Origin of the sequence: Streptomyces sp. PA03-1a (assembly GCF_033792805.1) — a bacterium.
Lineage (GTDB): Bacteria > Actinomycetota > Actinomycetes > Streptomycetales > Streptomycetaceae > Actinacidiphila.
In genome coordinates this window covers 1-49,758 of the sequence record NZ_JARAVO010000035.1, presented here as the reverse complement: position 1 = coordinate 49,758, position 49,758 = coordinate 1, and the positions used below count along the sequence as shown (strand labels likewise).

The 49,758-nt window shown below is 72.1% G+C and carries 42 protein-coding genes and 2 pseudogenes; 29 read left to right on the top strand and 15 right to left on the bottom strand.

Annotation, left to right across the window (positions count from 1 at the left end):
• The first annotated feature begins 255 nt into the window (after positions 1-255).
• From PV341_RS10655 to PV341_RS10630, 6 genes are all read left to right on the top strand, one after another.
• The gene (locus tag PV341_RS10655; protein ID WP_500357477.1) at positions 256-1,713 is read left to right on the top strand and encodes an NAD(P)H-hydrate dehydratase; all 1,458 of its coding nucleotides are present in this window, start codon (positions 256-258) and stop codon (positions 1,711-1,713) included.
• A 114-nt stretch (positions 1,714-1,827) separates the two neighbouring features.
• Positions 1,828-2,805, top strand: a complete 978-nt coding sequence (locus PV341_RS10650; protein ID WP_500328125.1) for a L,D-transpeptidase — start codon at positions 1,828-1,830, stop codon at positions 2,803-2,805.
• A 35-nt stretch (positions 2,806-2,840) separates the two neighbouring features.
• The gene (gene alr, locus PV341_RS10645) at positions 2,841-3,977 is read left to right on the top strand and encodes an alanine racemase (protein WP_500328124.1); all 1,137 of its coding nucleotides are present in this window, start codon (positions 2,841-2,843) and stop codon (positions 3,975-3,977) included.
• A gap of 32 nt (positions 3,978-4,009) precedes the next feature.
• Positions 4,010-5,293, top strand: a complete 1,284-nt coding sequence (locus PV341_RS10640) for an alpha/beta fold hydrolase (RefSeq protein ID WP_500328123.1) — start codon at positions 4,010-4,012, stop codon at positions 5,291-5,293.
• Between the two features lie 11 nt (positions 5,294-5,304).
• A complete protein-coding gene (gene tsaE, locus PV341_RS10635) occupies positions 5,305-5,829 on the top strand; it encodes a tRNA (adenosine(37)-N6)-threonylcarbamoyltransferase complex ATPase subunit type 1 TsaE (RefSeq protein ID WP_499513452.1) in 525 nt (174 codons plus the stop codon).
• Positions 5,830-5,954: 125 nt separating this feature from the next.
• The gene (locus PV341_RS10630) at positions 5,955-6,125 is read left to right on the top strand and encodes a hypothetical protein (RefSeq protein WP_500328121.1); all 171 of its coding nucleotides are present in this window, start codon (positions 5,955-5,957) and stop codon (positions 6,123-6,125) included.
• A gap of 109 nt (positions 6,126-6,234) precedes the next feature.
• Here the strand turns inward: PV341_RS10630 and PV341_RS10625 are convergent, their stop codons facing one another.
• The gene (locus tag PV341_RS10625; protein ID WP_500328120.1) at positions 6,235-6,777 is read right to left on the bottom strand and encodes a hypothetical protein; all 543 of its coding nucleotides are present in this window, start codon (positions 6,775-6,777) and stop codon (positions 6,235-6,237) included.
• 164 nt (positions 6,778-6,941) lie between these two features.
• Between PV341_RS10625 and tsaB the strand changes: the two genes are divergently transcribed.
• The 5 genes from tsaB (at position 6,942) to PV341_RS10600 (ending at position 10,250) form a co-directional block, all read left to right on the top strand.
• Positions 6,942-7,595, top strand: coding sequence for a tRNA (adenosine(37)-N6)-threonylcarbamoyltransferase complex dimerization subunit type 1 TsaB (tsaB, locus tag PV341_RS10620; protein WP_500357475.1), 654 nt, complete (start codon positions 6,942-6,944; stop codon positions 7,593-7,595).
• Between the two features lie 8 nt (positions 7,596-7,603).
• Entirely contained in the window at positions 7,604-8,107 is a 504-nt protein-coding gene (gene rimI / locus PV341_RS10615) for a ribosomal protein S18-alanine N-acetyltransferase (protein WP_500357478.1), read from the top strand.
• Complete coding sequence (tsaD, locus tag PV341_RS10610) at positions 8,100-9,203, top strand: tRNA (adenosine(37)-N6)-threonylcarbamoyltransferase complex transferase subunit TsaD (protein WP_500357473.1); 1,104 nt, start codon at positions 8,100-8,102, stop codon at positions 9,201-9,203. The genes rimI and tsaD overlap by 8 nt, the downstream gene beginning before the upstream one ends.
• On the top strand, positions 9,200-9,460 hold the full coding sequence (locus PV341_RS10605; RefSeq protein WP_500328116.1) for a hypothetical protein: 261 nt from the start codon (positions 9,200-9,202) through the stop codon (positions 9,458-9,460). Before tsaD ends, PV341_RS10605 begins: the two co-directional genes overlap by 4 nt.
• Positions 9,461-9,596: 136 nt before the next feature.
• Complete coding sequence (locus PV341_RS10600) at positions 9,597-10,250, top strand: HAD family hydrolase (RefSeq protein ID WP_500328115.1); 654 nt, start codon at positions 9,597-9,599, stop codon at positions 10,248-10,250.
• A gap of 4 nt (positions 10,251-10,254) precedes the next feature.
• Here PV341_RS10600 and PV341_RS10595 read toward each other — a convergent pair whose 3' ends face one another.
• On the bottom strand, positions 10,255-11,433 hold the full coding sequence (locus PV341_RS10595; RefSeq protein WP_500328113.1) for a THUMP-like domain-containing protein: 1,179 nt from the start codon (positions 11,431-11,433) through the stop codon (positions 10,255-10,257).
• Positions 11,434-11,493: 60 nt separating this feature from the next.
• Here PV341_RS10595 and PV341_RS10590 point away from each other — a divergent pair, with 60 nt between their 5' ends.
• From PV341_RS10590 to groL, 4 genes are all read left to right on the top strand, one after another.
• Positions 11,494-12,855 (top strand): hypothetical protein, encoded by a 1,362-nt coding sequence (locus tag PV341_RS10590; protein ID WP_500357471.1) that lies wholly within the window; start codon positions 11,494-11,496, stop codon positions 12,853-12,855.
• The gene (locus tag PV341_RS10585; protein WP_500328110.1) at positions 12,855-13,409 is read left to right on the top strand and encodes an NUDIX domain-containing protein; all 555 of its coding nucleotides are present in this window, start codon (positions 12,855-12,857) and stop codon (positions 13,407-13,409) included. Before PV341_RS10590 ends, PV341_RS10585 begins: the two co-directional genes overlap by 1 nt.
• Positions 13,410-13,666: 257 nt before the next feature.
• Complete coding sequence (groES, locus tag PV341_RS10580) at positions 13,667-13,975, top strand: co-chaperone GroES (protein WP_319158003.1); 309 nt, start codon at positions 13,667-13,669, stop codon at positions 13,973-13,975.
• 124 nt (positions 13,976-14,099) lie between these two features.
• Entirely contained in the window at positions 14,100-15,728 is a 1,629-nt protein-coding gene (gene groL, locus PV341_RS10575; protein ID WP_500328108.1) for a chaperonin GroEL, read from the top strand.
• Positions 15,729-15,830: 102 nt separating this feature from the next.
• On the opposite strand, the gene PV341_RS10570 is transcribed toward groL, so the two are convergent.
• The 3 genes from PV341_RS10570 to PV341_RS10560 all read right to left on the bottom strand — a co-directional run bounded on the left by PV341_RS10570 (position 15,831) and on the right by PV341_RS10560 (position 18,454).
• The gene (locus PV341_RS10570) at positions 15,831-16,616 is read right to left on the bottom strand and encodes an SDR family NAD(P)-dependent oxidoreductase (RefSeq protein WP_500328107.1); all 786 of its coding nucleotides are present in this window, start codon (positions 16,614-16,616) and stop codon (positions 15,831-15,833) included.
• A 10-nt stretch (positions 16,617-16,626) separates the two neighbouring features.
• A complete protein-coding gene (locus PV341_RS10565) occupies positions 16,627-17,286 on the bottom strand; it encodes an MOSC domain-containing protein (RefSeq protein WP_500357469.1) in 660 nt (219 codons plus the stop codon).
• Positions 17,287-17,398: 112 nt separating this feature from the next.
• A complete protein-coding gene (locus tag PV341_RS10560; RefSeq protein ID WP_500328104.1) occupies positions 17,399-18,454 on the bottom strand; it encodes an aminotransferase class V-fold PLP-dependent enzyme in 1,056 nt (351 codons plus the stop codon).
• Positions 18,455-18,538: 84 nt separating this feature from the next.
• Here PV341_RS10560 and PV341_RS10555 point away from each other — a divergent pair.
• Positions 18,539-19,466: pseudogene (locus PV341_RS10555) on the top strand (LysR family transcriptional regulator).
• A 66-nt stretch (positions 19,467-19,532) separates the two neighbouring features.
• Here the strand turns inward: PV341_RS10555 and PV341_RS10550 are convergent.
• Positions 19,533-19,847, bottom strand: coding sequence for a WhiB family transcriptional regulator (locus PV341_RS10550; protein WP_319138961.1), 315 nt, complete (start codon positions 19,845-19,847; stop codon positions 19,533-19,535).
• A gap of 470 nt (positions 19,848-20,317) precedes the next feature.
• Between PV341_RS10550 and PV341_RS10545 the strand changes: the two genes are divergently transcribed.
• The 6 genes from PV341_RS10545 to PV341_RS10520 all read left to right on the top strand — a co-directional run bounded on the left by PV341_RS10545 (position 20,318) and on the right by PV341_RS10520 (position 27,112).
• Positions 20,318-20,929, top strand: a complete 612-nt coding sequence (locus PV341_RS10545; protein ID WP_003948568.1) for a response regulator transcription factor — start codon at positions 20,318-20,320, stop codon at positions 20,927-20,929.
• A 262-nt stretch (positions 20,930-21,191) separates the two neighbouring features.
• The gene (locus tag PV341_RS10540; RefSeq protein WP_499513466.1) at positions 21,192-21,806 is read left to right on the top strand and encodes a sigma-70 family RNA polymerase sigma factor; all 615 of its coding nucleotides are present in this window, start codon (positions 21,192-21,194) and stop codon (positions 21,804-21,806) included.
• A 100-nt stretch (positions 21,807-21,906) separates the two neighbouring features.
• Positions 21,907-23,409, top strand: coding sequence for an IMP dehydrogenase (gene guaB / locus PV341_RS10535; RefSeq protein ID WP_500328102.1), 1,503 nt, complete (start codon positions 21,907-21,909; stop codon positions 23,407-23,409).
• A 109-nt stretch (positions 23,410-23,518) separates the two neighbouring features.
• On the top strand, positions 23,519-24,640 hold the full coding sequence (locus PV341_RS10530; RefSeq protein WP_499513468.1) for a GuaB3 family IMP dehydrogenase-related protein: 1,122 nt from the start codon (positions 23,519-23,521) through the stop codon (positions 24,638-24,640).
• 369 nt (positions 24,641-25,009) lie between these two features.
• Entirely contained in the window at positions 25,010-25,843 is an 834-nt protein-coding gene (locus PV341_RS10525; protein ID WP_500328100.1) for a glycosyltransferase family 2 protein, read from the top strand.
• A 54-nt stretch (positions 25,844-25,897) separates the two neighbouring features.
• Positions 25,898-27,112: a cellulase family glycosylhydrolase gene (locus PV341_RS10520; protein ID WP_500328099.1), complete on the top strand. Its 1,215-nt coding sequence runs from the start codon at positions 25,898-25,900 to the stop codon at positions 27,110-27,112.
• Positions 27,113-27,134: 22 nt separating this feature from the next.
• Here PV341_RS10520 and PV341_RS10515 read toward each other — a convergent pair whose 3' ends face one another.
• The 8 genes from PV341_RS10515 to PV341_RS10480 form a co-directional block, all read right to left on the bottom strand.
• Complete coding sequence (locus tag PV341_RS10515) at positions 27,135-28,304, bottom strand: glycosyltransferase family 4 protein (RefSeq protein ID WP_500328098.1); 1,170 nt, start codon at positions 28,302-28,304, stop codon at positions 27,135-27,137.
• Positions 28,301-29,590 (bottom strand): polysaccharide pyruvyl transferase family protein, encoded by a 1,290-nt coding sequence (locus tag PV341_RS10510; protein WP_500357467.1) that lies wholly within the window; start codon positions 29,588-29,590, stop codon positions 28,301-28,303. Before PV341_RS10510 ends, PV341_RS10515 begins: the two co-directional genes overlap by 4 nt.
• Positions 29,587-30,912, bottom strand: coding sequence for a lipopolysaccharide biosynthesis protein (locus PV341_RS10505; protein ID WP_500357465.1), 1,326 nt, complete (start codon positions 30,910-30,912; stop codon positions 29,587-29,589). The genes PV341_RS10510 and PV341_RS10505 overlap by 4 nt, the downstream gene beginning before the upstream one ends.
• Positions 30,905-32,044 (bottom strand): glycosyltransferase family 4 protein, encoded by a 1,140-nt coding sequence (locus PV341_RS10500; RefSeq protein WP_500357463.1) that lies wholly within the window; start codon positions 32,042-32,044, stop codon positions 30,905-30,907. Before PV341_RS10500 ends, PV341_RS10505 begins: the two co-directional genes overlap by 8 nt.
• Entirely contained in the window at positions 32,041-34,602 is a 2,562-nt protein-coding gene (locus PV341_RS10495; RefSeq protein ID WP_500357462.1) for a DUF2206 domain-containing protein, read from the bottom strand. The genes PV341_RS10500 and PV341_RS10495 overlap by 4 nt, the downstream gene beginning before the upstream one ends.
• The gene (locus tag PV341_RS10490) at positions 34,599-35,708 is read right to left on the bottom strand and encodes a glycosyltransferase family 4 protein (protein ID WP_500328091.1); all 1,110 of its coding nucleotides are present in this window, start codon (positions 35,706-35,708) and stop codon (positions 34,599-34,601) included. Before PV341_RS10490 ends, PV341_RS10495 begins: the two co-directional genes overlap by 4 nt.
• Before the next feature lie 6 nt (positions 35,709-35,714).
• Positions 35,715-36,302: a hypothetical protein gene (locus PV341_RS10485; RefSeq protein WP_500328089.1), complete on the bottom strand. Its 588-nt coding sequence runs from the start codon at positions 36,300-36,302 to the stop codon at positions 35,715-35,717.
• Positions 36,303-36,653: 351 nt separating this feature from the next.
• Positions 36,654-37,751: a LamG domain-containing protein gene (locus PV341_RS10480; protein WP_500357460.1), complete on the bottom strand. Its 1,098-nt coding sequence runs from the start codon at positions 37,749-37,751 to the stop codon at positions 36,654-36,656.
• Between the two features lie 686 nt (positions 37,752-38,437).
• Here PV341_RS10480 and PV341_RS10475 point away from each other — a divergent pair.
• The 5 genes from PV341_RS10475 (at position 38,438) to PV341_RS10455 (ending at position 46,139) form a co-directional block, all read left to right on the top strand.
• Positions 38,438-39,778, top strand: a complete 1,341-nt coding sequence (locus PV341_RS10475; RefSeq protein ID WP_500357459.1) for a glycoside hydrolase family 26 protein — start codon at positions 38,438-38,440, stop codon at positions 39,776-39,778.
• A gap of 351 nt (positions 39,779-40,129) precedes the next feature.
• Positions 40,130-41,641: a glycosyltransferase family 2 protein gene (locus PV341_RS10470; RefSeq protein WP_500357457.1), complete on the top strand. Its 1,512-nt coding sequence runs from the start codon at positions 40,130-40,132 to the stop codon at positions 41,639-41,641.
• A gap of 20 nt (positions 41,642-41,661) precedes the next feature.
• The gene (locus tag PV341_RS10465) at positions 41,662-42,900 is read left to right on the top strand and encodes a glycoside hydrolase family 113 (protein ID WP_500328084.1); all 1,239 of its coding nucleotides are present in this window, start codon (positions 41,662-41,664) and stop codon (positions 42,898-42,900) included.
• A gap of 16 nt (positions 42,901-42,916) precedes the next feature.
• On the top strand, positions 42,917-44,017 hold the full coding sequence (gene manB / locus PV341_RS10460) for a mannose-1-phosphate guanylyltransferase (RefSeq protein WP_500357455.1): 1,101 nt from the start codon (positions 42,917-42,919) through the stop codon (positions 44,015-44,017).
• 49 nt (positions 44,018-44,066) lie between these two features.
• Complete coding sequence (locus tag PV341_RS10455) at positions 44,067-46,139, top strand: acyltransferase family protein (RefSeq protein WP_500357453.1); 2,073 nt, start codon at positions 44,067-44,069, stop codon at positions 46,137-46,139.
• Between the two features lie 48 nt (positions 46,140-46,187).
• On the opposite strand, the gene PV341_RS10450 is transcribed toward PV341_RS10455, so the two are convergent.
• A complete protein-coding gene (locus PV341_RS10450; protein ID WP_500357452.1) occupies positions 46,188-47,423 on the bottom strand; it encodes a nucleotide sugar dehydrogenase in 1,236 nt (411 codons plus the stop codon).
• A gap of 355 nt (positions 47,424-47,778) precedes the next feature.
• Between PV341_RS10450 and PV341_RS10445 the strand changes: the two genes are divergently transcribed.
• Both PV341_RS10445 and PV341_RS10440 read left to right on the top strand, forming a co-directional pair.
• Entirely contained in the window at positions 47,779-49,485 is a 1,707-nt protein-coding gene (locus PV341_RS10445) for a glycerol-3-phosphate dehydrogenase/oxidase (RefSeq protein WP_500328077.1), read from the top strand.
• Positions 49,486-49,587: 102 nt separating this feature from the next.
• Positions 49,588-49,758 (top strand): annotated as a pseudogene (locus PV341_RS10440) (serine/threonine protein kinase); the annotation flags it as partial.

Genomic DNA, 49,758 nt, shown 5'->3' with positions numbered 1-49,758 from the left:
CCGGCCGAAGGCTGGGGGAGTGCGCCGGCGCGGCCCCGACTCAGGCACATGGTGCGAGGCAGGCCCGCACTGACCGCGCCGGGCAATCGGGGGGCGGGGGCACCCCGCCGCAGGCGCAAACAACCCGCACACAAACACCCGGGCAGCCCGGCGCAGCCGCCCGCAGGCGGTACGCACCCGCGCACAGCCACCGGCCGGGCAGAGACGGACCGCGCACGGCGCGCAACCACGGCCCCGCGGTGGGAACATGGCCCCATGCGGGTGGCGTACAGCGTGGAGACCGTACGGGCGGCGGAGCGGGCGCTCATGGCGCGGGTTCCGGAGGGGGCTCTGATGCAGCGGGCGGCGGCCGGGCTGGCGGCAGCGTGCGCGAACGCGCTCGGCACCGGGGGCGGGGTCTACGCGGCCCGCGTCGTCGTGCTGGCCGGGAGCGGGGACAACGGCGGCGACGCGCTGTACGCGGGGGCGCGCCTGGCGCGGCGCGGGGCGGGGGTGACCGCCGTCCTGGTGGCGCCGCAGAAGGCGCACCGCGGTGGCCTGGCGGCCCTGCGCGCCGCGGGCGGCCGTGCGGTCGCCCCGGACGACGTGGACGCGGTGGCCCTGATCCACCGCGCCGACCTCGTGCTGGACGGCATCGTGGGCATCGGGGGCAAGGGCGGGCTGCGCCCCGAGGCGGTGCCGCTGGCGGAGGCCGCGCACGCGTCCCGGGCGGTCGTGGTCGCCGTGGACCTCCCCAGCGGGGTGGACGCCGACAGCGGCGAGGTCCGGGGCGTGGCGGTGCGGGCCGACATGACGGTGACGTTCGGGACGTACAAGCCGGGCCTGCTCGTGGACCCGGCCGCCGAGCACGCCGGCGCCCTGCGCCTGGTGGACATCGGCCTCGGCCCCTGTCTGGACGGCACCGCGCCCGACCTGGAGGCGCTGCAGCACGCCGACGTCGCCGCCCTCCTGCCGGGCCCGGACGCCGAGAGCGACAAGTACCGGCGTGGCGTGATCGGCGTCGTCGCGGGCTCGGAGCGCTACCCCGGGGCCGCCGTGCTCGCGGTGGCGGGCGCGGGGGCCGTGCGGTACGTGGGCCCGGGGGCGCGGGCCGTGCTGGCCCGCTTCCCGGAGACGCTGGTGTCGGCCGGGCCGCCGCACAAGGCCGGCCGGGTGCAGGCCTGGGTGGTGGGCCCCGGGCTGGGCGACGGGCCGGAGGCGCGGCGCTCGGTGGACGACGTGCTCGCCTCGGACGTGCCCGTGCTCGTCGACGCGGACGGCCTGCGGCTGCTGGACCGGGCCGTGGTGCGCTCCCGCGCCGCGGGCACCGTGCTGACCCCGCACGCGGGGGAGGCGGCGGCGCTGCTCGGTGTGGCCCGCGAGGAGGTGGAGGCGGCGCGGCTGGACCATGTACGGAGGCTGGCCGAGGCGTTCGGCGCGACGGCGCTGCTGAAGGGCTCCACGACGCTCGTCGCGTCCCCGGAGCCGGGGGTGCCGGTCCGGGTCAATCCCACGGGGACGTCCTGGCTGGCCACGGCCGGCAGCGGTGACGTGCTCTCCGGTATCACCGGGTCCCTGCTGGCCGCCGGGCTCGCCCCGCGCGACGCGGCTTCCGTCGGCGCCTACCTGCACGGTCTGTCGGCGCGGGTCGCCGCGGGCCCGGTGGGCGCGCCGATCGCCGCGCACGACGTGGCCGCCGCCCTTCCTGACGCCTGGCGCGACATCAGGTCCTGATCCGCCGTCAATCAACTGGGCGAAACGGGTGGAGTCCGCCGACGTGGTGTTCCGCCGGGCGGCCGCACGTCAATTTGTGTGTTCATGGGAACGTATGCCAGAAGCAGGGTCCGGTTGCTCACCGCGGCAGTGGTCGCCCTTGCCGCACTCGGTGCGCACACGACGGCCGCCGCGGACGACGACTGGCCGGTGCCGGTGGACCGGCTCGTCCCCGGGGTCCCCTTCGGCCCTGCCGCCTCCCGGCAGGTGGACACCCCCGACCAGGGTGCGCTGCCCCGCACGATCGGCATGGCGCCGACCGGGCCCACGCGCAGCGCCGTGCTCTCCGAGGACGAGGGCGAGGACTGGGTGGATCCGCAGCTGGTGGAGTTCGTGCCCGCCAAGGACGTCGAGCGGGCGCGTACGTTCCAGCAGGAGCGGGCCGCCGAGGAGGAGGACCAGGACCCGTACTACGAGGAGGACGAGGAGGACGGGTCGAACCCGGAGCCCGCCGAGTACTGCACGTCCTTCACAGGCCCCTACCAGCGCGAGGTCGAGAAGCGGCTGCGGCTGCGTGTGAACGGCAGGCAGTCCGAGGCCGACTGCTCGGAGATCCGCCGTTACCAGAAGTCCAAGGGCATCGTGCCCGCCACCGGCTTCGCGGGCCCCACCACCTGGGGCTACCTCCGTCTCGACGAGGCCACCAGGAAGGGCCCCAACGCCTCCCGCCGGTGCCCGGCGCCGGCCCGGGGCAAGCGCATCGTCTGCATCGACCTCAACCGCCAGCTGCTGTGGGTGCAGAGCAGCAGCACCAAGGTCGTCTTCGGCCCCGTCGCCATCCGCAGCGGCCGCACCGGCTACCTCACCCGTACCGGCCGCTTCTCCGTCTACTGGCGCCACAAGGACCACGTCTCCGACATCTACGACGCCCCGATGCCCTACAGCCAGTTCTTCAGCGGCGGCCAGGCGATGCACGCCACTCCCGGGAGCGTCTACAAGGCGCCCGGATCGCACGGCTGCATCAACCTGTCCAACCGCAACGCGCGCCTGCTGTGGAACGTCCTGAAGATCCAGGAGGCGGTGTACGTGTGGGGCAGGAAGCCCGCCACGTGACGGCGGCACGGGGCCGGCCTGAGACACTGGGCGCGATGGATGAGACGAATCTGCGCGCCCAGGCCACGATCGACCTCGCCGCCCTGCGGTCCAACGTCGCGGCGCTGCGCGCCCGCGCACCCCGCTCCGGGCTGATGGCCGTGGTCAAGGCGGACGCCTACGGCCACGGGATGGTGCCGTGTGCCCGGGCCGCCCTGGAGGCGGGCGCGGGCTGGCTCGGCACGGCGACGCCCGACGAGGCGCTGGCCCTGCGCGCAGCCGGGATCACGGCCCCCGTGCTGTGCTGGCTGTGGACGCCGGGAGGGCCCTGGCGGGCCGCCGTGGAGGCGGACGTCGACGTGACGGTCAGCGCGCCGTGGGCGCTGCGCGAGGTCGCGGAGGCCGCCGCGGCCGCGGGCCGGACCGCGCGCGTCCAGCTGAAGGCCGACACGGGTCTGGGCCGCAACGGCGCCCAGCCCGCGGAGTGGCCCGACCTCGTCGCCGCCGCCCGCGCCGCCGAGACCGAGGGCCTGGTCAAGGTCACCGGGCTGTGGTCGCACTTCGCGTGCGCCGACGAGCCCGGCCACCCCTCCATCGCGGCGCAGCTCGCCGTCTTCCACAGCGCTCTGGAGACCGCGGAGCGCGCCGGGTTGCGCCCCGAGGTCCGGCACATGGCGAACTCCCCGGCCACGCTGACCCTGCCCGAGGCGCACTTCGACCTGGTCAGGACCGGGGTGGCGATGTACGGGATCTCGCCGGTCCCGCAGGTCGGCGGCCCGGCCGACTTCGGGCTGCGCCCGGTGATGACGCTGTCGGCGCGACTGGCCTCGGCCAAGCGCGTCCCCGGCGGCCACGGGGTCTCCTACGGGCACCACTACACGACGCCCGGCGAGACGACCCTCGCCCTGGTGCCCGTCGGGTACGCCGACGGCGTCCCGCGGCACGCCTCGGGCACCGGCCCGGTGCTGGTGGCGGGCAAGTGGCGGACGGTCGCCGGGCGGGTGGCGATGGACCAGTTCGTGGTCGACCTCGGGGGCGACGGGGCCGACGCGGGTGACGAGGCAGTACTGTTCGGCCCTGGTGACCGCGGTGAGCCGACCGCCGAGGACTGGGCACGGGCGGCGGGCACCATCGCATACGAGATCGTCACTCGGATCGGGACCCGGGTGCCGCGCGTCTACGTGGGTACGTAAACGCGTAGCCAAGGGGAAGCAGCGATACGACCATGACCGAGAGCGGTAGGGCAACGGGGGCGGCGATCGAGGCGGTGGCCGAAGCGGCCGCCGCTTCCGGTCGCTGGCAGCGCGCCGGGATCGTCGGCGCGGCCGTGGGCGTCGTCGCGGCGGGTGCCGCCGCGGGGGTGGCGCTGGAGCGGGCCACGGTGGGCCGGGGGATGCGCAAACGCGCCCGGCTCGCCCTCGACCTGGCCGGGCCGTACGGCTCGCTGCGCGGGATGCCGGGCAGGGTCGCCGCGGAGGACGGCACCGAGATCTACTACGAGGTCGAGGAGGCGGACCCGGCGGCGATCGACGCGGCCGCGCCGACGCGACGCTGGCAGTTCTTCCGCCGCAGCGGCCAGGCGCCGCCGCTGACCGTGGTCTTCAGCCACGGGTACTGCCTCAACCAGGACTCCTGGCACTTCCAGCGCGCCGCGCTGCGCGGGGCGATACGCGCCGTCTACTGGGACCAGCGCAGCCACGGCCGCTCCGGCCGGGGCAAGGACCAGGCGGACGGCGAGCCCGCCACGATCGACCAGCTCGGCCGCGACCTGAAGGCGGTGATCGACGCCGCCGCGCCGGAGGGCCCGTTGGTGCTCGTCGGGCACTCCATGGGGGGCATGACGGTCATGGCGTTCGCCGACCAGTTCCCCGAGGTGGTGGCCGAGCGCGTGGCCGGCTTCGCCTTCGTCGGCACGTCCTCCGGCAAGCTGGCCAGCGTGACGCTGGGCCTGCCGGCGGCCGGCGCGCGGGCGCTGCGGGCGCTGGCGCCGGGGGTGCTGCGGATCCTGGGCACCCAGGTCGACCTGGTGGAACGGGGGCGCCGGGCGACGGCCGACCTCTTCGCCGGGATCATCAAGCGCTACTCCTTCGGCTCCGAGGTGGACCCGGGCGTCGCGCGCTTCGCCGAGCGGATGATCGAGTCGACCCCGATCGACGTCGTCGCCGAGTTCTACCCGGCCTTCACCGAGCACGAGAAGAGCGAGGCCCTGGACGTGCTGGACGGCCTGCCCGGGCTCGTACTGGCCGGGGACAAGGACCTGCTGACGCCCAGTGAGCACAGCCGGGCCATCGCCGAGCGCCTGCCGGACACCGAGCTGGTGGTGGTGCCCGGGGCCGGGCACCTGGTGATGCTGGAGCACCCCGAGCTGGTCAACACGCACCTGGCGGCGCTGCTCGCCGAGGCGGCCGACGCCTCGCGCGCAGCGGTCCCGCAGGCGCTGCGCGAACTGGCGGTGCCGCCGCCCGCCGGGCCGGGCAGGGCGGACCGCGTGGTCTCCGGCGGCGCGTAGCATTCGGGCACATGGGCATGGAAGCCATCGGCATGGAAGCGATCCGGGTCACCGTCAAGACCCCCGACCAGATGCGCGAGCTGGGGCGCCGTCTCGCGCCGCTACTGCGCGCCGGCGACCTCGTCGTCCTCAGCGGTGACCTGGGAGCGGGCAAGACCACGCTGACCCGTGGCCTGGGCGAGGGCCTGGGCGTCCGGGGCGCGGTGACGTCGCCGACCTTCGTGATCGCGCGGGTGCACCCCTCGCTGGGCGGCGGCCCCGCCCTGGTGCACGTGGACGCGTACCGGCTGACCGGCGGCCTCGACGAGATGGAGGACCTGGACCTCGACGTCTCGCTGCCGGAGTCGGTGGTCGTGGTCGAGTGGGGCGAGGGCAAGGTCGAGGAGCTCTCCGACGACCGGCTGCAGCTGGTGATCCACCGCGCGGTGGGCGAGGTCGCCGCGAACGGGCAGGAGGACCACGACGTGCGCGAGGTCGTCGTGACCGGGGTCGGCGGGCGCTGGGCCGGTGAGGACCTGGCGGGCCTCGGCGTCTGAGCGCGTAACCGTTCCGACAAGGTGTCGGGAAGATGTTGCGTACGGCACGTCCCCCGTGTTCTGCTGGAGTCCAGGAGTCGGTTAGGGCTGCCTAACCCGACCCCCGTCGGACCCAGGAGGCATCCATGTCGGCCCACACGGCCCCGGAGCCGGAGCCGGGTTACTCGATGCAGGCGCTGCTGGCGGCGGCCGCGGCGGCGAACGCGGTGTGCACCCCGCCGGGGGAGCCCGAGGAGCCGGAACCGGACACGGCGCAGGACGAACCCACGCGGCGCCCCGAGGCGGACGCGGCCTAGGCGCACGCCGCCCAGGCGGAGGCCGGCCGGACCGGTCCGGCCGGGCAGCGGGACACGAGGTGCCCGCCCGCCGGGTGAACCCGGGAGGCGTTCACTCGTCCGGGGGAAATCAGCGCACGACGACGATCTTGGTGTTCACGGTCGCGAACTTCCACAGCGCCGCCCCGTCCTTCCGCTTCTCGCGGATGCCGCCGGTCTGCTGACCCGGGGGCGGGGCGTCGGGCAGGGAGCCGTCCTTCGCCGCGCTGAAGCCGATCACCACGCTGTCCACGGTCGTGAACCGCACCACGTTCTCGACGGCCACGCCGTCGCCGCCGACGCTGGCGGCGCTGCGGGAGGTCACGGAGTAGGTGCCGGGGGCGGGGTCCACGGTGCCGGGGACGACCCCGTACGTGGTGCGCACCTTCCCGTCGTCGCCGACCAGCCACACGCGGTCCGCGCGCAGCGAGTACACGACCCTGCTGCCGGTGCCGGAGGCCGCGGGGAGCTCGTCCGTCCGCTTCGGCGAGGGCGAGGCGGAGGCCGCCAGGGAGGTGTCGCGGCCGCCGGTGTCCGTGGGACGGACGCCCTTGGTCATCTCACTGGCGGAGCTGGAGGCCTGGACGGCGAGCACGCCGACGGCGGCCAGAGCGGCTGCGGTCAGTCCGGTCACGATCGTCCCTGAACCGATCCTTGCCACGGCTTTCCTCCGGAGGTGGGCGTCACGCTGGGTTGACGTTAGCAGCCGGGCCGCACGCCGACGGGAGCGCCGTCCCGGGCCGCGGTGGTGCCTCCGTCCTGGCAGGGCCACCCCGGTGAACGCCGTAGGCTGAACGCGTGCTGCTGCTTGCCTTCGATACCGCAACCCCCGCCGTGACGGTCGCCCTGCACGACGGCCGACGCGTGCTCGCCGAGTCGACGGAGATCGACGCGAGACGGCACGGGGAGCTGCTGATGCCCGCCGTGGACCGTGTGCTGCGGGAGGCGGGGACCGGACTGGGCGACGTGACCGGGATCGTGGTCGGGGTCGGCCCCGGCCCGTACACGGGGCTGCGCGTCGGGCTGGTGACTGCGGTCTCCTTCTCCGACGTGCTCGGCGTCCCCGTCCACGGGATCTGCACCCTCGACGGGCTGGCCTACGCCGCCGGGATCGAGGGGCCGTTCGTCGTGGCGACGGACGCGCGCCGCAAGGAGGTCTACTGGGCCCGGTACGAGGGCCCGCGGGCCCGGGTGACCGACCCGGCCGTGGACCGGCCCGGCGACATCGCCGACGAGGTCGCCGGGGTGCCCGCGGTCGGCGCGGGCGCCGCCCTCTACCCCGAGGCCTTCACCGACGTCCGCCCGCCCGCCGACCAGTCCGCCGCCGCGCTGGCCGCGCTCGCCGCCGTGAAGCTGGCGGACGGCGAGGACTTCCTCCCCGCGCTGCCGCTCTACCTGCGCCGCCCGGACGCCCAGGTGCCGGCCGGTTACAAGGCGGTCCTGCCGAAGTGACCGCGCTGATGCGCGAGATGCGCTGGTGGGACCTGGACCCGGTGATGGAGCTGGAGCACCGGCTCTTCCCGGACGACGCGTGGTCGCGCGGCATGTTCTGGTCCGAACTGGCCGACGCGCGGCACCCGTCGGCGACCCGGCACTACGTCGTGGCCGAGGACGAGGCCGGGCGGATCATCGGCTACGGGGGCCTGGCCGCCGTCGGCGGCACCGGGGACGTGCAGACCATCGGCGTCGCCCCCGAGCAGTGGGGCACCGGCCTCGGCGCGCTGCTGCTCGAGGAACTGCTGCGCCAGGCCACCGCCTTCGAGTGCCACGAGGTGCTGCTGGAGGTGCGGGTCGACAACGTCCGCGCCCAGCGGCTGTACGCGCGCTTCGGCTTCGAGCCGATCGGCTTCCGCCGCGGCTACTACCAGCCGGGCAACGTCGACGCGCTCGTGATGAGGCTCGGCGAGCTGCCGGCATCCCCTGACGTACCGGGACTACAAGGAACAGAGACCACCCATGGCTGACGAGCCCCTTGTCCTCGGCATCGAGACGTCCTGCGACGAGACCGGTGTCGGCATCGTGCGCGGGCACACCCTGCTGGCCGACGCGATCGCGTCCAGCGTGGACGAGCACGCCCGTTTCGGCGGCGTCGTCCCCGAGGTCGCCAGCCGCGCGCACCTGGAGGCGATGGTCCCCACGATCCAGCGCGCGCTGAAGGAGGCCGGCGTCGTCGCCTCCGACCTCGACGGGATCGCCGTCACCGCCGGCCCCGGACTCGCGGGCGCGTTGCTGGTCGGCGTGTCCGCGGCCAAGGCGTACGCCTACGCGCTCGGCAAGCCGCTGTACGGGGTCAACCACCTGGCCTCCCACATCTGCGTGGACCAGCTGGAGCACGGGCCGCTGCCCGAGCCGACGATGGCGCTGCTGGTGTCCGGCGGCCACTCGTCGCTGCTGCTGGCCCCTGACATCACCGGCGACGTGCGCCCGCTGGGCTCCACCATCGACGACGCGGCGGGCGAGGCCTTCGACAAGGTCGCCCGCGTGCTGGGCCTCGGCTTCCCCGGCGGCCCGGCCATCGACCGCGCGGCCCGCGAGGGCGACCCGGACGCGATCCGCTTCCCCCGCGGCCTGACCGGCTCCCGCGACCCGCTCTACGACTTCTCCTTCTCCGGCCTGAAGACGGCCGTGGCCCGGTGGATCGAGTCCAAGCGCCGGGAGGGCGTGGAGGTGCCGGTCGCGGACGTGTCCGCGTCCTTCCAGGAAGCCGTCGTCGACGTCCTCACCCGCAAGGCGATCCGGGCCTGCAAGGACAACGGCGTCGACCACCTGATGATCGGCGGCGGCGTCGCGGCCAACAGCCGGCTGCGCTCGCTGGCGCAGGAGCGCTGCGAGGACGCGGGCATCGTCCTGCGCGTGCCGCGCCCCAAGCTGTGCACCGACAACGGCGCCATGGTCGCGGCCCTCGGCGCGGAGATGGTGGCCCGCGGCCGGCCGTCCTCCACGTGGGACCTGCCGGCGGACTCCTCGCTGCAGGTGACGGACGTGTCCGTGCCCGGCCACACGCACGACCACGACCACGACCATCTCCACGAGCTCAGCAAGGACAACCTCTACTCGTGACCGTCGCCCTGATGTGGGAGGCCCGCGCCGTCGAAGGGCGCGGGCCCGAGCTGCTGGCGTGGGCCCGCGAACGGACGCTGTCCCCGGCCCCGCTGCGCCGCGAGACCTTCTCCGCCCCCCAGGACCGGGTCCTGGTCATCACCTGGTGGGACGCCCCGTACGACGCGGAGCTGCCCGAGCTGCCCGAGCCCGGCAACGGCCTGGCCCGGCGGGCCGTCCACCGCTGGCGCTTCGAGTCGGTGGGGGACACGGCCTAGCCCCGGGGGGCGGGAGGGCCGGTCGTATGATGAGTCCGGCGTCGATCGCAACCGGGCTTCTGCTCGGCGCCGCCCCCGAGCAGGCGTCCTGCCGGACGACCGGTGTCCGGGAGGCGTTCTCGCAGGTGGCGAAGTAGTGACCGATTCCGGCTGTGCCGTCCTCTTCGATCTCGACGGCGTCCTCCTCGACAGCCGGCGGGCGATGCGACAGGCGATCCTCGACGTCGCCCGCGCCGCCCTGGGCGAGCCCGTCGACGAGAGCCGTCTGCCGGCCGGACTCGACCACCTTCCCCATCACGAACTCCTGGCGCGTCTCGGCGTGACCGACGAGGAGACCGTGTTCGGAGCCTCCTGGGAGGACGCGCTCACCCTCGCCACGTGGGGTGCGTCGCCGTTCCCGGGCGCCGTCGGCGTGCTGCGCGACCTCGCGGCCTCCGGTACGGCGATCGGGGTGGTGACCATGCAGCCCGCGAGCCGGGTGGCGCGGCTCGTCCCCGCGGAGCTGTCCGCGCACTTCGGCGTGGTGGTCGGATGGGGCGACGCGGCGCCCAAGCCCTCCGGGGAGGGGATCCTGCTCGCGCTCGACCGTCTCGGGGTGCCGCCCGGCCGTGCCTGCTTCGTGGGCGACAGCCCTTCCGACGTCGTCGCCGCGGCGTCCGCCGGGATCCCGTCGATCGGCGCGGTCTGGGGGTACACCGGCCCCGCGCTGGGCAGCTGCGACCCCACCGTCCTCGCCGGCGCCCTCACCGACGTGCCGGGCGCCGCGCGGCGCCTGCTGCGGCGGACGTAGCGCCTCAGCCGCGGACCGGGCCGCCCACCAGCATGCTCGGGGCGCCCGCGACACGGGTGAGGAAGACCGTGGCCGCGTGGGGGCCCTGGGGCTTGACGCGGCGGCGCACCTCCTCCGGCTCGACGGCCGAGCCGCGCTTCTTGACGGTCAGCACGCCGACCTCGCGTTCGCGCAGCAGGGCCTTGAGCCGCTTGAGGTTGAAAGGCAGCACGTCGGTGATCTCGTAGGCGGTCGCGTACGGCGTCGTGTGCGGCTCGTCCGAGGTGACGTACGCGATGGTCCCGTCGATCAGCCCGCCGCCGACCTGCGCCGCCACGTCGGCCACCATGTGGGCCCGGATGACCGCGCCGTCCGGCTCGTACAGCCAGCGCCCCACGGGGCGCACCTGGGGGTCGGGCAGCCCGGCGGCGGGCAGCGTGGCGCCCGACGGCAGGAGGGTCGCGCGGCGGGCGCCCGGTGTGGTGCCGAACCACAGCACGGCCTCCTTCACGTCGCCGTGGTCGGAGACCCATTCCGCCTCGGCGTCCTCCGGCACGGCCTCGTGCGGGATCCCCGGCGCCACCTTCACGGCGGCCAGCGGCGCCCTCCGCGCCGCCGCCACCGCCCACGACAGCGGCGGGGAGTACGCCTCGGGGTCGAAGATCCTGCCCCGTCCGCCACGCCGGGCGGGGTCGGCGAACACCGCGTCGAAGCCGTCCGTGGCGGTCTGCGTCACATCGGCGCAGCGCACCTCGATCAGGTCGGCCAGCCCCAGCGCCTCGGCGTTCGCCCGCACCACCGCGCAGGTCAGCGGGGAGCGGTCGACCGCCAGCACCTTCACCCCGGCGCGGGCCAGCGGGACGGCGTCCCCGCCGATCCCGCAGCACAGGTCCGCCAGCCGCCGCACCCCGAGCGCGGCGAACCGCTCCGCCCGGTGCCGGGCGACGGAGGCGCGCGTCGACTGCTCGACCCCGTCGGGTGTGAAGTACATCCGGTACGCGTCCTCCCCGAACTTCGCCGCCGCCCGCTGCCGCAGCCGGGCCTGCGTCAGCGCCGCCGCCACCAGCCCGGCGTCGTGCTCCCGCCGCAGCCGTGTCGCGGCCGCCAGTTCGGCGGCGGGGTCGTAGTCCCGCAGGGAGGTCAGCAGCGACTGCCCCTCGTCGGTCAGGAGAGCCGAGAACGCGTCAAGATCCACGCCGTCCATTGTCCCGCGGCACCGGTGCGTGCTGGACTTGCCCGGTACGTGGAGGACGAGGGGGGACGGATGACGGCCGTGCTCAGCACGGAATGGGACTCCTTACGGCAGCGGGCCACGCTGAGCGCCGGAGCACCCGGCGGCGCCGCCCCGGTGGAGCGTGTGGACGCGCGGACCCGGGCGGAACTGCTCGGGCGGCTGCGCTGGGAGGTCCTCCAGGGCGGCGGCCTCTTCCTGGCCTACTCCCAGTTGCTCGACGGCGCCGCCTTCGCCGTGCTGCGGCCCGCCGAACTCCTCGACGAGCTCGCGCTGCGCGCCGTCGGCGGCGGGGCGATGATGCCGATCCGGGTCAACGCCCGCGACGCGGACCTGGCGGGGCAGCTCGTCGCACTCCTCTCCCGCGGCTTCCTCTTCTCCTCCCTGCCGCTCCCCGACGACCGGTGCCTGCGCCTGCAGCACGAGCTCGCCGTCCGCGCCGACCCGGCCGCCGCCGCCGCGAGGCTCGCGGCGGAGGGTCCGGCCGCCACGGCGGACCGGCTGCTCGCGGCGACCGGGGTCCTCGGCACCCCGTTGCGGCGGCGCATGGTCACCCGCTGGGACGACTGGCTGCAGGCGGCAGGACGCGGCCAGCTGGAGGTCAGCCCGCTGCGGCCGGCCGACTACGGGGCCGCGTACGCCGTGCAGCCCCCGCCCCCGCCCGGGGCGCTCGCCGGTGACGCGGGACGGGCCGTGCTGGCCGCGTGGACCGGCGGGGAGCTCGACGTGGACGGCATGCCCCACCGCAGCCGCGTGCACGAGCGGCTGGACGCCTTGCTGCACGACCACGACCCGGACGTGCGGGCCGACGGGCGGACGCTGCGCGACGCCTTCGACGAGACGTACTACCGGGCGATCGCCGCCGGTGAGGGGTGCGCGCTCGGGGTGAGCGCCACCCGGCACGGCGTACCGCGGGCGGAGGCCGAGGCGCTGGGGGAGCGGACCCAGGTGGTGGCCTGGCCGACCCGCTTCGAGCTGCGGCTCGGGCTGCTGACCGCGGCGCAGTGGCAGCGCTTCACCGACGACGCCGCGGACGCCCTCGCGGCGTGGTGGGAGCGGCAGGACCTCGCCGCGCTCCAGGAGGTCGGCGACCTGCTCGGCGGACGGACCAAGGAGCCCCCGGAAGGCCGCGGGGACGAGGTGCCGGTGACCCGCGTGCGGCGCGTCGCGCGGGCGGTCCGCGGGCTCGGCGCCGAGTCCCTGGCGGCGGGCGGGCTGAGCGCCGCCGCGGGGGTGCTCGGCCAGGGGGCGCTCGGTTCGTTCGCGGCCGGCGCGGCCGGGGCCCTGACGCCCGTGCTCGTCGCCGCCGTGACCGCGGGGCTGCCGCGCCTGCGGGACTACCGGGGCCGGTACGACGTGATGGAGTTCCCGGCGACCCCGCGGGGGGCGGTCTGATGGACGGCGAGGCGGCACGTACCGGGAGCCGCAAGGCGTACGGCGACGCCGAGGGCGGGCGGTGGTGCGAGGTCCACCTCGACACCTACCGGCTGCCGTCCGGGGCGGAGGTCGAGCTGCACCGGGTCCGGGTCGGCGGCGGTCGCACAGGTGTCGTGGTCCTCGCCCGGCGGGGTGAGGACGTGCTGATGGTCCGTCAGTGGCGGCCTGCGGTGGGACGCTGGGCCTGGGAGCTGCCGCGCGGCTTCGGCGAGGCCGACCCCGCCGCCGACGCGCTGCGCGAGCTCGCCGAGGAGACCGGGCTGGTGGGCTCGGCGGCGACGGTGGTGGCGGTCCTGGACGTCGACTCCGGGCTGCTGGAGAGCCAGGTGGCCGTCGTCGAGGTGGCCGTCGCCGGGGACGCCGTGGCCGGGCCCGGTGCCGCCGGGGACGGCGAGGTCGCCGAGGCGCGCTGGTGGGGCCCGGACGACATCGCGGGGGCGGTCCGCTCGGGCGAGCTGCGCGACGGGTTCACCCTTGCCGCGCTCGGCGCGTGGAGCGCCGTCCGCCGGTGAGCGGCACGGGCGCGCCGGGCCCGGAACCGCGCGTCCGGGCACCCCGTTCCCCCCGGGGGAGCGCGGATCGTGCGGCGCGGCGTTGGCACTCCGCTTGACCGAGTGCTAAGCGCGTCCTAATCTCGGACCTGGCACTCAGCCATGCCGAGTGCCAGAACAAACGCGACGGGCAGGTCCGGCACCCGCGACGACGGGCCTACCAGGTCGCCACCCCAGACAGACACTCCCGTGAGCCCTTTGAAGGGGGAGGTCGGATCGTGACGACCACCAGCACCAAGGTTGCCATCAAGCCGCTCGAGGACCGCATCGTGGTCCAGCCGCTGGATGCCGAGCAGACCACCGCCTCCGGCCTGGTCATCCCGGACACCGCCAAGGAGAAGCCCCAGGAGGGCGTCGTCCTGGCCGTCGGCCCGGGTCGCTTCGAGGACGGCAACCGCATCCCGCTCGACGTCAAGGTCGGCGACATCGTGCTGTACAGCAAGTACGGCGGCACCGAGGTCAAGTACAGCGGCGAGGAGTACCTCGTCCTCTCGGCTCGCGACGTCCTCGCGATCGTCGAGAAGTAAATCCGGCGCCGCTCGTAACCGAGAAATGCCGTGACCACGCCCCGGGCACACCGAGTCCTCGCACGGACCGGGGACCCGGGGCGCGGTCTTTGACGAGAACCCAAAGACGAGGAATTCCGCCGGTATGGCCAAGATCCTGAAGTTCGACGAGGACGCCCGTCGCGCCCTCGAGCGTGGCGTCAACAAGCTCGCCGACACCGTGAAGGTGACGATCGGCCCCAAGGGCCGCAACGTCGTCATCGACAAGAAGTTCGGCGCCCCGACCATCACCAACGACGGTGTGACCATCGCGCGTGAGGTCGAGATCGACGACCCGTACGAGAACCTCGGCGCGCAGCTGGTGAAGGAGGTGGCGACCAAGACCAACGACATCGCGGGTGACGGCACCACCACCGCCACCGTGCTCGCCCAGGCGCTGGTCCGCGAGGGTCTGCGCAACGTCGCCGCCGGCGCCTCCCCGGCCGCCCTGAAGAAGGGCATCGACGCCGCCGTCAAGGCCGTCTCGGACGAGCTGCTCGCGACCGCCCGCCCCATCGAGGGCAAGGACGACGTCGCCGCCGTCGCCGCGCTGTCCGCCCAGGACAAGCAGGTCGGCGAGCTGATCGCCGAGGCGATCGACAAGGTCGGCAAGGACGGTGTCATCACCGTCGAGGAGTCCAACACCTTCGGCCTGGAGCTGGACTTCACCGAGGGCATGGCCTTCGACAAGGGCTACCTGTCGCCGTACTTCGTGACGGACCAGGAGCGCCAGGAGGCCGTCCTGGAGGACCCGTACATCCTCATCACCCAGGGCAAGATCTCCTCCATCCAGGACCTGCTCCCGCTGCTGGAGAAGATCCTGCAGGCCGGTGCCTCCAAGCCGCTGCTGATCATCGCCGAGGACGTCGAGGGCGAGGCCCTGTCGACCCTGGTGGTCAACAAGATCCGCGGCACCTTCAACGCGGTCGCGGTCAAGGCCCCCGGCTTCGGCGACCGCCGCAAGGCCATGCTCGGTGACATCGCCACCCTCACCGGCGGCACCGTCGTCGCCGAGGAGGTCGGCCTCAAGCTCGACCAGGTCGGCCTGGACGTGCTCGGCACCGCCCGCCGCGTGACCGTCACCAAGGACGACACCACCGTCGTCGACGGCGCCGGCGAGTCCTCGGAGATCACCGGCCGGATCAACCAGATCAAGGCCGAGATCGCCTCGACCGACTCCGACTGGGACCGCGAGAAGCTCCAGGAGCGCCTCGCCAAGCTGGCCGGCGGCGTGTGCGTCATCCGCGTCGGCGCGGCCACCGAGGTCGAGCTCAAGGAGAAGAAGCACCGTCTGGAAGACGCCATCTCCGCGACCCGCGCCGCGGTCGAGGAGGGCATCGTCTCCGGTGGTGGCTCCGCGCTCGTCCACGCGGTCAAGGTGCTGGACGACAACCTCGGCAAGACCGGCGACGAGGCCACCGGTGTGGCGGTCGTCCGCCGCGCCGCGGTCGAGCCGCTGCGCTGGATCGCCGAGAACGCCGGCCTGGAGGGCTACGTCATCACCTCCAAGGTCGCCGAGCTGGAGAAGGGCCACGGCTTCAACGCCGCGACCGGCGAGTACGGCGACCTGGTGAAGTCCGGCGTCATCGACCCGGTCAAGGTCACCCGCTCCGCCCTGGAGAACGCCGCCTCCATCGCCTCCCTGCTCCTCACCACCGAGACCCTCGTGGTGGAGAAGAAGGAGGAGGAGCCCGCCGAGGCCGGTCACGGTCACGGCCACGGCCACTCCCACTGAGCTGGACCGCGAAGGCCCCCGTTCCCGGCCGGGAACGGGGGCCTTCGGGCTGTGACGGCCAGGGACGGCCAGGGACGGCCCACGCCGCCTCGACGGCCGGTCTCAGTCGCGGGGGTAGGCCGGACCGAAGCGCCTCCCCGCCTTCGACGAGACGCGGCCGAGCGCCCCGCTCGGCGCCAGCCTGGCCGCCGCCACCGCGACCTTGTAGCGGGGGTCGGGCACGCTGAGGGAGCGGCCGCGGGCCAGGTCGCGCAGGGCCGCGGCGACCACCTTGTCGGCGTCCAGCCACGCCCAGGAGGGGATGCCGCCGGTGTCCATCCCGGCCCGCTGGTGGAACTCGGTGCGGACGAAGCCCGGGCACAGCGCCAGCAGCCGCACCCCGGTGCCCGCCAGGTCGCGGGCCACGCCCTGGGTGAAGCTGACGACCCACGCCTTGCTGGCCCCGTACGTGCCGCGCGGCACGAAGGCCGCCACCGAGGCCACGTTGATCACGAAGCCGCGCCCGCGCTCCCGCATGGCGCCGGTCGCGGCGCCGGTCAGCCGCAGCACCGCCTCGCAGTGCACCTTGAGCATGGTCAGCTCATCGGCCATCGGCACGTCGCCGAAGCCGCCCCGGTTGCCGAAGCCCGCGTTGTTGACCAGCACGTCGACCGGGCGTTCGCGGTCGCGGAGCCGTGCCTCGACCGTCTCGATGCCCTTGTCCGCCGACAGGTCGGCGGGCAGCACCTCGACGGTCACCCCGTACGCGCGCCGCAGGTCCTGCGCGCACTCCTCCAGCCGCTGCTCGTCGCGGGCGACCAGGACGAGGGCGTGACCGTCCCCCGCCAGCCGGCGCGCGAACGCCGCGCCGATCCCCGCGGTGGCTCCCGTGATCAGTGAAGTCGTCATGCCCCGCAGGCTAGTGAGCCCCCGTACGTCCGCGGGCCGCGGCGCGCACGTCCTGCGGGAGCGCGTCCGCCGCCAGCAACCGGGGGAGCAGCGCGGGCTCCAGGGTGACCGCGCGGAAGGTCAGCGCGACGGTGACCTCGTGGTCCGGGCGGTGGACGACCTCGACCCGGTCGCCCGCCCGGACCTCCCCGGCTTCCGCGACCCGGAGGTAGGCACCGGGCAGCGCGGCGCGGGTGAACGTCTTGATCCAGCCGCCCTGTTCCAGCCAGCCCTGGAATGTGGCGCAGGGGATCCGGGGGCAGGACACCTCCAGGACGGCGCCGCCCGGTCCGCCGATCCGCCAGCGTTCCCCGATCAGGGCCTGGTTGACGTCCAGCCCCGAGGTGGTCAGGTTCTCCCCGAACATGCCGTTGCGCAGCGGCAGGTCGAGTTCGCGTTCCCAGGTGTCGAGGTCCTCGCGTGCGTAGGCGTAGACCGCCTGGTCGGTACCGCCGTGGTGCGCCACGTCGTACACCCGGTCGCCGGCGAGGCCGACCGCGCCGGTGCCCTTGGGGCCCGGTGCGGTCACCGCCACCGGGCCCGGCACCGGGAGCTTGTCGATGCCGGTCGTCCCGCTGGTCTTCCACGGGTTCGGACGGGGCCGGCCCACGTTCACCGAGAGCAGCTTCATCCCGTGACCGTACGGCTCCCGCCCTGCACCCGGCGAGGTCTTTTCCGGCGACCGGCACCAGCCGCCACGAGCCCCGCCCTCCGGGCGGACGGCGCTATTCATCAGACACGCCCTAGCCCGCGAGCACCCGGAGCAGCCGGTCGACGTCCGCCTCGGTGTTGTACAGGTGGAAGGCCGCCCGCAGGTTCCCCGCGCGGGCCGAGACGCGGATGCCGGCGGCGGCCAGCCGCTCCGCCGCGTCGCCCAGGCCCGGGACGGCCACGATCGCCGAGGCCTGCGCGCCGGAGGGCACCGGCTTGTGGCCGAGCCCCAGCAGGCCCGCCCGGAAGCGCTCGGCCAGCGCGACGTCGTGGGCGCCGATGGCCTCGACGCCCAGCTCCTCGACGAGCCCCAGCGAGGCCGCCCCGGCCAGGTACGGCAGCAGCGGCGGCATCACGTCGAACCGCCGGGCGGAACGCGCGAGGTGCGCGACCGGCCCGTAGCAGTCGCCCCAGGGGTCCTCGGCCGCGTACCAGCCGGCGAAGTGCGGCGACAGCCCGTCCTCGGCGCCCTCCCGCACGGTCAGGAAGGACACCCCGCGCGGGGCGAGCAGCCACTTGTAGCCGCCGCACACGACGTAGTCGAGGCCGTCCGCGCGCAGCGGGAGCCAGCCAACCGCCTGGGTGGCGTCGACGAGCACGCGCGCCCCGTGCCGCGACGCGGCCTCGCGGACCGCCGCGAGGTCGGCGACCCGGCCGTCCGCGGACTGCACCGCGCTGACCGCGACGAGGCCGGTGGTGGGACGTACGGCGTCGGCGAGCGCCTCCAGGGGCACGGTGCGCATCACGACGTCGGCGCGGGAGGCGAAGGGGTTGACCAGCGAGCTGAAGTCGCCGTCGGCCAGCACGACTTCGGCCCCGGCGGGGAGGGCCGCGGCGATCATGCCGACGTGCGTGGTGACCGAGGAGCCGACCGCGACGCGGTCGGCGGCGACCCCGGTGAGGCGGGCGTAGGCGGCGCGGGCGGCGCCCAGGACGCGCTCGTCGCGCACCCAGTCGTCGGTGCCGTCGGACCAGGCGGCCACGGCGGTGCGCAGCGCCTCGACGGAGCGGAGCGGGCCGATGCCCGAGGAGGCGGTGTTGAGGTAGGTGATCCCGGCGTCCAGCGCGAATTCCCCGGCGATGTCCATGGTTCCTCAGCCTGCGCCCCGGGCTGCCCAAAGTCCATCATCGATCACTGAACGCCACCCCCAAGGAACGCTTGTGCTCGGGGCGTGTTCGAGGCCCGCCACCTCCGTGTGCTGCGCGCCGTGGCCCGTACCGGCTCGCTGTCGGGCGCCGCGCGGGAGGGCTGCACCCAGCCGGCGGTCAGCCAGCAGATGAAGGCGCTGGAGCTCGCCGCGGGCACCCCGCTGCTGGTCCGAGGTGGGCGGACCACCCGGCTGACCGAGGCGGGCGAGGCGCTGACCCGGCACGCGAGCGGCATCCTGGCGGGGCTGGCCGCCGCGGAGGAGGAGGTCGCGGCCATCGGGGGCCTGCGCGCCGGGCGGGTGCGGCTGGTGACGTTCCCGAGCGCGGGGCCGTCCCCGGTTCCCACCGCGCCGGCCGCGATGCGCGCCGCGCACCCGGACGTACGGATCACTCCGGCCCAGGCGCAGCCGCCGCGGGCGGTGGAGATGCTGCGTGCCGGTGAGTGCGAACTGGCGCTGGCCTACCGCTACGAGGACGAGGGCGAGGGCGGCGGCGATCGGGCGGCCGCGTGGGAGGGGCTGCTGGTGCGGCCACTGCTGTCCGACCGGCTCTTCGCGGTGCTCCCCGCCGGGCACCCGCTGGCGCGCGGGGGTGGTCCGGTGCGGTTGTCCGACCTCGCGGACGAACCGTGGATCGCGGGCTGCCCGCACTGCCGCCGGCACCTGGTCGAGCTGTGCGGGCGGGAGGGTTTCGAGCCGCGCATCGACTTCGCCACGGACGACTACCCGGCGGCCGGTCGGCCTGGTGGCCTCGGGCATGGACGTCTCGGCGCAGCCGGGCCTCGCGCTGGAGGCGGTACGGCTGCGCGCAGTGGCCGTGCGCGAACTCCGGCCGGCCGTACGCCGTGACGTGGCCGCGGTGACGCTGCCCGACCTGGCCCAGGTGCCGGCCGTCGACATGATGCTGGGGCGGCTGCGTCTCGCGGCTCTGCGCGACCGCCCTTCGGTCTGAGTCCGCGCGCAGGCGGACGTCCGTCGTTGTGGTGAAACGTTTCCTCTGTGGCTGATGTCCGGTGGGTCAGTGACTGCCGGTGGCGTGCGAGCTCATGACCCGGTTGCGGGACCGGCCCATCATCTCCTCGCGCTCGTCCTCGGTGAGTCCGCCCCAGACCCCGTAGGGTTCGCGGACCGTCAGAGCGTGCGTCGCGCATTCGGCGCGGACGGGGCAGCGCATGCACACCTCCTTCGCCGCCGCCTCACGCGCGCTCCGGGCAGCGCCGCGCTCTCCCTCGGGGTGGAAGAACAGGGAGCTGTCGACACCGCGGCAGGCGGCGACGAGCTGCCAGTCCCAGAGGTCGGCGTTCGGGCCCGGGAGGCGGGAGAAGTCTGCCATTGCTCATCTCCTCGAGAGGTGGGCTGCAGGGACACCGTCCAGGCGCGAAGCTCTGGGAGGGTGCTGTCGACGTTACATCTACTGTCGAAGTAGATGTAAATATGATTCATCACAAAATCGCCAACGAACTCCCGCCATGCGGGTAAAAAGCCTCCAAACAGGCAAAATCTGACATTGCCCCCCGGTCGGCGGCTGATGTGTGCTGCAAGCGGGCGCCCGTTGTGCGGGTTTTTGGGGCCCGGCGAACAGCCGCGACCTGCGACGTTGCTGATCCGTGTCGGTCCGCGTACGGAGAGTGCGGGAGTCGGCCGCCAAACTCCGTAACTCTTTCGAGTGAGGGTCGTTGAAGGTGCGGAAGTGGTTGGCGGTCGAACTAATCGGGCAGGCGCCCGAGGCCGTCATCCCCACCGGTGAACGATTCGTACAGCCTGGAGGCTCAACGTGACGCGGATCAGCTGCGGAGGACGGTCATGACTTCCGTTCTCGTCTGCGACGACTCCCCGCTTGCCCGAGAGGCCCTGCGCCGCGCGGTAGCGACCGTGCCCGGCGTGGAGCGTGTGACGACCGCGGCCAACGGCGAGGAAGTCCTCCGCCGCTGGGGCGCCGACCGCTCGGACCTCATTCTCATGGACGTCCGGATGCCCGGCCTCGGCGGTGTCGAGACCGTACGGCGGCTGCTGTCCGCCGACCCCGGCGCCCGCATCATCATGCTCACGGTCGCCGAGGACCTGGACGGGGTGGCCCTCGCGGTCGCCGCAGGTGCCCGCGGGTACCTGCACAAGGACGCCTCGCGCGCCGAGTTGCGGGCCACGGTCACGCAGGCGCTGGCCGACCCGACCTGGCGGCTCGCCCCGCGCCGGCTGCGCTCGGCCGAGATGGGCGCCGCCCCGACCCTGACCGCCCGCGAGATCCAGGTGCTGGAGGGCATGAGCCACGGCCGCTCCAACGCCGAGATCGGCCGCGAGCTCTTCCTCTCCGAGGACACCGTCAAGACGCACGCACGACGCCTGTTCAAGAAGCTCGGCGCCTCGGACCGGGCCCATGCGGTGGCGCTCGGCTTCCGCTGGGGCCTGGTGCGCTGAGGCAGCGGCTTCGAGGGCTGGAGGGGCCGATGAGCTGTGGGGCAGCTGTGCGGCTGCCCCGCTCGTACCGGTTTCCGCGCCGAGGGCGCATGCTTGAGGCATGGACTCTCGGGGACACGGTCGGGCGGGGCGGCGGGTGCATGACATGACTACGGCCGGTGCGGTCCCTCGGAACGCTCCGCACGGCGCGCCGCATAACGCTTCGGAGCACAACCACGGGTGTGAGCCCACGGAGCGGCCCGCGGCGATGCACTATGGACGGATGCGCGACGAGGCCACCGGCAATGAGACAGCCATAGGGGCACTCGTACGTCGAGCCGTGGACGGCGACGAGCAGGCGACGCACGATCTGCTCGCCCATGTGCACCCGCTCGCCGAGCGCTACTGCCGTACGAGGCTGTCGCGGCTGCCGGGTGGCGCGCGCCACTTCGTGGACGACCTCGCGCAAGAGGTCTGCCTCGCGGTGCTGTGCGCCCTGCCCCGCTACCGGGACCAGGGCCGGCCCTTCGAGGCCTTCGTCTTCGGCATCGCCGCGCACAAGGTCGCGGACCTCCAGCGGGCCGCCATGCGCGGTCCGGGCTCGACGGCCGTGCCCTCCGACGAGATGCCCGAGCAGCCGGACGACTCGCTCGGGCCCGAGGAGCGGGCGCTGCTCAGCAGCGACGCGGAGTGGGCGAAGAAGCTGCTCGCCAACCTCCCGGAGCACCAGCGGGAGCTGGTGCTGCTCCGCGTCGCCGTGGGCCTCACGGCGGAGGAGACCGGTCAGGTGCTCGGCATGTCGCCGGGCGCCGTCCGGGTGGCGCAGCACCGCGCGCTGTCCCGGCTGCGGGCGCTGGCGGAGGAAGCCGCCGCGGGTGCTCCCGGTCTGAGCGCCTAGCGCACCCCGCCCCCGGCCCCCACACCAGGGGCGGAATTGGTTTCGCGCGGGAGCCATTAGCATTGAACATCTCGCCGGGCAAGACCATGGGGAAGGTGTCATGACACTGAACGCCGACGGAGTAGCCGAGAAGTTCGGGCTGCTCGGACTCACCTACGACGATGTGCTGCTGCTCCCAGGTGCGTCGGACGTCGTGCCGAACCAGGTCGACACCCGCTCGAAGGTCTCCCGGAACGTCAGCGTGAACATCCCGCTGCTGTCGGCGGCGATGGACAAGGTCACCGAGGCGCGGATGGCCATCGCGATGGCCCGCCAGGGCGGCGTGGGCGTGCTCCACCGCAACCTGTCCATCGAGGACCAGGTCAACCAGGTCGACCTGGTGAAGCGGTCCGAGTCCGGCATGGTGACCGACCCGATCACCGTCCACCCCGACGCCACCCTCGCCGAGGCCGACGCGCTGTGCGGCAAGTTCCGCATCAGCGGCGTCCCCGTCACCGACGCCTCCGGCAAGCTGCTGGGCATCGTGACCAACCGCGACATGGCCTTCGAGAGCGACCGCTCCCGGCAGGTCCGCGAGGTCATGACGCCGATGCCGCTGGTCACCGGCAAGGTCGGCATCTCCGGCGTCGAGGCGATGGACCTGCTGCGCAAGCACAAGATCGAGAAGCTGCCGCTCGTCGACGACGAGGGCCGCCTCAAGGGCCTGATCACGGTCAAGGACTTCGTGAAGGCCGAGAAGTACCCCAACGCCGCCAAGGACGCCGAGGGCCGCCTGCTGGTCGGCGCCGCGGTGGGCGTCGGCGACGAGGCCTTCCTCCGCGCCCAGCGGCTGGTCGAGGCCGGTGCCGACTTCCTGGTCATCGACAGCGCGCACGGCCACAGCCGCGGCATCCTCGACATGGTCGCCAAGGTCAAGGCCAACATCAAGATCGACGTGGTGGCCGGCAACGTCGCCACCCGCGACGGCGCCCAGGCGCTGATCGACGCGGGCGCCGACGGCATCAAGGTCGGTGTCGGCCCCGGCTCGATCTGCACCACCCGGGTGGTCGCCGGTGTCGGCGCGCCCCAGGTGACGGCGATCTACGAGGCCTCCCTCGCGGCCGGCCCGGCCGGTGTCCCGCTGATCGGCGACGGTGGCCTGCAGTACTCCGGCGACATCGCCAAGGCCATCGCGGCCGGCGCGGACACCGTCATGCTGGGCAGCCTCCTCGCGGGCTGCGAGGAGTCGCCGGGCGAGCTGCTCTTCATCAACGGCAAGCAGTTCAAGTCCTACCGCGGCATGGGCTCGCTCGGGGCGATGCAGTCGCGCGGGCAGGCCAAGTCGTACTCCAAGGACCGCTACTTCCAGGACAACATCCTCTCCGAGGACAAGCTCGTCCCCGAGGGCATCGAGGGCCAGGTGCCCTACCGCGGCCCGCTCTCCGCCGTGGCCCACCAGCTCATCGGCGGCCTGCGCTCCTCCATGGGCTACGTCGGCTCCCACACCATCCCCGAGCTCAAGGAGAAGGGCCGCTTCGTGCGGATCACCGCGGCCGGGCTCAAGGAGAGCCACCCGCACGACATCCAGATGACCACCGAGGCGCCGAACTACCACACCCGCTGACCGGTACGAGCGGATCACCCGGAGCCCGCGGCGCCGCACGGCCGCGGGCTTCCGGCTGCCCTGCCTGGGATACTGGACGGGCAGGCCACGAAGGAAAGGCATAGCGACAGTGACTGAGATCGAGATCGGGCGGGGCAAGCGCGGCCGCAGGGCATACGCATTCGACGACATCGCCGTCGTCCCGAGCCGCCGTACGCGGGACCCCAAGGAGGTCTCGATCGCGTGGCAGATCGACGCCTACCGGTTCGAGCTGCCCTTCCTGGCGGCACCGATGGACTCCGTGGTCTCCCCGGAGACCGCGATCCGCATCGGCAACCTCGGCGGCCTGGGCGTGCTCAACCTCGAGGGTCTGTGGACCCGCTACGAGGACCCCGAGCCGCTGCTCGCCGAGATCGCCGAGCTGGACGACGCCTCCGTCACCCGTCGCCTGCAGGAGATCTACGCGGCGCCGATCAAGGAGGAGCTGATCGGCCAGCGCATCAAGGAGGTGCGCGACGCCGGTGTGGTCACGGCGGCCGCGCTCTCGCCGCAGCGCACCGCGCAGTTCTCCAAGGCCGTGGTCGACGCCGGCGTGGACATCTTCGTCATCCGCGGCACGACGGTCTCCGCCGAGCACGTGTCGGGCTCCCACGAGCCGCTCAACCTGAAGCAGTTCATCTACGAGCTCGACGTCCCGGTCATCGTCGGCGGCTGCGCCACCTACACCGCGGCGCTGCACCTGATGCGCACCGGTGCCGCGGGCGTCCTCGTCGGCTTCGGCGGCGGCGCCGCCCACACCACCCGCAACGTCCTCGGCATCCAGGTGCCGATGGCGACCGCGGTCGCCGACGTGGCCGCGGCCCGTCGCGACTACATGGACGAGTCCGGCGGCCGCTACGTGCACGTCATCGCCGACGGGGGCTTCGGCTCCAGCGGCGACCTGCCCAAGGCGATCGCCTGCGGCGCCGACTCGGTGATGATGGGCTCCCCGCTGGCCCGCGCCACCGACGCACCCGGCCGCGGCTTCCACTGGGGCATGGAGGCCACGCACGAGGAACTGCCGCGCGGCAAGCGCATGAACCTGGGCACCGCCGGCACGACCGAGCAGATCCTGCTCGGCCCCTCGCACGCGCCCGACGGCTCCATGAACTTCTTCGGCGCGCTGCGCCGCGCGATGGCCACGACCGGCTACTCCGAACTGAAGGAGTTCCAGCGGGTCGAGGTCACCGTGTCGCCGACGCACCACCGCTGACCGCCGTTCCAGGCTCCAGGGGCCCGTACCGCCGCCCGGCGGTACGGGCCCCGGTGCGTTCCGTGGGTGACCGGCGGATGCCGCGCGGAGGAGGGGGTGTTCGGCCGAGCCGGTTCCGGATCGGCCACCGGCGGACCGTCACATGTCGCTGTGGGCAAGGGACTTACGGGGGATGGGCGACAACCGGAAGGTTAAGCGCCGTGGATGAGCATGTGATTTTCGGTTACGATCGCGTATCCGTGGTTCTGCTGTGCTAACCGTCGTCTACAGTGTTCGATGCCATCGGACGGTCCGGCTGGGGGGTGGGAGAGCACGGAAGCCGGGTCTTGACTTGGCCTCTGCGCACACTGCCAGCTGGGGGAGCCTGCCGTGTCCACTCTGTCCATCGTCATTCCCGCCTTGAACGAGGCCGAGAACCTGCCGCACGTCTTCGGGACGATCCCGCTCGAAGAACTCGCCGCGGAGGGCTGGGGCGTCGAGGTGGTGATAGCGGACAACGGCTCCACGGACGGCACCGCCGAGATAGCCGCGTCCTACGGAGCCCGGGTCGTCCACCAGCCGTTGCGCGGCTACGGCAACGCCTACAAGGCAGGGATCGCCGCGGCGTACGGCAACGTGATCGCCACCGGTGACGCCGACTGCACCTACCCCTTCGACGACCTGCCCCGGCTGCTGAGGATCGTCGACGAGCACCAGGTCGAGTTCCTCAACACCAACCGGCTCGGCCCGGAGAACCGTGCGGCGATGAAGCCCTCCCACACCGTCGCGAACCACGCCCTCAGCCTCCTCAGCCGCGTGCTCTTCAAGAGCGGGATCCGTGACTCCCAGAGCGGCATGTGGGTGTTCCGCCGCTACATCTGGGAGACCCTCAAGGTCACTTCCGACGGTATGGGTTTCTCGCAGGAGATCAAGAACGCCGCCGTGCGGGAGGGCTTCCGCTGCATGGAGGTGCCCATCGAGTACCGGCCCCGCGGTGGCCAGGTGAAGCTCAACGCGCTGTCCGACGGCGTGGCCAACCTGGCGCAGCTGTTCCGCCACCGGCTGCGGGACAACGCCCTGCGCACCGACACCAGGGCCCAGTGGTACGACCGCTCCACGCGGCCCGAACCGGCGCCGTTGATGTCCGCGCAGCGGCAGGCGCAGTCGCCCCAGGTGGGTGACGCGGAGTGGGAACGAGTGCCGAGCGAGCACTACACCGCCTGACGGGTACGTCCTGGGGCGGGAGGACCTGATGAATGATTGGCCTACGCTGTGCGCATGGTGAAGGATCCCAGTCGACGGCAGCGCCTGCTCGTCGCCCTCGTGGCGTTCGTGGTGTCCGCGGTCGCGACCATCGTCGCCGCGTCCATGCCGTCGAAGAGCCCAGCGGCCTCGCCGCCCGTCACCGGCAAGCCGTCGTCGTCGCCTTCCGAGGCGGAGGCCGGCGGCGTGCGCGAGGTGAAGATGGGCATCTCGTACGGCGACACCCTGACGTGGAAGTCGGACGCGGACCTCGCACGGGGTCTGGACGACGCGGTCGCAGTCGGCGTCACCTGGGTCCGGATGGACCTGTCGTGGAACAACATCCAGCCGGATTCGCCCTACACCTATTCGTGGCACCGCTTCGACCGGGTCGCCAAGGCAGCCAAGGCCCGCGGTCTGAAGGTGCTCCCTGTGCTCGCCTACACCCCGAAGTGGGCGCGTGTGGCGGGCTGTACGTCCGGCCAGAGCTGCGCACCGGCCGACCCCGAGATCTTCGCCAGCTTCGCCAAGCTGGCCGCCGAGCGGTACTCCGCGATGGGGATCCACACCTGGGAGGTGTGGAACGAGGAGAACATCGGCTTCTGGAAGCCCGCCGCCGACCCGAAGGGCTACACCATCCTCCTCCGGGCGACGAGCCAGGCACTGCGGGCCGCGGACCCCAAGGCGTACGTCATCATGGGCGGCCTCGCGGTGGCCAAGACCGAGCCCGCGCGCCACAGGCTCTCCCAGACGGACTTCCTGACCGCCGTCTGCAAGCTCGGCGGCAATAAGTACGTGGACGCCGTCGGCTACCACCCGTTCAACTATCCCACCCTGCCCAGCGCGACACCCGGCACCGGGACCGCCTTCGAGCGGATCAGCAACTTCCGGGAGAACCTGGTGGGGATCCTGGACAAGTACGGCACCCCCGACATGCCCATCTGGCTCACCGAGACGGGAGCACCGACCAGCGGGCCCGGTGAGGTGTCGGACGGCAAGGTGGTCCCGCCGGGGACCACGCACGTCACGCAGGCCCGCCAGGCCGAGATCGCCACCGACACGATCCCGGCCGCGGTGGCGAACCCGTACGTCGAGGCGATGTTCTGGTACACCGACCAGGACCAGGCACGTCCCGAGGAGAAGAAGTCACGGTCGCTGTACTACGGGATGCGCAGCTACGACGGCACGAAGAAGCCGGCCTTCGAGGCGCTCAAGGCCGCGATAGCCGCCTACGAGCGCAAGAAGAAGTAGCGGCCCCGCGGGCCGGCCGTCGCTACAGCGCCAGGAACAGCCTGATGTAGCGCTCCATCAGGCCGTCCCAGGCGAAACGTCGTTCCGCCTCCTGCCGGCCCCGCGCGCCCAGCCGGTCGGCGAGCGCGGCGTCGGTCAGCACCCTGCGGCACGCGGCGGCCAGCGCGCCGGGATCGCCGGGCGGGACCAGGAGCCCGGTCTCGCCGTCCGTCACGACGTGCGGGATGCCCCCCACGGCGGCGCCCACCACCGGGGTGCCACAGGCCATCGCCTCGACCAGCACCATGCCGAAGGACTCCGCCTCGGTGCGCGACGGCAGTACCGCGAGGGCGGCCGTCCGCACCGCGTCGACCAGGGCGTCCCCGGTCAGTTCGCCGGCCGCCTCCACCCGTTCCGCGATGCCGAGTTCCGCCGCGAGCCGCAGATGGTCCGGCACCGCGTCGCCGCCGCCGACCAGGCGCAGCCGCGCATCGGGCACCTCTGCCGCCAGCCCGGCGAACGCCCTCACCAGGACGTCGACGCCCTTCCAGGCCGACGAGCGGTCCATGCGGCCGACGTATACGACCGTGCGGGGACGTTCCGCGGCGGGCCGCCCGGGGGTGAACCGCTCGACGTCGACGCCGGGGGTGATCTCGACCGCGTGCGGGTGCCCGGCGGCCAGCGAGACCGGCGACACCGCCACCAGCGTCCGCGCCCGCCGGAACACCCGCGGCAGCACGCGGCGTTCGTACAGGCCGATGAGCCGGTCCGCCGCACCACTGCCGGGCTCGCCCTTGTGCATCGAGCCCGCGTGGTAGGTGAGGACGGCCGGCCGCTTCCCGGAGACCGCCACCGCCAGGTCGGCCAATCCGGGGACCGGGGCGTGGGCGTTCACCACCTCGGCCCCGGTCCGGCGCAGCCAGCGGCGTAGTTGCAGCGGCCACAGGGGGCTGAGCGGGGTGTTGGACAGCTTCAGCCAGGCGCCGAGCCGGATGACCTGCACGCCCTCCTCGACGTCGACGGTGGTGCGGAGTCCGGAGAGCCGTGTCGTGATGACGACCGGACGCAGCCCGGGGGCCTCGGCGACCGCGCGGGCGATCCGGGCCGCGTAGTTCTCCACGCCGCCGACCTTGGGCGGGTAATACGGTGCGACCACCGCCACCGTGCGGGTCCGGCGACCGTGCTCCCCGAGCCGGTCCGTGCGTACCGTCACGCGACCTTGGCCGCCCGCTCGGTTCCCTGACGGGTGCCCGTGTCCGCGGCGGCGCGGAGCAGGGCGGGGAACTCCTCCGCCCGGGCGATGTACGCGGGCAGCCGCTGCTGGAGCACCGCACGGTACGCCTCGGGGTTCGCGCGGAGCTTGTCCACCAGGGCCCACAGGGCCGGGTAGGTGACCTCGGCGATCGGCACGACCCACTCACCGAGGCCGAGGTCGGCCATGATGCCCCGTGTCTTGTGCTCGTACTCGATCGCGACGCACGGGACACCACTGGTGAGCGAGAAGATCACCGAGTGGAAGCGGGTCCCGATGAGCAGGGAGCACTCGCCGTACAGACCCTTGAGGTCGCGGTAGTCGACGCGCTCCTCGATCCGCAGCGGCGCGGTCGCGCAGTAGTCCGCTATACGACGTTCGACGATGCGGTCGTCGTCGCCGAGGTAGTCCGTGGTCACCTGGGGGATGAGCACCACGCGGGCCCCGTCCGACTGGAGCGCGTCGATCGTCCGGGCGAGCGCCCGCTCGTAGAGCTCCTGGGCGGCCGGAGCGAGCCAACGACGCGCGGTGAGACCCACCAGCGGCTCCTGGGCCCCGACCTGGAGCCTGCCGCGCCAGTTGGAGGTGACCTCGGGCGCGAAGGCGAAGCCGGAGTCGATGGCACGCTGCACCTGCCGCGCGGACACGCCGCACTCCTCGAGCAGACCGACGCTCACGTCCTCGCGAGCGAGCACCAGCGCCGCGCGGCGCAGTACGCGGCCGACCAGCAGGCGCTGCGGCTTGCCGGGGAACGGGCCGAAGGACTGGGGCGCGAAGACCACGGGCACCCCCGCCTTCTGCGCCAGCAGCGCGGGCAGCAGGACGAAGAACACGTTCTGGTATCCGTCCAGCCCGGGCCGTGCGAGGAGGTACCCGCCGCCCATGGACACCACCATGTCCGCCTCGGACACGGCGTCGGCTTCCCGGCGCGCTTCCACGGGGAGCAGCCTCAGCAGCACATTGGCGACGGCCCGTGGCAGCAGCAGGGCCGCCGTGCCCACAAGAGCCACCAGCAGCTTGCGCAGCAGGCGCCGGGACCGGGACACCCCGCCGTCGGCGACGTGGCGACGGATCGAGCCGAGGTTGTCCACCCCCTCGAACGAGGGGTGGGCAGCGGCGTCCTCCATGCCCGCGATGGCGAGCGTGGCGCCCGGGAATGCCTCCTTGACATGGCGGAGGCAGACCGACAGCAGGGCGGCGTCCCCCGCGTTCTCCCGCACGTACGCGTTGATGACGACGATTCTCACCGGTGGTACCCCTCGACTGGGCTCATGTCGGGTTCTTCCATGGGGATGCCCGGTTCCGAAGCCCGCAGCTGCGGCACGGCCGCGCGCTTGCCGAACAGGGCGACGGCGGCGTAGAGACCGCTGGCGAGGTTGCCCACGCCCCAGGCCCAGCCGAGCCACACCAGTCCGCGAGGCGCCCACAGCGCGGCCAGACCGATGGTGACCACGGCGTAGACGACGTTGCTGAGGACCAGTTGCGTCATCTTCCGGGCGAGCTTGAGGGCGAAGCTGGCCCACGTGTTCAGTGCGACGGCAAGGGCTCCGCAGGCCAGTACGGTGAGCAGCGTCTGCGCGCGGTCCGTGTAGGGACCTCCGAACATCCGCAGGAGGAGTCCGCTGCCCAAGGCGACGACGAGGACCGAGGGCACCTGCACCGCGGCGATGATGCCGGCGGACCGGCGGAGCAGTACGGAGAAGCGCGAGGGATCGTACGAGACCTCGGCGAACACCGCCTCACCGACGGAGAACGACACGGAGTTGAGCAGGTTGGCGATCTGGAAGGCGATGAAGTAGTAGCCCGCCGCCGCCGCGCCCAACTGCTCCAGGACGATCAACGGGAGGACCAGCAGCGGCGCGAGGTTGAGCAGGCTGGAGACGTAGCTCGCGAGGGAGAAGCGGAACTGCTCCAGCATCCGGGTGCCGCGGGCGCGCAGGTGGAACCGGAAGCCGAGCCGGCGGCGCATCAGGATCAGCGAGACCAGCGCCGTCGCCACGTAGCCGCCGCCGTTGGCACCGAGGATGCCGACCGAGCCGTAGGCGACGAAGGCGACCGGCAGGGCCAGCTTGACCAGCCCCTGGAGCAGGCCGTAGACCAGCGCGTTCTGATGGGCCATGCGGGCGCTGACGAAGACCGAGAAGGTCAGCTGGCTGACCGCCGCGCAGATGCAGAAGATCACGAACGCGGCGGCCGCCGACGCGTGGTCGCGGACGAAGACCAGCTTCTGCGCGTAGACCGGCAGGCCGAGCAGGTAGACGGCGGCGATCACGGACGAGACCGCGCCGACCAGCACGAGGGACTGGGTGAGCTGTCCGTTGCGGGAGGCGGCCGGCGCCGGGAAGCGGATCAGCGTGCTGTTCAGTCCGAACAGGCTCAGATAGGAGATCAGAGAGGTCGCCGATATGAGCGATGTGGCGAGTCCGACCTGTTCGGGGGTGTAGAAGCGGGCCACCACGACCCAGAAGACGAAGCCCAGTCCGGCCGTGGTCACCGTGGACGCCATCAGGAAGAAGGAGTTGCGGTACACCTGGTCCTGCGACAGGGCGCGCTTGCCGTTCCTAGCCATGGGTGGTCGCTCCCGCCGCCTCGCGGTAGCACTCGGACAGCGCGCTCACGTGCTCCTCCCAGGCGAAGGCCGTCGTCGCGAGCTCGCGCGAGTACCGGCCCATGCGCTCGCGCCGCCGCTCGTCCCCGGCGAGCGCGGACAACGCGGAACGGATCTCCTCGGCGTCCCGGTCCAGCAGTGTGACGCGCGACCGGTCCAGACCGTAGGGCGCGTAGCCGGGGTCGTCGGTGGTGACGACGGGCAGGCCGGAGGCCATGGCCTCCTGGACGGTGAGGGGGAAGCCCTCCGCGGTCGACGGCAGCGCGAAGACGTCGCAGGCCCGGTACGCCTCGGCCAGTTCCTGCGGGGGCAGCCCGCCCAGGTGGTGCACGCCCGGCCGGCCCGCCAGGGCGGCGGAGTCGCCGTCCCCGGCGAACACCAGGTCGTAGCCAGCGGAGGGGTCGTGGCCGGACAGCAGCAGGTCGTAGCCCTTCTTCGGCACCAGGCGCCCCACGAAGAGCACCAGCGGCCGGTCTTCGGGCAGCCCGAAGCGCTTGCGGGCCAGCGCCCGCTCCTCGACCGAGGCGGCCGGCCGGAAGAGGGCGGTGTCCACGCCGTTCGCGAGGTGGCGGGCCCGGGCGGGACGGGCGCCGTGGCGGAGTACGAAGTCCGCGACCGAGGCGTTGAGGGTGATCACCGTACGGGCCCGCCGCAGCAGGCCGCGTCCGGCGACGGCGTACACGGCCCGCTGCACCCCGCGCACCAACGCGGACGGGTGTTCGACCAGGGCGACGTGCTGGGTGACCAGGTGCGGGGTGCGGGTGAGCACGGAGGCGAGTCCGGCCGTCCACGAGGTCAGGTACAGGCAGTCGTGCACATGGACCACATCGGCCCGGCGGGCCCAGCGGAGTGCGGCCGTCAGCAGCCTGGGCGACAGGACGGGGAAGGGCACGCCGGCCCGCTCCGCACCGTTCCACGCCGCGACACGGACGACGCGTACGCCGTCCTCCTGGCTGATCGCGCTGCGCGTGCCGCTGGTGAGCACCGTGACGTCGGCACCGCGCGCGGCGAGGTGCACGGCCTCCATCCGGACGACGTTCTCGATGCCGCCGACGTGCGGCGGGTAGTAGTGGCTGACCAGGAGGACCCTCATCGGTAGATCCTCGCTCCCTCGCTGCTGTAGATCTCGTTCTTGGTCGTGTCGAGGAGGCCCGTGGGGTAGCGGAAGGTGACCAGGTCGCCCCGGTAGGAGAACGTCATGCGTCCGGTGCGCACGGTCGAAGTGCCCAGCAGGACGTAGGAGTCGGTGCGCAGCTTGGTCGGGAAGACGTCGCCCACGACGGGTCCGGTCAGGATGGTCTGCTGCCGGTTGAAGGTGAAGCGGTCCGTCTGCACCAGGGACGGTTTGCCCTCGGCCGCGAAGCGCTGCGACAGCCAGTAGGCGGCCATGCGCTCCTCGGCGCTCGGGTAGTACACGTCGTAGTACTGGCCGGCGTTGCTGAGCTGCAACTGCGGCGGATAGCCGCCCAGCAGCTTGGGCACCACGCCGGTGAGGTCCAGGAAGAGGGCCACCACCAGCGCGTACACCGTCACGGTCCGACGGCGCCCGGTCCAGCGCAGGGCGGAGAGCATGCCCGCCGCGATGAAGGGCGCGAAGAAGAACAGGCCCTGCTGGAAGGCGCGGAGCACGCCGTAGTCGACGGAGAGCTGGGGCACGACCGTGAGGACCCCGAGGAGGGCGATGGCGCCGATGGCCAGCGTGGTCTGCTCGCGCCGTGGGCGGAAGGCCCCGCGTCGCCCGACGTCGATGACGATGAGGCCGATGATCAGCAGGAGCTGCATCATGCCGGCGGTGAACTGGCGCAGCAGGGAGTTGACCGTGGTCGCCTTCAGGCCGATGCCTTCCAGCACCCGCCCCGCGGCGGTGGGGGCCATGTTCTGCTTGGGCACGACAGGGGTCGCGTAGGCGTCCACCGTCTCGAGGGGCAGGTACGTCCCCTTCGCCCGGTCGGCGGTCGTCTCCCGCACGGTCTCCTCGCGGTAGTCGCCCAGCCGCTGCTCGGCCGTCAGCGAGGGCCCGCCGCCGAAGAGGCTGTACGAGGTGTCGGACGAACCGACGCGCGCGTGCCCCGGGTTCTTGATCTCCTGCACGACCGCGCTCAGCGTGCTCCGCAGCTGCCCGCTCGTGTGCGTGACCGGGCCCGCCCAGGCCAGTGCCATGACCGCTGCCCCCGCCACGATCCACCAGGTCAGGAAGGGCGCGGCCTCGGTAGGGCGGTATTTGCGCTGGCGCGCGCGCCTGGACCTGTAGCGGTCCACCGTGCGCCAGATCACGTCGGCGACGAGGGCGACCCCGAGGACGACGATCACGACGTAGATCGTCGAGTAGTGCGAGAGCGTGATGCCGGCCAACAGCACCACGAAGGCGATCTGCCGCACGCGCAGGGGCCGCCCGGAGTCGGTGAGCACGACCATGCCGCAACCGAGCAGGACGAACGCGACCTCCTGGCGGCCCAGGAAGGTCATGTCGGACAGGAAGGTGGGGAAGAGCATGAAGAAGACGGCCGACAACAGCGACACCAGATGCGGTGCGACGTTGCGGACCGAGCGGTGGACGAGCACCGGAGTGAGCGCGAACAGCAGCGGCAGCACGATCTTGAAGATGTAGACGTCGGGGATCGCGGTGAGCCGGAACACGCTCACGGGCAGCAGCGTGATGCTCAGGCAGGCGTTGTAGGCGTCGGGGTACTTGGAGACGTCCCAGAGCGATCCGCCGAGCGTCAGCCGGTAGTACTCGTACTCGCGCTGGATGTCGTGTCCGGTGATGGACCAGCCGCGCAACGAGTTCAGCATGAGCAGCGCGGTCGCGCCGAGGAACAGGCCGGTCTCGAGGACGGTGACCGGGTAGCGCCGGCGGCGGACCATCAGCAGGACCAGCAGCGCGATGACGGCCGGCATCGCAGCCGTGCTGACCGCCCCGCCGTAGCCGTTGTTCAGCCTGATGGGCCCTGCGACCGACAGCACCAGGGCGACGCCGGCGAACGCACCCACGGGGATCGCGCCCGGGGGCAGTCCGTCGCGGAGCCAGGACCTGCTCTTGTCGGCCCGTTCCTCCTCCGGCACGAACGCGCCGATCACGATGAGCGTGAGCGCCGTGGCCCCGGCCAGGGACACCCTGGTCAGCGGGCGTTCCACCCCGGCCAGTGGCAGCACCGTGTTCACGGCGAGGGCGATCACGAGATCCGTGACGACCGCCATGCCGACGGCGAGCAGGAAGCTGCCGTCCCTGGTGGACACCACCCGGGAGGCGACGCCGCGCCACACCGCGACGGGCGCCCCGAACAGCAGCCACAGGCCGGCCACCGTCAGCAGCACCCCGGGTACGCCGGGCAGCATCTCCACGACACAGGCCACCGCGATGGCGAGCAGCACCCCGAGGCGCCCCCGTACGAGGTCCGCGAGCCGCAGGCCGGCGGCCTGGGCATCGCCCGCCGACGCCGCGTCACGGCGCGGACCCCGGCCCTGCCGCTTCCGTTCGTGCCCGGACCCGGCCGACGAGACGTCGCTCTCGGCCGGCTCCGGCTCCCGCTCCCGCTCCCGCTCCCGCTCCCGCTCCGGCTCCGGTTCCAGATCCGCGTCGTCCGCCTCGACGGCCCACGACGGGCGGGAGGCCGTGCGCCGACCGCTGCTTCCCGTGCCACGGGCCGTCATACGCCGGCCTCTGGGTAGACGTGGGCGTAGACCTGCTCGACCCGGGCTGCCACGGCCTCCCAGGAGTAGTCGGGGGCCGTCGCGGCACTCCTGCGGGCGAGCCGCAGGCGCAGACCGGGGTCGGCGGCCACCGAGTCGATGGCGGCGGCGAGCGCCGCCGGTTCGGGAGCGGCCAGCAGCCCGACGCCCTTGAGCAGTTCGGCGGTGCCGGGGACGTCGGTCGCGACGACCGGCAGGGCGGCGGCCATCGCCTCCAGCGCGACCAGCGGCATGCCCTCCCGGTCCGAGGGCAGCACGAAGACGTCGGCGTCCGCGTACGCCCGCACCAGGTGCTCGCCGAGGAGCCCGCCCGAGAACTCGACGTTCCGCAGCCCCAGTTCGGCCGCGTGCGCCTCCAGCTTCTCCCGCAGCTCGCCGTCGCCGACGATCCGCAGCTGCACCGGCTCCCGCAGCAGGGCCGTCGCCTCCAGCAGCCGCGCCACGTTCTTCTGCGAGCTCAGTCGGCCGACGAACAGCAACCGCAGGGGACGTTGCGCCGTCTCCCGCACCGGCATGAAGTAGCCGGCCCCCACGCCGTTGGGGACGACGAACACCCTGTCCGCCCGGACGCCGTACGTCTCGCGGACGAAGGCGCCCTGCTCCTCGGTCAGCACGATCACCCCGGCGGCGGCACGCATCGACCGTCCGAAGACGTGCTTCTTGTAGGCGGGCAGCAGCCCGCCCAAGCGCCCGGAGGCTTCGACGTCGAGGTGGAAGTGGAGGATGAAGCGCTGTCCGCGCACGCGGGCGATGACGGCGACGAGCTCGGGCATCAACGCGTGCGCACAGTGCACGTGCAGCACGGCGTCGCGCGGCGCGCGCACCGCCAGCGAGACGGGCAGGCCCGGTGCGACCGCGGTGTGCGCGACCTCGACCGCGCGGTGCCGCCGTATGGTGACCCGGCCGGCGCCGTAGCGGCGCGGTCCGCCGTCGGCACCGAGGGCGGTGGTGACGACCCGCACGTCGTGGCGCTGCCCGAGCTGGATGGCGAGGTGCTCCACCACGCGTTCGAGCCCGCCCAGATGGGGCGGGTAGTACGGGGTGATCTGCAGAATGGTGCGTCGCATCAGGCTTCAGTCTCGTACGTCAGGGGGCGGCGTACCGAGCGGCCCGGTCACGGCCTTCGGCGTCACGAAGTTGTAGTGCAATGTCTGCTCGTGGCCGACGAGGGCCACCCGTACGAGCGTCGTGCCCGTGGTCTTGGTGAAGCGCGTGACGACGGGCACGGCTTTGCCGTCCTTGGGTTTCAGCCCGACCGTCCTGGTGGCCACGACCTTGCCCTTGGCCGATTCCAGCGTCAGCTTCAGGCGCAGCGGTGCCGGGCCCGTGCCGTGGGCGTTCACGGCGACGGGGACGATCAGCGTGCTGCCGTCGAAGCGGGGCGCAGCCGTGAAGTAGATCTCGGTGAACGGGGCCGGCTGCCGGGTGAAGGACTCCAGCAGCACCGTGCGCACCGACGGCACCGACCAGAGCCCGGCTCCCAGAGCGACGGCGACCACCACGGCCACCGCCGCACCGGCGATCCTGCGTCGCGGCGAGGCCGGGGGACGGCGTGTCTCAGGGTCCTGCTGGTCCACAGGTGCCTGGCGGGGTGACGGCTGATCCGCTTCGGGGTCCGGTTCCGGAGCGTGGTCGTCGGGCTCGTCGGTCGGCTCGGTCATGGCGTTCCGCACCGCTCTGCGGTCTCCCGGCCCTCGGCCGCCGGGGCCGTGCCACCGGGCAGGGGGGACACCTCACCGTACGCAGGGATGACTCCGGACAGGCTTCTCATGTGTCATCCCCCCCGGGCGCTCGTCGGGGCGGCAAGCCCGTATGAGTTTCTCCGCAAGGCATCTCGGTGCATGGGAAGGATCGCCGACGCTTGGTGGCGATGACGGGGAACTCCGGCCAACGAAGCTCGCCGCTCACCCGGCAGTCAATGAAGTGCGGAACGGATGCGACTCTAGTCGAATACCGCGAACCACTGTCGATGGTGTGACCAACTCGTGATGGCGAACGGGCAAAAGCGCTCGTCAGCCGACAAGCCAGGAGGCGATGGGCTTGGCGTCCCCGCCCGCCCCACCCTTCTTGAGGCCCGCCACCTGGTCCGGTGTCAGTGCCTTGTCCCAGACCATGACGTGACCGAGGACGCCGGCCCAGTAACCTCCCCACACCCCGTGCGTACGGACGCGGCCGAGTTGCAGCGGACCCTTTCCGGCCCAGATCCCGGGGACCTTCGTGGAATCGGCCGGATTCCCGTCCACGTAGAGCGCGATCGTCTTCTTCCCGGCGTCGTACGTGCCGGTGAGCAGAGCCCACTGGCCGACCGTGTTGACGTTCGCGGCCGCCTCGGCCTGCAGGATCGTGCTGTCCGCCCCGCCGTCGGCGGTCTGCACCTTGAAGACCCACGTGCGGTCGGCGCCCGAGGCCTCCCGGCCCAGGCTGAACGAGGGCGAGACCCCGTCACCCTGGCTGATCGCGGAGCGGGAACCGCCCGGGGCCTCGTTGTAGACCCATGCCGAGATGCTGAAGCTCTTGGTGACGTCGATCAGTTGCGAAGCTGACTGGGCGTAGGAATTGCCGTTGCTCCTGAGCCTGACCACGAAGCCGTTGGTCACCTTGCTCACCCCGGCGTCCGGCCCGAGGATGAGGTTGTTCTGCCCGGACTTGTCCGCGAGGGCGTTGTCCTCCCCGGGGACCGTCGGCGAATCGGCCGTGGCGGTGGAGGAGACCGACGCGCTGGGGGAGGGCGACGGGGCGGCCGCGTCGTCCGTGTCCTTCGTGTAGTGGAGTGCGACGACGCCCGCTCCCACCCCGAGCACGCACGCCACCAGGACGATCAGACCCGTCCTGAGTCTGTGGCGGCGACGCTGCCTGGTCTCGTTGGCGTCGGCCAGGGCCTGCCAGTCGGGCTGGGGCGAGTAGGAGGGCTGCTGGTAGCCGGTGGCCGGCCCGAAGCCGGGTTGCCGGTACCCGGGCTGCTGCTCGGGTATGTGGTGCTGCGGGTACCCGTAACCGCCCGGTGCCGCGGACGGCTCGGGAGCGGACGGCTCGGGAGCGGACGGGGTGTTCCAGGGGCTCCGCCCAGGAGCGGCAGCCGCGTCTTCCGGGTTTTCCACGGGGTCAGTCACATCACGGATGCTAGAGCAGCACCGTGGTGTCCCGTAAAGCTACTTCGCGAGCGTTCCTGGTCCGGTTCCTCACCCGGAACGGCGAGCCGCCGGAGGAGCACCGTCTCCGGTCCGGGTGCTCTTGATGACCTTGTGCACGCCCAGGGGGAACCTCCCTGCCCGGCGAACACCACGATGCCGATCACGACGGGGGCCCACAGCCGCGAGGCGTACTTCGTCCGGTCGGCCAGGGACACGGCGACGCCGGCCGTTGGTGGTCCGGGCCCTTCGTCATGCGCGGACGCCGCGGACCGGCTCACGTGACGTCGGACACGTCACGCCGTTCTCCGGTCCGGCCGCCCTCGCCGGGAACGTGCAGCCTGGGCCGATCAGTTCGAGCCATCCCCGGAGGCAATCGTTCCGTAACCAAAGGTTTCTCTTTCTACTGATAGGCAAGATGCAGATAACGGACAGTCGGTGCCCCTCGGGCATCTGGCGTCGCCGGGAGTCTCATATATGCTTCCGATGCTCGGCTGCGTGTTCGACTCGACCGGGTGCTCCGAGCTCAAGAAGTTCCAGCGCGTCGAAGTGGCGGTGTCGCCGACGCGCCACCGCTGACGGCGCGGCACCTGCCCGCAGCGTGAACAGTGGCGCCGGCGGGCCGGCGCCTCGGTGCCGGCCTCGCACTGCCTGGGGGACTTCTCCTGATGCGTAAAGGGTGGATCCGATATGCCCTGTTCGGCGCGGTACTGGGGGTATTGCTGCCGCTGATCGTGCCGGACTCGGCGCAGATGGGCACAGTCGCCGCGCAGCGCATCGGGACGGATGTGCGAACCCGGGACCCCGAGGCGTCTTCGTCGGCTCGTGCGGTGTACGCGATGCTCGCCGGGCTGGAGAACGACGCCCGCGCCGGCCGGCCCACCCGCACCGTCATCGGCCAGCACGACGAGCTGCAGAACGAACGCTACAACGGCACCTACGGCGACTACCCGGGGCGCAAGCAGCCCGGCTACTACTACCGCAAGCCCGCCGACATCACCGGGCGCCTCCCGGGTTTCCTGGAGGTGGACCTGGGTCCCGGATACGGACAGTCGTCCTGGGGTGTCGGTGAGCCGCGCCCCTACTCCGCCGCGTGGCCGAGTTGCCGCCCGTACTGGGGCTACACCAACGACGCCACGGACTTGGCCGTCGGTGTGTGGGAGGGGATGGACGCCGGTTCCCACTGGGACTGCTCCGGCGGCCGCACGGTGACGCTGCCGGGCAACGGCGGTCGCCCGGCCGGCATCGTCGGCATGTCCTTCCACGAGCCCTATCCGGGCAGCCCGGTGAAGGGCTATGCCGACACGCTGTGCCGTAACTCACCCGCGGCGCACGACCCGAAGTGGTTCGCCCGGGTGGTGACGCCCGGCACGGCCGAGCAGCACGATCTGCTGGTCGACCTGTCCTTCCTCGCCGACCACCTGGCCTACCTCGCCGCTCGTGATGTACCGGTGCTGCTGCGGCCGTACCACGAGATGAACGCGAGCGGCTGCTCCGGCGGGTTCTGGTGGGCCGGCCAGCGCCCCGAGTTGTACCGGAAACTGTGGCGGACGATGTACGACTACCTCGTCGGCACCAGACGCCTGCACAACCTGATCTTCGTCTGGTCGCCCAGTCCGTGGGAGGGGAAGCACGGCACCGATCCCTGGGCGTACTACCCGGGCGGTGAATACGTCGACGTGGTGGGAGTCGACGACTACAGCGACACGCCGGAGCGGCCGTTCCGGGGGGAGCCGTGGACTCAGATCTGGTACCGGGGGTTGGCGCACTACGACAAGCCGCGCATGATGGCGGAGTCCTTCCACGTCCCGCTCTCCGCCGCGCAGCCCGCCACGCTCACGGCGGCGCCATGGGTGATCTGGAACGTATGGGGAAGCGGACTGACGGACCACAACTCGCCATCGGATGTGCGGCGGACCTACTATGCGCCAGCCGTCCTTACCGGCGGCACTTCGACACAAGGCGGACGTTTCGACTGGGGATCACTGCACAAGCCGCCTGATCGCTGATCGAACGCACTCGCGCTCCTGCGCGACGAGCCGCGCAGCCGCAACCGTAAAAGGGTTGTACGGACGCGGTGTGAAGGTTCTCACGGCCCGGCGAAGTTGATCACCGGAGATCTAAAAGTCCAGGTCAGCGCCTGGCCTCTGGAGTAACACGTGTACCGTACGGTTAACTTTTGAACACAAGTTCTCCATGGGATTCCCTTGTATGGCGCAAGCGTGCGAGGATCGTGCTCCTGTTCGGTCAGTGGTTTAGGCGCCTGGGGGGCATCTGAGCGCCACTGGCCAAAACGTCCGAAAGTCGTTGAGGGGTAGGGGCCCGGGACAGGACGTTGTCGTGGTAGGCCCAGCCGTGCCATGACCGGGATTCTCGCTGGCTCAACGCATTGTCATCTGCAGGGGAGTTCAACAGTCGCCATGGCCGTCACACAGGTCGATGGGGTTGTGCCGCACTCGCGGCACAACGCCAAGTTGGCACAACGCACCGCCGCTTGGAAGCCGGGGATGCTGCCGTTCCTGATTCCCTTCACGCTGCTGCTGGCTTTCGGTCTGTGGTCGTACTCGCCCAGCCGGACCCCGCTCAGCTGGGCGCTGAGCATCGTCTGGTCGCTGCCCGTCGTGGGTGTGCTGGTGGGTATCCAGGGCGCGTGGCTGATCCGCCGCAGGATCAAGCGCAGCGTCAACATGGTGCCGCCGGCCCCTGTCGAGCAGGACTTCCTCATCGTGCTGGTGCCGACCATCGGACGCCACGACACCTATCCGGCGCTCGAGCGCTCCGTGCTCTCGTATGTCGAGCACCTGCCGGAATGGTTCCCGTACATGCGCGTGGACGTCCTCACCGAGGAAGGCTGCGAGGCCGCGGCGGACATCGACCGGCTGGCCACCGTCCACCCGCTGATCCGTGTCGTCACGGTGCCCAAGGCGTACGCCACGGCCAACGGCACCCGCTTCAAGGCACGCGCCAACCACTACGCGCACGAGATGCGCATCGCCGAGGGCGAGGCGCTCGACGACGTGTGGGTGCTGCACATGGACGATGACACCGGGGTCGGCCCCGACACCGCGGCGGCGCTCGCGCAGTTCATCAACCGCCAGCGGCGCGCTTCGCCCGAAGAGGCCAAGCACATGGCCCAGGGGATTCTCACCTACCCGCGCGAAAGCGCGGTCAACATGTTCACCTGGCTCGCCGACGCCGTGCGCCCCGCGGACGACATCGCGCGATTCCGGGCGCTCACCGGAATGGGAACCCCGGTGGCCGGCGTGCACGGCGAACTCCTCGTTCTCCGGGCTTCGATCGAAGCGACGATCGGCTGGGACTTCGGGCCGAAGGCAATTGTCGAGGACGCACAACTCGCCCTCTCGTTCTGCCGTCGTTATCCGGGACGCAGCGACTGGTTCAACGGCCGTTGCTACGGCGCTTCTCCCGCCACCGCCAAGGATTTCGTGAAGCAGCGCGACCGGTGGGCCTGGGGTCTGGTCGCCCTGTGCTTCAACCGGACGATCCCGCTCCGCTACCGGTGGTTTCTCGCCATCTGTGTGGCGACCTGGATCCTTGGTCCGCTCCAGCACATCGGCGCCGTGCTGCTGTTCGGCTGGCTCATCAACGACATGAACACCTCGCCCGTGACCCAGTCCGTGGTCATCCTGTGGGCCCTCAACTTCGCCTACGTCATCTGGACCTACTGGGAGGGTCTGCGGCTGAACGCGGTCGCGTCGGCCAGCGGCCGGCGCAAGTGGTGGGAGCCGATCGTCGTGGTCGCTCTCATCCCCGTCTTCTCCGTGATGGAGGGACTCGGCGGCTTCAAGGGCTTCCTGAGGTTCGTCCGGCGCGAAGAGAACAAGTTCGTCGTCATCGCCAAGCCCGCCTGACCGCCCGGAAGACAACTGACATGCGCTCGCGCCTTCCCCTGCTCGCCGTCTTTCCGGTGAGCGTCCTCAGCATCGTGCTGGGCACCCCCTTCGTCCTCGGCGACCACCCGGTCCGCTGGGTGTCGGGCTCGGCGATACCCAAGATCGTCGTTGGCGACGCCGGGGACTCCGCCACTCCGAAGGGCGACGTCACCGACACACCGTCGGCGTCCTCGCCGTCCGATTCCCCGTCTTCCCCCGCCGAGGCCCTCCAGGTCGCCAAGCCCTGGAAGAAGGGCATGGCCCAGTGGGGCGTACAGCTCTACTGGGAGGAGGAGAAGCGGAAACGATCCGACACGTTCATCGAGGCGCAGGCCGGCAAGCAGGCGAAGTACCTCATCGGCCTGGGCGCGAACTCGGTGTCGGTCTCGTTCCCGTTCTTCATCGAGAACTCCACGTCCAACAAGCTCTCGGCCGGTGCCAAGACCCCGTCCCCGGAACGTCTCGAGCGCGTGCTGAAGGTCTTCAAGGACGCCGGGTTCCGCACCACGATCCGCCCGATCCTGGACGAAGGCACCCTGGAGCAGTCGAACGGCTGGCGCGGAAACATCGAGCCCGACTCGCGGTCCGCCTGGTTCGCCTCGTACAAGCAGTTCCTCACCCCGTACCTCAAGGTCGCCGACGACACGAAGGCGGACACCTTCGTGATCGGTACCGAGCTGAACTCCCTCGAAGGCGACACCGGCTGGGACAGCCTGGTCACCTACGCCGAGAAGGACTTCTCCGGGGAGGTCGCCTATGACGCCAACTGGGACAACTACGTCTCCGGCCGGATCAACATGCCGGTCAACCACCTCGGCGTCGACGCCTACTTCCCCATCAAGGTGCCGGACACCGCTCCGGTCCAGGACCTGGTCGAGGGCTGGAACGACTGGCTGGACAAGAAGGCCACCGGTCCGCTGCCGAACATCCTCGTCTCCGAGACCGGCATCGGCGCCATGGACGGCGCCTACCACGCCCCCGGTGACTTCTACGTCAAGCGGGCCGTCAACCCGCAGGTGCAGGCGCATTGGTACGACGCCGTCTGCCAGGTGGTGCAGGAGCGCAAGATGCAAGGCATCTACTGGTGGTCGCTCTGGTTCGACGACGACCCGAACACCAAGCCCGACGACAAGGTCGCCTCCCGGCTCGACTTCGCCGGGCGCCCCCTCTCGGAGAAGGCCATCAAGTCCTGCTTCACCTCTGACTACGCGGGACCCGGTACCACCCCCACCAGCTGACCGAGCGGAGGCAATCATGCAAGAAGCCATCATCCTGGTGGGCGGCAAGGGAACCCGCCTGCGCCCGCTGACGAACCACACCCCGAAGCCGCTGCTCAATGTGGCGGGCTCGTCCTTCATCCGGCACCAGATCGCCAAGCTGATGGACGCGGGGGTCGAGCACGTGGTGTTCGCCACCTCGTACCTCGCCAGCCTCTTCGAGGAGGAGTTCAAGGACTTCTCCCGGGATCTGCGGATCTCCTACGCCGTCGAGGACGTCCCGCTCGGCACCGGCGGGGCCATCCGCAACGCCGCGCGCCTGCTGCGCGGCGGCCCCGCCGACGCACCGGTCCTCATCCTCAACGGCGACATCCTGTCCGGCGTGGACCTGCGCGCCATCCTGGCGCGGCACGAGGAAAAGGACGCGGACGTCACCCTGTACCTCACCCGGGTCGCCGACCCGCGCGCCTTCGGCCTCGTCCCCACCGACGAGGACGGCCGGGTGCTGTCCTTCCTCGAGAAGCCCAAGACGGCCGAGGAGTGCGTCACCGACCAGATCAACGCCGGCTGCTATGTCTTCGGCCGGTCCGTGCTGGACACCATCCCCGCCGGCCGCGAGGTCTCGGTCGAGCAGGAGACCTTCCCGCAGCTCGTCGCGCAGGGACGGCGCGTGTTCGGCCACACCACGGATGACTACTGGCGCGACCTCGGTACGCCGCTGGCCTTCGTCCACGGCTCGGCCGACCTGGTCACCGGCAAGGCGACCTCCCCCCTCGTGGAGACGCCCGCCGACAACCTGATCCATCCCACGGCCTCCGTCGACCCGACCGCCCTCGTCACGGGCGGCTCGACGATCGGCCCGCATGCCCTGATCGGTCCGCACGTGGTCGTCGATCGCTCCATCCTCGGTGCGAACGTCACCGTGGCCGAAGGCGCCCGCATCCGCGAGTCCGTGGTCGACCACGACTCCTCGATCGGCAGCGAATCGTTCCTTCACGAGGTCGTCGTGGGCTGCCACGCCCACATCGGCGCGCAGAACGAGCTGCCCGCCCAGCTGCGGCTGTCGTGCGGCATCCGCATTCCCGCCCAAGGGGTGCGCGTCAGCGGAACGGCTGTCGCCTGCCCGACGGTCCACTGAAGCAGCCGGTCGGCCCCCGCGGGCCCAACCGGGCATTTTCTGGAGAATCGTGACCACCCACGCCTCAACGGCCGTCAGTCCGCAGCCTTCGCACCGGCACCGGCCGGAGCCCCAGCCGGAGAAGACGGACCGCCTGCGCAAGTACCGCCCGGACATCCAGGGTCTGCGTGCCGTCGCCATCATGATGGTGGTCGCGATGCACTGCGGCATCCTCGACATCCACGGCGGCGTGGACGTTAGCTTCGTGCTCAGCGGCTTCCTGATCGGCGGCCAGATCCTCGCCGAGATCGACAAGACCGGGAAGGTCTCGCTCGGCAAGTTCTGGGCACGGCGTTTCCGCCGTCTGTCCCCGTCCATGGCGATCACCATCGTCGCCACCGCCGTCGCCGCGTGGATCTTCGGTAGTCCGCTGCGCTTCCGCGACTACGTAGCCGACGGTCTCAGCGCCTCCCTCAGCTTCCTGAACTGGCGCTTGGTCGAGAACGGCACCGACTACTTCGCCAACGACGGCACGCAGTCGCCGTACCAGCACTTCTGGTCGCTGGGCATCGAGGAGCAGTTCTACGTCGTCGCCCCGATCCTGCTGGTTGTGGCGGTCTGGCTCAGCCGCAAGATCTTCCGCAACCGATTCCTGGTGGTCCTCGCGTTGCTGGCCGTCATCGCGGGCTCCTTCTACCTGGGCTGGACGAAGACGGCGGAGAACCAGCCGCTCGCCTACTTCGCCACCCACACCCGGATCTGGGAGATCACCACCGGCGTTCTGCTCGCCCTCGCCGCCCCGCTCGTCTCCCGAATGAACACCGGATTCGCGGCCGTCCTCACCTGGCTCGGTCTGGGCACCACGCTGGTCACGGCCATGCTCATATCCGACGCGACCCCGCTGCCCGGCTACGCGGTGGCCGGTCCCGTCGTGGGCGCCCTGCTGGTGATCGCAGGCGGCTGCGCCAACCCCAGGTTCGGCGCGGAGCGGCTGCTCGACAACCCCGTGCTCGACTTCATCGGCAACGCCAGCTACGGCTGGTACCTGCTGCACTGGCCGCTGCTGGTGCTCTGGCCGTCCATCGTGGACCGCGAGTTCACCATGTCCGACCGATTCCGGGTGGCGGTGCTGTCCTTCCTGCTGGCCGTCCTCATGCACTACGTGGTGGAGCGCCGCTTCAAGCGGAACACGCAGTTGGTGGCTCGGCCGTGGAAGGGCATCCTCACCGGATTCGTCCTCACCGGCGTCGGGGCCGGCGCGATGGTCCTCGCCACGATCGTCCCGCTGCACCTGGCGACCTCGCCCTCGGCCAGCACGGTCGCGGTCGGGTACACCAGCAGCTCGTCGGTCGAAGAGTCCGTGCACCGCACGCAACTCTCCGCGGCAGTGCAGAGTGCTCTGCCCAGCGCCCCCAAGAACTCCGCCGAGCACGGCTGCATCGACAACTTCGACGTCAAGAAGTTCGTGATGCGCGACGGCTGTGTCGTCGGTGATCCGAAGGGCTCGAAGACGGTCGTCCTCATGGGTGACTCGCACGCCTGGCAGTGGAGCGACACCTACCACGAGGTCGGCAAGGAACTCGGCGTACGCGTGGTGACCATGACGAAGGGCGGCTGCTCGCCGCAGATCTACCACATCATCAACCCTCAGGTGAACCGCGAGTACACCGAGTGCGACAGCTGGCGCCAGTCGGCCTTCGCGGAGCTCAAGAAGATGCACCCGGATGTCCTCGTCATCGCGGACCGAGCCCGTCGTGAGGCGAACCGGGCCGGTGCCGAGGCATCGTTCAAGGTGTTCAAGGAGACCGGCGCCAAGCTCGTCTACATGACGGACACCCCGGAACCCGGCCAGAACATCCCGGACTGTCTCGCCACGCACATCGACGACACCACCCTCTGCAACCGCAAGCAGTGGCAGGCGCTGGAGTACACGGAGTTCCGCACCATGGAGCGGGAAGTGGCCGAGAAGTACGGCGCGGACATCATCGACACGACACCCGCGTTCTGCGCCTTGGACGTGTGCCCGGCGGTCATCGGCGACCAGATCGTCTACTTCGACAACAGCCACATCACGTCGTCGTACTCGAAGACCCTGAAGCCCTTCCTGGAGCCGGCTCTGAAGGAGATCCTGGACAAGGCGTAGCGCCCTTCCAGGCCGGCCCGCCGCTCCTGGCGCCTGCGCCCGGGAGGCTCACAGCCGCGCGGCCGCCCCTACCGGGGTGGCCCCGCGGGTGTCCAGCATCAGCTGGGCCTTCACCGCCAGGCCCTGCATGTCGTAGGTGCGGTGGTGCTGGAGCAGGACCGTCAGGTCGGCGTGCGCCGCGGCCTCCCACAGGGAGTCGGCGCGGGGGACCGGGCGGTCCAGCACCCGCCACTGCGGGGCGTACGGGTCGTGGTAGCTCAGCTGCGCCCCCAGCTCGACGAGCCGGGCGCCGATCTCGCCGGCCGGCGAGCGCTCCTGGTCCGGCAGGTCCGGCTTGTACGTCACGCCCAGCAGCAGCACGCGCGCCCCGCGCAGCGACTTGCCGTGCTCGTTCAGCAGGGCGGCGGCGCGCTGCACCACGTAGCGCGGCATGCGGGCGTTGACCTCCTGCGCGTACTCGACCAGGCGCAGCGGATGGCCGCCCACCCGGCCCTGGTACGGCCGGTGACCGGGGTCCAGCGGCATGGTGTGGCCGCCGACCCCGGGGCCGGGGCGGAAGGCCTGGAAGCCGTGGGGGCGGGTCTCGGCGCAGCGGATGACGTCCCAGACGTCCACGCCGATGTCGTGGCAGAACACGGCCATCTCGTTCGCCAGGGCGATGTTGACGTGCCGGTGGTTGGTCTCCAGCAGCTGCACGGTCTCCGCCTCGCGCACCCCCCGGGCCCGGATGATCCGCTCGGTGAACCGGCCGTAGAAGACGGCCGCGGCCTCCGTGCAGGCGGGGGTGAGCCCGCCGATCACCTTCGGTGTGCCGGGGTGCCGCGCGGGGGCGTACGCCAGGTGGAAGCCGTGGCCGGCCCGCAGGCCGGAACCATCCTCCAGCAGCGGACGCAGGAAGTCCTCCGTCGTCCCCGGGTACACCGGCGACTCCAGGACGACGGTGCTGTGCGGCCGCAGCTGTCCGGCCAGCGCGCGGGCGGCCTCCGCCAGCGCCGTCAGGTCCGGCTCCCCGCCTTCCCCGAGCGGGGTCGGCGCGCACAGCACGGCCGCCCGCACCCGGCCCAGGGCGGCCGTGTCCGCGGTCGCGCGGAAGCCGCCGGCGAGCATCCGCCGCACGTCGGCGGCGGCCAGCGCCCCGCAGGGCACCCGGTTGCCTGCGTTGATCGCCTCCACGACGTGCTCGTCCGGGTCGTACCCGATCACCCCCAGCCCGGCGGCGCTGGCCGCCTGCGCGAGGGGCAGCCCGGCGTGGCCGAGTCCGATGACTGCGAGGTCTGCGGGCATGGGGGTCCTCTCCGGCGGCGGGGTGCGTCCTGGTACGTCCTGGTACCCAAATGGCGCGAAATCAGGCTAACCAGACAGGTAGCTGATATGACTGCACGCCACGCGGTCCGGCCCCCTCCTGTGGAGCCCGCCCCTCGTGCGCGAGTGGGTTGCGCCTGCGCCGGGCTGCCCGGTTGTTGTGTGCGGCGCCCTTGTGGTTGCTGTTGGGGGGTTTCCCGCCGCAGGCGCAAACAACCCGCACGGACGAACCGGGGACCGGCGGAGCCCGAAGTAGCCGGGGGCCACGACACGGGTAACGATCGTGGGGACGGGGAATGCGCTGAGGCGCGACCCCGCGTCACGACGGGAGGCCAGGATGCTGACGGCGACACTGGGACCGGCGGAGCGTTCCTCCGCGCTCGCCCGGATGGCGGAGCAGGAACTCGACGTACTCGTGGTGGGCGCGGGCGTCGTGGGCGCCGGGACGGCGCTGGACGCCGCGACGCGCGGGCTGGCGACCGGCATCGTGGAGGCCCGCGACTGGGCGTCCGGGACGTCGAGCCGGTCGAGCAAGCTGATCCACGGCGGGCTGCGCTACCTGGAGATGCTGGACTTCGCCCTCGTCCGGGAGGCCCTCAAGGAGCGCGGTCTGCTGCTCCAGCGCCTGGCGCCGCACCTGGTGAAGCCGGTGCCGTTCCTGTACCCGCTGCAGCACCGGGTGTGGGAGCGCTTCTACGCGGGCGCCGGTGTGACGCTGTACGACACGATGGCGTTTTCCTCCGGGCACGGCCGCGGTCTGCCGCACCACCGCCACCTGAGCCGGAAGAACGCGCTGCGGGTGGCGCCGTGCCTGCGGAAGGAGGCCCTGGTCGGGGCGCTGCAGTACTACGACGCGCAGATGGACGACGCCCGGTACACGATGACGCTGGTCAGGACGGCCTCCGCGTACGGCGCGCTGGCCGCGAACCGGGCCCGCGTGATCGGCTTCCTGCGCGAGGGCGAGCGCGTGGTGGGCGCCCGGGTCGAGGACGTGGAGGCCGGGGGCGTCTACGAGGTGCGCGCCCGGCAGATCGTGAACGCCACCGGGGTGTGGACGGACGACACGCAGGCGCTGATCGGGGAGCGCGGCCAGTTCCACGTGCGGGCGTCCAAGGGGATACACCTGGTCGTGCCGAAGGACCGGATCCACTCCTCGACGGGGCTGATCCTGCGGACCGAGAAGAGCGTGCTCTTCGTGATCCCGTGGGGCCGGCACTGGATCGTCGGGACCACGGACACCGACTGGAGCCTGGACAAGTCGCACCCGGCCGCGTCCAGCGCGGACATCGACTACCTGCTGGAACACGTCAACTCCGTGCTCGCCGTGCCGCTGACGCGGGACGACGTGGAGGGCGTGTACGCGGGCCTGCGGCCGCTGCTGGCCGGGGAGTCGGAGGCCACCAGCCAGCTGTCGCGCGAGCACACCGTGGCGCACCCGGTGCCGGGCCTGGTGGTGGTCGCGGGCGGCAAGTACACGACGTACCGGGTGATGGCCAAGGACGCGGTGGACGCGGCCGTGCACGGTCTGGCGCACCGGGTCGCCGAGTGCGTCACCGAGGAGGTCCCGCTGGCCGGCGCGGAGGGCTACCACGCCCTGTGGAACGCGCGGGCCCGGATCGCGGCGCGCACCGGCCTCCACGTGGCGCGGATCGAGCACCTGCTCAACCGCTACGGCTCGCTCTGCGAGGAACTGCTGCAGCTGATCGAGGACGACCCGTCGCTGGGCCGCCCGCTCGGCGCGGCCGACGACTACCTGCGTGCCGAGGTCGTCTACGCCGCCTCGCACGAGGGGGCGCGGCACCTGGACGACGTGCTCACCCGGCGCACCCGCATCTCCATCGAGACCTTCGACCGCGGCACGCTCAGCGCCCGTGAGGCCGCCGAGCTGATGGCCCCCGTCCTGGGCTGGGACAAGGAGCAGGTGGAGAAGGAGGTCGAGCACTACGAGAAGCGGGTCGAGGCCGAGCGGGAGTCCCAGCGCCAGCCCGACGACCAGACCGCGGACGCCGCCCGGCTGGGCGCCCCGGACATCGTCCCGCTGTAGCCGCCGCCGGTACGCCGCGCGAGGCGTGGGCCACGGCTTTGGCGGTTCCCGTGGCCCGGCCGGATATCGTTCCTTCTCGTAGGTTGCAGGAAGGGGCGCGCGATGTCCGAGCTCGGACGCCTGGTGGCCGGGAGATACCGGCTGGTCGAGCGGATAGGCCGTGGCGGCATGGGCACGGTCTGGCGGGCCGAGGACGAGCTGCTGGGCCGTGCGGTGGCGGTCAAGCGCCTCCACCAGCCCCAGCCGCACCTGCAGGACGACGAGCTGGAGACG

Coding starts and splice junctions, on each gene's coding strand:
- PV341_RS10585 (WP_500328110.1), top strand. CDS start 12,855: ATGGACGGCGAGGCGGCACGTACCGGGAGCCGCAAGGCGTACGGCGAC.
- PV341_RS10655 (WP_500357477.1), top strand. CDS start 256: ATGCGGGTGGCGTACAGCGTGGAGACCGTACGGGCGGCGGAGCGGGCG.
- alr (WP_500328124.1), top strand. CDS start 2,841: ATGGATGAGACGAATCTGCGCGCCCAGGCCACGATCGACCTCGCCGCC.
- PV341_RS10485 (WP_500328089.1), bottom strand. CDS start 36,302: ATGACCGAGCCGACCGACGAGCCCGACGACCACGCTCCGGAACCGGAC.
- PV341_RS10475 (WP_500357459.1), top strand. CDS start 38,438: ATGCGTAAAGGGTGGATCCGATATGCCCTGTTCGGCGCGGTACTGGGG.
- PV341_RS10445 (WP_500328077.1), top strand. CDS start 47,779: ATGCTGACGGCGACACTGGGACCGGCGGAGCGTTCCTCCGCGCTCGCC.
- PV341_RS10490 (WP_500328091.1), bottom strand. CDS start 35,708: ATGCGACGCACCATTCTGCAGATCACCCCGTACTACCCGCCCCATCTG.
- PV341_RS10590 (WP_500357471.1), top strand. CDS start 11,494: ATGACGGCCGTGCTCAGCACGGAATGGGACTCCTTACGGCAGCGGGCC.
- PV341_RS10545 (WP_003948568.1), top strand. CDS start 20,318: ATGACTTCCGTTCTCGTCTGCGACGACTCCCCGCTTGCCCGAGAGGCC.
- PV341_RS10560 (WP_500328104.1), bottom strand. CDS start 18,454: ATGGACATCGCCGGGGAATTCGCGCTGGACGCCGGGATCACCTACCTC.
- PV341_RS10500 (WP_500357463.1), bottom strand. CDS start 32,044: ATGAGGGTCCTCCTGGTCAGCCACTACTACCCGCCGCACGTCGGCGGC.
- PV341_RS10495 (WP_500357462.1), bottom strand. CDS start 34,602: ATGACGGCCCGTGGCACGGGAAGCAGCGGTCGGCGCACGGCCTCCCGC.
- PV341_RS10565 (WP_500357469.1), bottom strand. CDS start 17,286: ATGAAGCTGCTCTCGGTGAACGTGGGCCGGCCCCGTCCGAACCCGTGG.
- PV341_RS10465 (WP_500328084.1), top strand. CDS start 41,662: ATGCGCTCGCGCCTTCCCCTGCTCGCCGTCTTTCCGGTGAGCGTCCTC.
- PV341_RS10630 (WP_500328121.1), top strand. CDS start 5,955: ATGTCGGCCCACACGGCCCCGGAGCCGGAGCCGGGTTACTCGATGCAG.
- PV341_RS10540 (WP_499513466.1), top strand. CDS start 21,192: ATGCGCGACGAGGCCACCGGCAATGAGACAGCCATAGGGGCACTCGTA.
- PV341_RS10550 (WP_319138961.1), bottom strand. CDS start 19,847: ATGGCAGACTTCTCCCGCCTCCCGGGCCCGAACGCCGACCTCTGGGAC.
- tsaD (WP_500357473.1), top strand. CDS start 8,100: ATGGCTGACGAGCCCCTTGTCCTCGGCATCGAGACGTCCTGCGACGAG.
- PV341_RS10505 (WP_500357465.1), bottom strand. CDS start 30,912: ATGGCTAGGAACGGCAAGCGCGCCCTGTCGCAGGACCAGGTGTACCGC.
- PV341_RS10470 (WP_500357457.1), top strand. CDS start 40,130: ATGACCGGGATTCTCGCTGGCTCAACGCATTGTCATCTGCAGGGGAGT.
- rimI (WP_500357478.1), top strand. CDS start 7,604: ATGCGCGAGATGCGCTGGTGGGACCTGGACCCGGTGATGGAGCTGGAG.
- groL (WP_500328108.1), top strand. CDS start 14,100: ATGGCCAAGATCCTGAAGTTCGACGAGGACGCCCGTCGCGCCCTCGAG.
- manB (WP_500357455.1), top strand. CDS start 42,917: ATGCAAGAAGCCATCATCCTGGTGGGCGGCAAGGGAACCCGCCTGCGC.
- PV341_RS10640 (WP_500328123.1), top strand. CDS start 4,010: ATGACCGAGAGCGGTAGGGCAACGGGGGCGGCGATCGAGGCGGTGGCC.
- PV341_RS10570 (WP_500328107.1), bottom strand. CDS start 16,616: ATGACGACTTCACTGATCACGGGAGCCACCGCGGGGATCGGCGCGGCG.
- PV341_RS10450 (WP_500357452.1), bottom strand. CDS start 47,423: ATGCCCGCAGACCTCGCAGTCATCGGACTCGGCCACGCCGGGCTGCCC.
- guaB (WP_500328102.1), top strand. CDS start 21,907: ATGACACTGAACGCCGACGGAGTAGCCGAGAAGTTCGGGCTGCTCGGA.
- tsaE (WP_499513452.1), top strand. CDS start 5,305: ATGGGCATGGAAGCCATCGGCATGGAAGCGATCCGGGTCACCGTCAAG.
- PV341_RS10520 (WP_500328099.1), top strand. CDS start 25,898: ATGGTGAAGGATCCCAGTCGACGGCAGCGCCTGCTCGTCGCCCTCGTG.
- PV341_RS10595 (WP_500328113.1), bottom strand. CDS start 11,433: ATGGACGGCGTGGATCTTGACGCGTTCTCGGCTCTCCTGACCGACGAG.